The sequence below is a fragment of the Actinoplanes sp. NPDC051405 genome, assembly GCF_055586185.1.
Window position 1 is genome coordinate 159,866 of record NZ_JBVJIR010000014.1, and the last position, 56,045, is coordinate 215,910.

52 protein-coding genes (1 of these 52 cut by a window edge) are annotated in these 56,045 nt (G+C 72.6%); 23 read left to right on the top strand and 29 right to left on the bottom strand.

Features of this window, described 5'->3' with window-relative positions; translation table 11 throughout:
• Positions 1–188: 188 nt before the first annotated feature.
• Positions 189–686 (top strand): cupin domain-containing protein, encoded by a 498-nt coding sequence (locus tag ACZ6S4_RS28460; protein ID WP_465477830.1) that lies wholly within the window; start codon positions 189–191, stop codon positions 684–686.
• On the opposite strand, the gene ACZ6S4_RS28465 is transcribed toward ACZ6S4_RS28460, so the two are convergent.
• A complete protein-coding gene (locus ACZ6S4_RS28465; protein WP_465477831.1) occupies positions 683–1,435 on the bottom strand; it encodes an SDR family NAD(P)-dependent oxidoreductase in 753 nt (250 codons plus the stop codon). The genes ACZ6S4_RS28460 and ACZ6S4_RS28465 overlap by 4 nt on opposite strands.
• A 73-nt stretch (positions 1,436–1,508) precedes the next feature.
• Here ACZ6S4_RS28465 and ACZ6S4_RS28470 point away from each other — a divergent pair, with 73 nt between their 5' ends.
• The 4 genes from ACZ6S4_RS28470 (at position 1,509) to ACZ6S4_RS28485 (ending at position 3,380) form a co-directional block, all read left to right on the top strand.
• Positions 1,509–1,901, top strand: a complete 393-nt coding sequence (locus tag ACZ6S4_RS28470; RefSeq protein ID WP_465477832.1) for a winged helix-turn-helix transcriptional regulator — start codon at positions 1,509–1,511, stop codon at positions 1,899–1,901.
• 59 nt (positions 1,902–1,960) lie between these two features.
• Positions 1,961–2,386 carry an NUDIX domain-containing protein gene (locus ACZ6S4_RS28475; RefSeq protein ID WP_465477833.1) on the top strand — a complete coding sequence of 142 codons (426 nt, stop codon included), beginning with the start codon at positions 1,961–1,963 and terminating at the stop codon, positions 2,384–2,386.
• Between the two features lie 99 nt (positions 2,387–2,485).
• Positions 2,486–2,794, top strand: coding sequence for a hypothetical protein (locus ACZ6S4_RS28480; protein WP_465477834.1), 309 nt, complete (start codon positions 2,486–2,488; stop codon positions 2,792–2,794).
• A 148-nt stretch (positions 2,795–2,942) separates the two neighbouring features.
• A complete protein-coding gene (locus ACZ6S4_RS28485; RefSeq protein ID WP_465477835.1) occupies positions 2,943–3,380 on the top strand; it encodes a hypothetical protein in 438 nt (145 codons plus the stop codon).
• On the opposite strand, the gene ACZ6S4_RS28490 is transcribed toward ACZ6S4_RS28485, so the two are convergent.
• On the bottom strand, positions 3,377–3,940 hold the full coding sequence (locus ACZ6S4_RS28490) for a hypothetical protein (protein ID WP_465477836.1): 564 nt from the start codon (positions 3,938–3,940) through the stop codon (positions 3,377–3,379). The genes ACZ6S4_RS28485 and ACZ6S4_RS28490 overlap by 4 nt on opposite strands.
• A 190-nt stretch (positions 3,941–4,130) precedes the next feature.
• Positions 4,131–4,613, bottom strand: a complete 483-nt coding sequence (locus ACZ6S4_RS28495; protein ID WP_465477837.1) for a MarR family winged helix-turn-helix transcriptional regulator — start codon at positions 4,611–4,613, stop codon at positions 4,131–4,133.
• Positions 4,614–4,717: 104 nt separating this feature from the next.
• Here ACZ6S4_RS28495 and ACZ6S4_RS28500 point away from each other — a divergent pair, with 104 nt between their 5' ends.
• Positions 4,718–5,074, top strand: a complete 357-nt coding sequence (locus ACZ6S4_RS28500; RefSeq protein ID WP_465477838.1) for a nuclear transport factor 2 family protein — start codon at positions 4,718–4,720, stop codon at positions 5,072–5,074.
• Between the two features lie 25 nt (positions 5,075–5,099).
• Here ACZ6S4_RS28500 and ACZ6S4_RS28505 read toward each other — a convergent pair whose 3' ends face one another.
• Complete coding sequence (locus ACZ6S4_RS28505; protein ID WP_465477839.1) at positions 5,100–5,798, bottom strand: SDR family NAD(P)-dependent oxidoreductase; 699 nt, start codon at positions 5,796–5,798, stop codon at positions 5,100–5,102.
• Positions 5,799–5,901: 103 nt separating this feature from the next.
• Between ACZ6S4_RS28505 and ACZ6S4_RS28510 the strand changes: the two genes are divergently transcribed.
• Complete coding sequence (locus ACZ6S4_RS28510) at positions 5,902–6,864, top strand: helix-turn-helix domain-containing protein (protein WP_465477840.1); 963 nt, start codon at positions 5,902–5,904, stop codon at positions 6,862–6,864.
• Here ACZ6S4_RS28510 and ACZ6S4_RS28515 read toward each other — a convergent pair.
• The gene (locus tag ACZ6S4_RS28515; protein ID WP_465477841.1) at positions 6,816–7,064 is read right to left on the bottom strand and encodes a hypothetical protein; all 249 of its coding nucleotides are present in this window, start codon (positions 7,062–7,064) and stop codon (positions 6,816–6,818) included. The genes ACZ6S4_RS28510 and ACZ6S4_RS28515 overlap by 49 nt on opposite strands.
• 91 nt (positions 7,065–7,155) lie before the next feature.
• Here ACZ6S4_RS28515 and ACZ6S4_RS28520 point away from each other — a divergent pair, with 91 nt between their 5' ends.
• Positions 7,156–7,491, top strand: a complete 336-nt coding sequence (locus tag ACZ6S4_RS28520; protein WP_465477842.1) for a VOC family protein — start codon at positions 7,156–7,158, stop codon at positions 7,489–7,491.
• Here the strand turns inward: ACZ6S4_RS28520 and ACZ6S4_RS28525 are convergent.
• The 7 genes from ACZ6S4_RS28525 to ACZ6S4_RS28555 all read right to left on the bottom strand — a co-directional run bounded on the left by ACZ6S4_RS28525 (position 7,478) and on the right by ACZ6S4_RS28555 (position 15,196).
• On the bottom strand, positions 7,478–8,407 hold the full coding sequence (locus ACZ6S4_RS28525) for a serine hydrolase domain-containing protein (RefSeq protein WP_465477843.1): 930 nt from the start codon (positions 8,405–8,407) through the stop codon (positions 7,478–7,480). The two genes, ACZ6S4_RS28520 and ACZ6S4_RS28525, sit on opposite strands and share 14 nt — an antisense overlap.
• Before the next feature lie 9 nt (positions 8,408–8,416).
• Entirely contained in the window at positions 8,417–9,025 is a 609-nt protein-coding gene (locus ACZ6S4_RS28530) for a hypothetical protein (protein WP_465477844.1), read from the bottom strand.
• 127 nt (positions 9,026–9,152) lie between these two features.
• Positions 9,153–10,367 (bottom strand): cellulose-binding protein, encoded by a 1,215-nt coding sequence (locus ACZ6S4_RS28535; RefSeq protein ID WP_465477845.1) that lies wholly within the window; start codon positions 10,365–10,367, stop codon positions 9,153–9,155.
• 229 nt (positions 10,368–10,596) lie between these two features.
• Complete coding sequence (locus ACZ6S4_RS28540) at positions 10,597–11,553, bottom strand: Acg family FMN-binding oxidoreductase (RefSeq protein WP_465477846.1); 957 nt, start codon at positions 11,551–11,553, stop codon at positions 10,597–10,599.
• Between the two features lie 33 nt (positions 11,554–11,586).
• Complete coding sequence (locus ACZ6S4_RS28545) at positions 11,587–12,570, bottom strand: Acg family FMN-binding oxidoreductase (RefSeq protein WP_465477847.1); 984 nt, start codon at positions 12,568–12,570, stop codon at positions 11,587–11,589.
• A 105-nt stretch (positions 12,571–12,675) separates the two neighbouring features.
• On the bottom strand, positions 12,676–14,343 hold the full coding sequence (locus ACZ6S4_RS28550) for a GAF domain-containing sensor histidine kinase (protein WP_465477848.1): 1,668 nt from the start codon (positions 14,341–14,343) through the stop codon (positions 12,676–12,678).
• The gene (locus ACZ6S4_RS28555) at positions 14,324–15,196 is read right to left on the bottom strand and encodes a universal stress protein (protein WP_465477849.1); all 873 of its coding nucleotides are present in this window, start codon (positions 15,194–15,196) and stop codon (positions 14,324–14,326) included. Before ACZ6S4_RS28555 ends, ACZ6S4_RS28550 begins: the two co-directional genes overlap by 20 nt.
• 134 nt (positions 15,197–15,330) lie before the next feature.
• On the opposite strand from ACZ6S4_RS28555, the gene ACZ6S4_RS28560 reads away from it, so the two are divergent.
• The 3 genes from ACZ6S4_RS28560 (at position 15,331) to ACZ6S4_RS28570 (ending at position 18,792) form a co-directional block, all read left to right on the top strand.
• Complete coding sequence (locus ACZ6S4_RS28560; RefSeq protein WP_465477850.1) at positions 15,331–16,395, top strand: DUF4872 domain-containing protein; 1,065 nt, start codon at positions 15,331–15,333, stop codon at positions 16,393–16,395.
• A 110-nt stretch (positions 16,396–16,505) separates the two neighbouring features.
• On the top strand, positions 16,506–17,825 hold the full coding sequence (nhaA, locus tag ACZ6S4_RS28565; protein WP_465477851.1) for a Na+/H+ antiporter NhaA: 1,320 nt from the start codon (positions 16,506–16,508) through the stop codon (positions 17,823–17,825).
• Between the two features lie 43 nt (positions 17,826–17,868).
• The gene (locus ACZ6S4_RS28570) at positions 17,869–18,792 is read left to right on the top strand and encodes an AEC family transporter (protein WP_465477852.1); all 924 of its coding nucleotides are present in this window, start codon (positions 17,869–17,871) and stop codon (positions 18,790–18,792) included.
• Between the two features lie 7 nt (positions 18,793–18,799).
• Here the strand turns inward: ACZ6S4_RS28570 and ACZ6S4_RS28575 are convergent, their stop codons facing one another.
• From ACZ6S4_RS28575 to ACZ6S4_RS28585, 3 genes are all read right to left on the bottom strand, one after another.
• Positions 18,800–20,200: a sigma-70 family RNA polymerase sigma factor gene (locus ACZ6S4_RS28575; RefSeq protein ID WP_465477853.1), complete on the bottom strand. Its 1,401-nt coding sequence runs from the start codon at positions 20,198–20,200 to the stop codon at positions 18,800–18,802.
• 78 nt (positions 20,201–20,278) lie between these two features.
• Positions 20,279–20,923 carry a LuxR C-terminal-related transcriptional regulator gene (locus ACZ6S4_RS28580; protein WP_465477854.1) on the bottom strand — a complete coding sequence of 215 codons (645 nt, stop codon included), beginning with the start codon at positions 20,921–20,923 and terminating at the stop codon, positions 20,279–20,281.
• Positions 20,914–22,851 carry a sensor histidine kinase gene (locus tag ACZ6S4_RS28585; RefSeq protein WP_465477855.1) on the bottom strand — a complete coding sequence of 646 codons (1,938 nt, stop codon included), beginning with the start codon at positions 22,849–22,851 and terminating at the stop codon, positions 20,914–20,916. Before ACZ6S4_RS28585 ends, ACZ6S4_RS28580 begins: the two co-directional genes overlap by 10 nt.
• Positions 22,852–22,989: 138 nt before the next feature.
• On the opposite strand from ACZ6S4_RS28585, the gene ACZ6S4_RS28590 reads away from it, so the two are divergent.
• Complete coding sequence (locus ACZ6S4_RS28590) at positions 22,990–23,568, top strand: hypothetical protein (protein WP_465477856.1); 579 nt, start codon at positions 22,990–22,992, stop codon at positions 23,566–23,568.
• 89 nt (positions 23,569–23,657) lie between these two features.
• Here ACZ6S4_RS28590 and ACZ6S4_RS28595 read toward each other — a convergent pair whose 3' ends face one another.
• The 4 genes from ACZ6S4_RS28595 to ACZ6S4_RS28610 all read right to left on the bottom strand — a co-directional run bounded on the left by ACZ6S4_RS28595 (position 23,658) and on the right by ACZ6S4_RS28610 (position 30,049).
• Complete coding sequence (locus ACZ6S4_RS28595; RefSeq protein ID WP_465477857.1) at positions 23,658–26,159, bottom strand: hypothetical protein; 2,502 nt, start codon at positions 26,157–26,159, stop codon at positions 23,658–23,660.
• A 123-nt stretch (positions 26,160–26,282) separates the two neighbouring features.
• Positions 26,283–26,846 (bottom strand): AAA family ATPase, encoded by a 564-nt coding sequence (locus tag ACZ6S4_RS28600; protein ID WP_465477858.1) that lies wholly within the window; start codon positions 26,844–26,846, stop codon positions 26,283–26,285.
• A 21-nt stretch (positions 26,847–26,867) separates the two neighbouring features.
• Positions 26,868–28,445 carry a HAMP domain-containing methyl-accepting chemotaxis protein gene (locus ACZ6S4_RS28605; RefSeq protein WP_465477859.1) on the bottom strand — a complete coding sequence of 526 codons (1,578 nt, stop codon included), beginning with the start codon at positions 28,443–28,445 and terminating at the stop codon, positions 26,868–26,870.
• Positions 28,446–28,459: 14 nt separating this feature from the next.
• Positions 28,460–30,049: a methyl-accepting chemotaxis protein gene (locus tag ACZ6S4_RS28610; RefSeq protein ID WP_465477860.1), complete on the bottom strand. Its 1,590-nt coding sequence runs from the start codon at positions 30,047–30,049 to the stop codon at positions 28,460–28,462.
• Positions 30,050–30,199: 150 nt separating this feature from the next.
• Between ACZ6S4_RS28610 and ACZ6S4_RS28615 the strand changes: the two genes are divergently transcribed.
• Entirely contained in the window at positions 30,200–32,902 is a 2,703-nt protein-coding gene (locus ACZ6S4_RS28615; protein ID WP_465477861.1) for an ATP-binding protein, read from the top strand.
• Here the strand turns inward: ACZ6S4_RS28615 and ACZ6S4_RS28620 are convergent.
• Genes ACZ6S4_RS28620 through ACZ6S4_RS28630 form a run of 3 tightly spaced genes read right to left on the bottom strand, consistent with a single transcriptional unit; the run spans position 32,899 to position 37,229 of the window.
• On the bottom strand, positions 32,899–35,328 hold the full coding sequence (locus ACZ6S4_RS28620; protein WP_465477862.1) for an AAA family ATPase: 2,430 nt from the start codon (positions 35,326–35,328) through the stop codon (positions 32,899–32,901). The two genes, ACZ6S4_RS28615 and ACZ6S4_RS28620, sit on opposite strands and share 4 nt — an antisense overlap.
• A 30-nt stretch (positions 35,329–35,358) precedes the next feature.
• A complete protein-coding gene (locus ACZ6S4_RS28625) occupies positions 35,359–36,585 on the bottom strand; it encodes a sensor histidine kinase (protein ID WP_465477863.1) in 1,227 nt (408 codons plus the stop codon).
• Positions 36,582–37,229: a response regulator transcription factor gene (locus ACZ6S4_RS28630; RefSeq protein WP_465477864.1), complete on the bottom strand. Its 648-nt coding sequence runs from the start codon at positions 37,227–37,229 to the stop codon at positions 36,582–36,584. The genes ACZ6S4_RS28625 and ACZ6S4_RS28630 overlap by 4 nt, the downstream gene beginning before the upstream one ends.
• 116 nt (positions 37,230–37,345) lie before the next feature.
• Between ACZ6S4_RS28630 and ACZ6S4_RS28635 the strand changes: the two genes are divergently transcribed.
• The 4 genes from ACZ6S4_RS28635 to ACZ6S4_RS28650 are packed head-to-tail and all read left to right on the top strand — an operon-like array spanning position 37,346 to position 40,953.
• Positions 37,346–37,990, top strand: coding sequence for a hypothetical protein (locus ACZ6S4_RS28635; RefSeq protein WP_465477865.1), 645 nt, complete (start codon positions 37,346–37,348; stop codon positions 37,988–37,990).
• Positions 37,983–39,068 carry a peptidoglycan-binding protein gene (locus tag ACZ6S4_RS28640; RefSeq protein WP_465477866.1) on the top strand — a complete coding sequence of 362 codons (1,086 nt, stop codon included), beginning with the start codon at positions 37,983–37,985 and terminating at the stop codon, positions 39,066–39,068. The genes ACZ6S4_RS28635 and ACZ6S4_RS28640 overlap by 8 nt, the downstream gene beginning before the upstream one ends.
• The gene (locus tag ACZ6S4_RS28645; protein ID WP_465477867.1) at positions 39,065–39,769 is read left to right on the top strand and encodes an ABC transporter ATP-binding protein; all 705 of its coding nucleotides are present in this window, start codon (positions 39,065–39,067) and stop codon (positions 39,767–39,769) included. The genes ACZ6S4_RS28640 and ACZ6S4_RS28645 overlap by 4 nt, the downstream gene beginning before the upstream one ends.
• Positions 39,769–40,953 carry an ABC transporter permease gene (locus tag ACZ6S4_RS28650; protein ID WP_465477868.1) on the top strand — a complete coding sequence of 395 codons (1,185 nt, stop codon included), beginning with the start codon at positions 39,769–39,771 and terminating at the stop codon, positions 40,951–40,953. The genes ACZ6S4_RS28645 and ACZ6S4_RS28650 overlap by 1 nt, the downstream gene beginning before the upstream one ends.
• 3 nt (positions 40,954–40,956) lie before the next feature.
• Here ACZ6S4_RS28650 and ACZ6S4_RS28655 read toward each other — a convergent pair whose 3' ends face one another.
• Entirely contained in the window at positions 40,957–41,760 is an 804-nt protein-coding gene (locus ACZ6S4_RS28655) for an SAM-dependent methyltransferase (RefSeq protein ID WP_465477869.1), read from the bottom strand.
• A gap of 102 nt (positions 41,761–41,862) precedes the next feature.
• On the opposite strand from ACZ6S4_RS28655, the gene ACZ6S4_RS28660 reads away from it, so the two are divergent.
• Entirely contained in the window at positions 41,863–47,349 is a 5,487-nt protein-coding gene (locus ACZ6S4_RS28660) for an ATP-binding protein (protein ID WP_465477870.1), read from the top strand.
• A gap of 43 nt (positions 47,350–47,392) precedes the next feature.
• Here the strand turns inward: ACZ6S4_RS28660 and ACZ6S4_RS28665 are convergent, their stop codons facing one another.
• The 5 genes from ACZ6S4_RS28665 to ACZ6S4_RS28685 form a co-directional block, all read right to left on the bottom strand.
• Positions 47,393–47,692 (bottom strand): hypothetical protein, encoded by a 300-nt coding sequence (locus ACZ6S4_RS28665; protein WP_465477871.1) that lies wholly within the window; start codon positions 47,690–47,692, stop codon positions 47,393–47,395.
• An 18-nt stretch (positions 47,693–47,710) separates the two neighbouring features.
• A complete protein-coding gene (locus ACZ6S4_RS28670; protein ID WP_465477872.1) occupies positions 47,711–48,955 on the bottom strand; it encodes an amidase domain-containing protein in 1,245 nt (414 codons plus the stop codon).
• 101 nt (positions 48,956–49,056) lie between these two features.
• The gene (locus ACZ6S4_RS28675) at positions 49,057–49,605 is read right to left on the bottom strand and encodes a DUF1062 domain-containing protein (protein ID WP_465477873.1); all 549 of its coding nucleotides are present in this window, start codon (positions 49,603–49,605) and stop codon (positions 49,057–49,059) included.
• Positions 49,606–49,793: 188 nt separating this feature from the next.
• Positions 49,794–50,903, bottom strand: a complete 1,110-nt coding sequence (locus ACZ6S4_RS28680) for a sensor histidine kinase (RefSeq protein WP_465477874.1) — start codon at positions 50,901–50,903, stop codon at positions 49,794–49,796.
• Entirely contained in the window at positions 50,900–51,556 is a 657-nt protein-coding gene (locus tag ACZ6S4_RS28685) for a response regulator transcription factor (protein WP_465477875.1), read from the bottom strand. The genes ACZ6S4_RS28680 and ACZ6S4_RS28685 overlap by 4 nt, the downstream gene beginning before the upstream one ends.
• Before the next feature lie 6 nt (positions 51,557–51,562).
• Here ACZ6S4_RS28685 and ACZ6S4_RS28690 point away from each other — a divergent pair, with 6 nt between their 5' ends.
• Genes ACZ6S4_RS28690 through ACZ6S4_RS28705 form a run of 4 tightly spaced genes read left to right on the top strand, consistent with a single transcriptional unit; the run spans position 51,563 to position 55,105 of the window.
• Positions 51,563–52,228, top strand: a complete 666-nt coding sequence (locus ACZ6S4_RS28690) for a hypothetical protein (protein ID WP_465477876.1) — start codon at positions 51,563–51,565, stop codon at positions 52,226–52,228.
• Positions 52,225–53,265: an efflux RND transporter periplasmic adaptor subunit gene (locus ACZ6S4_RS28695; protein ID WP_465477877.1), complete on the top strand. Its 1,041-nt coding sequence runs from the start codon at positions 52,225–52,227 to the stop codon at positions 53,263–53,265. Before ACZ6S4_RS28690 ends, ACZ6S4_RS28695 begins: the two co-directional genes overlap by 4 nt.
• Positions 53,262–53,918 (top strand): ABC transporter ATP-binding protein, encoded by a 657-nt coding sequence (locus ACZ6S4_RS28700; RefSeq protein ID WP_465477878.1) that lies wholly within the window; start codon positions 53,262–53,264, stop codon positions 53,916–53,918. The genes ACZ6S4_RS28695 and ACZ6S4_RS28700 overlap by 4 nt, the downstream gene beginning before the upstream one ends.
• Positions 53,919–53,962: 44 nt before the next feature.
• On the top strand, positions 53,963–55,105 hold the full coding sequence (locus ACZ6S4_RS28705) for an ABC transporter permease (protein WP_465477964.1): 1,143 nt from the start codon (positions 53,963–53,965) through the stop codon (positions 55,103–55,105).
• A gap of 2 nt (positions 55,106–55,107) precedes the next feature.
• Here ACZ6S4_RS28705 and ACZ6S4_RS28710 read toward each other — a convergent pair whose 3' ends face one another.
• Entirely contained in the window at positions 55,108–55,635 is a 528-nt protein-coding gene (locus ACZ6S4_RS28710; protein ID WP_465477879.1) for a CGNR zinc finger domain-containing protein, read from the bottom strand.
• A gap of 82 nt (positions 55,636–55,717) precedes the next feature.
• On the opposite strand from ACZ6S4_RS28710, the gene ACZ6S4_RS28715 reads away from it, so the two are divergent.
• Positions 55,718–56,045 carry the start of an alpha/beta fold hydrolase gene (locus tag ACZ6S4_RS28715; RefSeq protein WP_465477880.1) on the top strand. It continues 533 nt past the right edge of the window, so 328 of the gene's 861 nt are visible here — the first part of the coding sequence; the start codon lies at positions 55,718–55,720; its stop codon lies off the right edge, out of view.

A 56,045-nucleotide genomic window follows, 5' to 3' on the forward strand; every position in this document is an offset into this window, starting at 1 on the left:
GGGTTGGGCGGTTTTCCTTTACACCCGAGGAGAGAGATATAGGCCCGCGTTTTACCCCCCCCCCCCCCCCCCCCCCCCCCCCCCCCCCCCCCCCCCCCCCCCCCCCCCCCCCCCCCCCAACCGTCCACCCGCAAGCGAACCGATGAATCCGCTGGCCGCCAAGGAGAAGGATGCGGTAAGCACATCAAATGACGACACCAAAACCATTGACCGTGGTCCACCCAGGAGCCGGCCGCAAAGGCGAACTAGGCGACATCGGCGTGCATTTCAAGCTCTGGGGCGAGGACACCGGCGGCGCCCTGGCGATCGTCGAGCACCCGTTCCCGGTAGGCGCGCTGGTTGCACCCCACATGCACACCCGCGAGGACGAATACTCGATCGTCACCGAGGGCGAGATCGGCTTCCGCTCAGGCGACCGCGAGGTGGTACTCGGCCCCGGCGGCTACATCACCAAACCTCGAGGCGAACTGCACGCGATGTGGAACGCCGGCACGGTCCCGGCCCGGATGATCGAGATCATCACCCCGGCCGGCTTCGAGCACTTCTTCCGCGAGGTGGCCGAGCTGATCGCGGCCGGACCCGCCGCGGCCGAGGAGGGCGGCGACCTCGCGGAGCGCTACGGCCTGCAGTTCGGCGACCCGGAGTGGCTGCCGGAGATCGTCGAACGCTTCGGCCTGACCACCTAGACGTGCACAGAGTCAGCCCCGAGGGCGTTGAAGGTCGCCTCCGAACCGTCCCGGCCTGCCGACAGCTCCCAGGCGGTGTCGGCGATCGTGTCCGGGTCGAGCGTGGGCAAACCGGCGGCTACGGCCGGCCCGACCGCGGCGACGGCGTGCCGGTGGATGTCGCCACGCTCGACGAGCCCGCCGATGACCAGCGCCCCCGCGTAGACACCGGTGCCGACCAGGGCGGCGTTCACGCTCAGGGCGTACGTACGCAGCGCCGCCGACGCGACCGCGAGGGCGCCCATGCCGGGCAGCGGAACGACGGCACCCAGGCCCGCGACATACAGCAGCGTGCCGCTGCGACGTTCGAGCATGCCGGGCAGCACCAGCGCGGTGAGGTCAACGGCGGGACGGACGAAGGTGTGCACCGCCGCCGACACGTCATCCGGCGCCGCCTGCAGGATCGGCGCCGGTCGCGCGGTCGGGTCAGCGGCGCCCGGTCCGTAGTACACGGCACCGATCGGGCCGAGCTGCTCGCTCGTGGCGGTGACGGCGGCGCGTACCTGGTCGGGCTGGGTGATGTCGGCAGCAACGGCGATCGCGGTGATGCCGTCCTGACGCAGCGAGGCCAGGTAGGACTCGTGCCGGTCCGGGTGGCGTGACAGCAGGGCGACCGGATGTCCCTCACGGCCGAACCGCCGGGCGACGGCAAGACCGAGCCCCGGCCCCACGCCGGCGATGAGCATGCTGGGAATGTGTGCTGTGGGCACGTACGCCTCCTCTGTCATGGTGGACAGGTGTCACTGTCGCGGCTCTGTGATCCGTACGAAAGAAGGCACTTGAATGTCTGGTGGGAACACCGCTGTTCCTTCGCTGGTCGAGACGCCCCTGGCCAAGCAGGTGCCGGTCGCGGAATACGTGGCGTGCCCGGTCACCGGGCTCTTCCACCGCCTCGGCGACAAGTGGTCGCTGCTGACCCTGGTGCTCCTCGGCGAGCGACCGCACCGCTTCAACGAACTGCACCAGCGGATAGAGGGCGTCAGCCAGCGAATGCTGACCCGAACATTGCGGGCGCTGGAGTCCGACGGGCTCGTGCTCCGCACGGTCCACCCGACCGTGCCGCCCTCTGTGGAGTACGCCTTGACTACGTCGGGGCAGGCGTTGCTCGGCCCACTCTCACAGGTCGCGAACTGGGCGGTCGAGCATCAGGCCACCGTGACGACCCTTGTTCGTTGATTGCGCCGGTCCGCTTTCACGGCACAGCGTCGCTTCGCGAGGGGTGGCAGGATGCGCCCGTGTCGATCTCCGCGGAAGAATCGCCCAAGGCTCGCGTCGTCGCAGCGTTGCTGCTGGACGGCAGCCGGGTCCTGCTTTGTCACCGATCTCCCCACCGCCGTTGGTATCCCGACGTCTGGGATCTGCCCGGCGGCCACGTGGAGCCTGGAGAACTGCCTGGCACGGCACTGGCCCGAGAGCTCCGAGAGGAACTGGGCATCGACATCGCGACGCCGTCGGGGCCGCCCGCGCACGAAGTTCATGCCGACACGGCTGACATGCAGATCTGGGTGATCGAAGCGTGGACAGGGTCTCCGGTCAACGCGGCGCCGGACGAGCATGATGCCATCGAGTGGTTCACGGAAGACGCACTCGTAGGTTTGGCATTGGCTCATGACAGCTACCTCGCGATGTTCAGCCGGATCCTTGCCGACCGCCGGGCGTGAACATCCTCGCGGACAATTCACATGCGAGCCGCGATGAGTAGCAGTGACGACCGCATCGGCGTCACTTCACGGAGAGATGCCAGATGGACGTGGTCCAAGGTGAGCACGCTCCATGACATTCGTCCAGGACGAGGTGCCACATGTCAGGGTGAGATCCGTTCCTACACCTACCGCTACTACCCACCCTCCGACAGGCTTTACGAGCGCTGCGTCAGCCTGGCCTGGTGTTCCATCTGTCGCGAGTACTCGGGCGCGATGGCGCATGTGCCCCGGACCGAACACCTCACGGATGTTCTGGCCGAGCTACCGGTACCGGAGCGTGAACGCCTGGGGCGCAGCGAGGTGAAGCTGCTCGACTACCTGGACCGCCTCGCCCGGCGAGGAGCGCGGCCGGCTTCCCAGCCGTAGATACGCTCACTCGACCGATTTCACCGCTGGTCACACTCTCGCGAGCCAGCCCAGCTTTGTTGGCAGTACGGCCCACTCGACGGCAGCCGTACCGTCGCCAGGTTCGGTTCCCGGTTGCTTGACTTCGGCCCGGGCGAACTGGCGCCGGGTGCCAGCTACCGCTGGCGGCCCCGGGTTCGACGACCCGGCCGAGGAGGAAGAGGACTGGTCACCCTGGTGTGAATTCACGGTGTCCGCGAACGCGGTGGATTACCGCGGGCTGGGCGACGTCAGCCTGGAGACGTTGAACGAGCTCGGGCTGCGTCCCGACCGTGGTTACGCGGTCACCTTGACCCGCCGCCAGCAGCGCCTGCTGCGCGCCGGCACGAACGTGGCCCGGACCAACGCCCGGATGACGCTGACCGGGCCGCGCTGGACGGATCTTCTGCTCCAGCTGTCCGGATCAGCCTTCCTCGCGGACGAGGCCGCGATTGACGGCGACGACGCCGATCGGTCGCCGCCGGAAAGCGCGGCCCACCGTGCGCTGGTCGACACCATCTCCGTCGAACTGGGCGGCCCCCGGCATCCCGACTTCGGGTTCTCCTAGCGCGCCGGACGCGGCGATTCATGGTTGCCGCTGACCAGGAGGCCCGCAGTCAGCAGGACCAGAGCCGCCGTTCCGGCGTAGAGCCCCCAGCCGGGTCCTTGCCGGGACAGGACCGAAGCATCGTCCCGGTACAGCCGGTCCGGGTCGATCCCCGGATGGGTGAACGCCTCCCCGGGCCGGGCCACAGCGTCGACCGAGAGCTCCGCTCGCGGTGTCGGCGGCAGGGGCGGCAACGGCGGGATGGCCTGCCATTCAAGCACGGTCAGCACGGTCGGAGCCACGCTGACCAGGATCAGGACTCCGCGCAGCCAATCGGGTACGCCACCGGCGAGCACCCGCCATCCGGTCCAGACGACGGCGACGGCCAGCGCGAGACCTACCGCCGATGTCCACCGCTCGGGCCCTTGCCAGGCCGATACCGCGTCGAGCTGACTGCCGTGGTCATCGGCGAGCCGGCCGCCCGCCGCCAGCTCGAGCACCCACCATGGTCCGAAGCTGCTGGCCAGGATCAGTGCGCCGGCTACCGGAATCCACCAGGACCGCCATAGCGAATGGCTCATGGTCCGACGCTAACGGTGCAGCTGCACGGAGAGCGGCGGTTCGGCCAGGCGCCGTCCGACACCGACGAGGACGCGTTTGCCGCGCTCCAGGCCGGGGCGAGCGGCTTCCTGCGGCGCGACCGCGTGCAGGCCGTCGTCTTCGCGTACGAGTCAGGGCTGGTGCGGCCCGGCAGCGATCCCGGGTCCGTGGTCAGTCCGCCGCAGCAGGAGGCGCGAGGTGACGCTGGAGGGTCTCCATGATCTCGGCCAACGCTTCCAGCTGCGGCACGGTCAGCACGTCGGCGAAATGCTCCCGGACTGCCCGCGAGTGACCCTTGGCCGCGTTCAGGAAGACCCTGCGACCCTCGTCGGTCAGGTGGACCTCCGCGACGCGGTTGTCGGCGTGGTGACGGACGCGCCGGATCAGGCCGCGGCGTTCCATCCGGGCCAGATGGTGCGACAGCCGGGACTGCTCCCAGCCGATCAGGTCGGCCAGCTCGGTCGAACGACACGGCCGGTCACCGCGCTCGTGCAGGGTCACCAGCACGGGATAGTCGCTGCCGGTGAGCCCGGAGTCCGCCATCAGCAGCTGGTCGAGACGCCGCCGCAGCAGGGGCGTGGTCTCGATGAGCCCGCGCCAGGCCCTCAGCTCGACCGGGTCCAGGCTCCCGGTTCCCGCCGCCTCGTCCACCACCGCACGAACCTACCGCAGCCACCCTACCGATTGCATGACGCGTCATATATCGTCGGCACCGGTACGCGCCCGAGCCGGGCGCGCCGGCCGGAGGGAAGTGCACGATGGCGACGATCGAGCAGCTCATGCAGGCGAACCTGCTGGAGGTCTTCAACGAGCGGGACGGCGAACGCCGCCGGGCCGCGATTGCCCGCACGTACGCTCCCGGCGTGCGCTTCGCCGACCCCGAGGAGACGGTGGAGGGCCACGACGCGCTGGACGCGAAGGCGCAGAAGATCCTGGACGACGCGCCGGGCTTCGTCTTCGTGGCCGACGGCCCGGTGCGCGTCACCCAGGACCTCGGCTACCTCGCGTGGAGCTTCGGCCCCGAGCGCGCCGCACCCGTGGTCCGCGGCGCCGACATCGCGCTGGTCGCCGACGGCCTGATCACCTCGGTCCACACCCTGCTGCTCACCGACTGAGGTCGCCCGCCGGCGGTCCGGCGGTTCAGGACCAGGCGATCTCACCGGTACGGTCGACGAAACGCCCGGAACCGTGGCCCGGCCCCTCAGTGGCGAGGCCGACGACGGCGTCGGTGCCCTCGGTGACGGTCTGCGGGCCGCTGTTGCCGTTGAGATCCGTGGCTGTGTAACCCGGGTCGGCGGCGTTGATGCGGATGCCGGTCAGCGACTTGGCGTACTGGGTCGTGAGCATGGTGAGCGCTGCCTTGGACGCCGTGTACGCGGGTGCGATCGCCTGGGACTCGGCGCGCGACGGATCATGCGTGGCGGCCAGCGAGCCCATCGAGCTGCTGACGTTGACGATGACCGGATCGGCCGAGCGTCGCAGCAGCGGCAGGAACGCCGTGGTGGTCCGCACCACGCCGACGACGTTGACGTCGAGCACGTTCAGGATGTCCGTACCCGTAAGGCCGCTCGGGTCACCGTGCGGGCCGGCCACGCCGGCGTTGTTGATCAACACATCGACAGTGCCTTCGTGCTGCTCGATGTCGGCGGCCGCCGCGGCCACCGACTCGTCGTCCGTGACATCGATCTGCACAAAGCGGGCGCCGAGTTTCGCGGCCGCCGCGGTCCCGGCCTTCGCGTCGCGAGCGCCGAGCAGCACAGTGTGGCCGTGGGCGATGAGGCGGCGGGCGGTCTCGTAGCCGAGGCCCTTGTTGGCCCCGGTGATGAAAGTGATCGTCATGCGCCCATGGTTTGCCCGCGCCGCGACGTGCGCCAGGGAAGGCCCGACGGTAGGAAAACGGCTACCACCCCTGGGTGCCGGGCCGCGAGGCACAATCGGTGCCATGACCGCTCACGGGACGGAGTTCGGCGCCACCGTGCGCGCCTGGCGCGACCGGCTCACGCCGTCCGCGGTGGGCCTGCCGAGCGGCCGTTCGCGCCGCGCGAGCGGGCTGCGCCGGGAGGAACTCGCCGAACTCGCCGGAATCTCGGTCGACTACGTCGTGCGGCTGGAACAGGGCCGGTTCACCACACCCTCGGCGCAGGTGGTCGCCGCGCTCGCCCGGGCCCTGCAACTCACGAACGCGCAGCGGGACCATCTGTACCGGCTGGCGGGGCTCGTCCCGCCGGCCGACGGCGAGATCTCCGACCACATTCCGCCGGGCGTCCAGCGCGTCCTGAACCGCCTCGGCGACGCGGCCGTCGGCGTCTTCGCCGCCGACTGGCAGCTGATCTGGTGGAACCGCGGCTGGGCGGCCCTGCTCGGCGACCCGTCGTCGGCACCACGGGAACGTCGCAACTTCGCCCGCGACACCTTCCCGGTCGGCGGCGACCGGCCCCGCTTGTCGCAATGGCCGGTGATCTCGTACGCCCCCGACGCGGTCGACGCCGCCATCGTGTCCGACCTGCGCCGCGCAACCGGCCGCTTCCCGAACGACACCCGGCTGACCACCCTGATCCGCTCACTCACCGAGGGCAACAAACGCTTCGCCGAACTATGGGCCGCCGGCGCAGTCGGCACCCACCGCGAGGACCACAAAGTCGTCCAGCACCCAACGGTCGGCCCGATCGAAGTCGACTGCGACGTCATGACCGACGGCGAGGCCGAGCTCAAAATCGTGATCCTGACCGCAGCCCCCGAAACCACCGACGAGACCAGACTCCGCCTGGCCCTCCTCTCCGGCGTCCATGACCCCGCACCCGACTCCCGCGAACACGCAGACGCAGACGCAGATGCCCAAGCGAGGTCCGCGTCCGGTCAGCGACTGGCCTCGGGCGACGGCAAGGCGGCGAACTCCCACGGCTGAGGCCCGAACAGGTCCGTGCACGCCGCGACAATGCTGAGCCGGGCGTCCTCCAGCTGTCGCAGTTCGGGCGCCATCTCGGCAGCGGTCGCCTCCTGCACGACGAAGAGGTCGAGGGCCTGCTTGCCGATCGGAACCAGCCGCTCACCAGCCTCCTGAAGCGCCGGATCCTCCGACAAGATGGCGCGTTGTGACGCGGCCACGCGGCCGAAAATGATGGTGTGCAGGTCGCCGGCGGCCTGTTCCTCGGTTGCGCCGGCCCGCGCGAGAAGTGCGGATCATGGCAGGAGGCTAGTGCACGCCCCAATTCTGAGCGCGACCACCAGCCTGTCCTCGTCGGCGACCGAGGTCGGCAACAGCCGGCAGCAGGACGACGGGAGCGGGGCCACGTTCGTCCACCCCGGCCCCGTCGCTGTCTGCGTGGACCTCGTCGCCTCCCGGAAACCCAAGACGGCGAAGACCCGGGTGCACGTCGACCTCGCCACCACCTCGGCGGCCCACCAGGCGGAGCTGGTCACGCGCCTGATGGTGCTCGGCGCGACACCGGCCGACATCGGCCAGGGCGACGTTCCCTGGACGGTTCTGGCCGGCCCGGAAGGCAACGAGTTCTGTCTCCTCACCCCCAGCTGAGCGCGAGGCCGAACAGGGGAGTGAGGGCTGTGGCGTCGGTCGACTCGGAGTTGCTGAGCACCACGATCCGGCAGTCCAGCCCGGGCACGCAGGCGTCGAAGGCGCGGAAGCCGGGGTTCTCGCCGGAGTGGTGGAACCATGCGTGGCCGCCCGTCGATCCGACGAACCAGCCGTAACCGTAACCGCGGGCGTCCTCCGCACCGCCCGTCGGAGCCTGCTCGCTGAGCATGGCCGTGCGGTACCGGTCGCCGAGCACCCGCCCCGCGCGCAGGCCGTCGATCCAGGTGAGCAGGTCGGCGGCGGTGGACCAGATGTCGCCGGCACCCATGCCCGTCACGTCCAGCTCCCACGACAGGACCGGGCCGCCGTCCCGGCCGTGCCCGCGGGCGATGTCCGGGCGGTCACCCGGGGCGCCGGCGAACGTGTCGGCCAGGCCGAGCGGGCCGAAGATCTCCTCGGCGAGGAACTTCCGGTACGGGCTTCCGGCGGCCTGCTGCACGACGTGCGCGAGGAGCACGTACGCCGGGCTGCTGTAGTGCCAGCCGGCGCCGGGCCGGAACAGCGGTGGCACGTCGTGGAAGGTCTTGAGCAGTTCGGCCGGCTCCAGCCGCTCGGCCGGGTCGATCATCGGGTGGTCCGGCCAGTGGCCCAGCCCGGAGGTGTGGGTCAGCAGGTGGTGCAGCGTGATGTCCTGCCACGACGATGGGCAGCCGCCGAGCCGGCGCCCGATGGGGTCGTCCAGGCCGAGCATGCCGCGCTCGGCCAGCAGCAGGACCGCCGCGGCGGTGAACTGCTTGCTCACCGACGCGATCTGGAACCGGGTGCGGGCGGTGCAACCCTCGCTGACGGTTTCGGCGACCGTGTCGCCGCCGCGGCGGATCAGGACGGAGCCGGGGATCGGCGGCACGGTGGGCATCCGCCGACCCTAGCGGCCCCGATGCCCGCCGAGCTGCCCCGCGACGTGCTTCTCGATGGCCGCGAGGGCGTTGTCGTCGAGCTGATGGTCGGTGCGCATCCGGTCGGCCAGGATCCGGATGGGGTCGTGCCGGGGACTGTCGGCCAGGACGTACGTGCGCAGGTGCAGCAGCCGCGGGCCTGCTCCGGCCCGTACCGGATGCACCGCCGTCAGGGCCGCCCGGGTGACCGCCTCGATGTCCGCGCCGTCCACCGTGCCGGCCGGCAGGCCGCCGGGGCCGTCCGGATCGGCCCCGTGCCGGCCGGCGCAGCAGAACAGCACGGGCAGCCGGTCGTCGATCGCCTGGCCCAGGCTGGTGGCCAGCCCGGGCGCCGTCTCGTCGCCGACGAAGCACACCGTCACCGCCGGCCGGTGCCGCCGGACGTCGTCGTGCGCGAGCTCCACGGCCAGGACCGGGCCGTCGGCCACGGTGTCACCCGGGCCGAGCGCGGACCGCAGGCCCACCGTGATCGCCTCCTCGCCGCGGTGAGCGGCGTCCTGGTCGCCGCCGCGCAGCAGCAGCATCCGGTGCAGGAGGTCGGTGCGTTGGGCCGCTGTCGCCGGATGTCTTCCGGTCATCGTGGACACCTCCGTCGGTGCGTCCCCCTGAGTGTCGTCGTCCGGCCGGGCGCGGAACAGGGGCGGAAGGCCCGCGAAATGCACGGAGCCGGGCCCCGCCGGGGAGACCGCCGGACCCGGCCGCTGGTCACGGCGTCACGGGCCGGCCGCCGAGGGTCACCGCGAGGCGCCCGTCGGCGGCGAAGGACCAGGCCAGCGCGCCGCTGAGCGCGGCGCACCGGGATCCGTCGGTGCCCGACCAGAACTGGTTCGAGCTGTCGGCGTCGCCGATGATCCGGTCGTTGGTGCCGCTGCCGCTGCGGCAGGAGACGTTGTTGCGGAACACCGAGGTGCCCGCGTCGAAGTTGAAGTTGCGCTCGGTGTTGTCGATGCTGATGTTGTTGCTGATCGTCATCGCACCCGGGTTGCTGTTGTACGTGAACCCGTGCTTGCCGTTGCGGAACGCGATGCTGCGCCGCACGATGTGGTTGACCTTGATGTCCTCGCCGCCCAGCTTGTAGCCGTTGCGGTCGCCGTTGCCGGCCTGGCCGCCGTTGCTCAGCGTGCCGTTGCTGTAGGCCAGGGAGTCCTCGATGGTGACCACGCCGATCGGCCCGGTGTCGGTCTTGGTGTAGAGGTCCCAGCCATCGTCGATGTTGTTGTGCGACACGGCGTAGCGGAAGACGTTGCCCGAGCCGACCGTGAGCTTCGCGGCGAAACCGTCGGCGTCCTCACCGTCGGAGTCCGCGTTGTCGTGCGACTCCGCGCTCAGGATCAGGTTGTTGGCCGGCCACTGGCTGTTCGGGGTGTCCGAGGCGATCCGGGACAGCTGCAGCCCGGTGTCACGGTTGAACCGGGTGATCGTGCGTTCGAGGATGTTGTTGCTGCCCCCGACGAAGATGCCGTTGTCGCCGGCCCGCTCCACGATGATGCCCGACACGTGCCAGAACGAGCCGTTGACGGCCAGCCCACGGTTCGCCGGATCCTCGGCCATGGCCGCGAAGTTCAGCACCGGCGTCTCACCCGGGTACGCCGACAGCTTCTTGCGGGCGCCGGCGGTGCCGTTGTTGCCCGGCGCGATGGTGACCGTCTGCGAGAAGGCGTAGGTGCCGCCGCGCAGGTAGATCGTCCCACCGGCCGCGACCCGGGTGATCGCCGAGACCAGGCTGGTCGGGCTCACCTGGGTGCCGGCCGCGCTCGCGCTGCCGTTGGGTGCCACGTAGAGCACGTCGCTCGTGGTGGGCGGCGGGGTGGTGGGCGGCGGGGTGGTCGGCGTCGGACTCGACGGCGGCGGAGTGGCCGGGCCGGTCGGTGACGGCGTGCCGCCGCCTCCGGTGGTGACCGTGACGTCGTCGAAGGTCACAAATGGACACCGCCGGCAAGTGCGCAGGGCGTGGCAAACGGGCCGTCGATCTGCCACGGGAAACGGCATGAGTATGGTGCGTCACCGCAGCGTGCGACACATCCTCAGGAGTGCTCCGGCGGTCTCCGGGGACGGTTGTTTCCGTGAGGGAATCCTCACCCGCCAATATATGAGAGTCAATAAATATGATGTGCAGGTTTGTTGCACAGCGGTCCGGCCGAATGGCTTTTCAGTCCCCGATGAGGACCTCCTCGAGGGGCCGGCGACGGCTCGGGCTGCCGGGCCGGCCGTAGCCGATCCGCAGAGCCATCTGCGGCATCCCGGCGCGGCCGAGTGACCGGCGCAGCTGATCGCGGGCAGCCGGCACCTCGATCGGCTGCGAGATCATCGAGCAGGCCAGGCCCGCGTCGGTGACCGTCAGCAGCACCCGCTGCAACGCCTGGCCGGCGATGAGCTGATCGTGCGGGCGGTCGCCCGCCGTGCCCAGGATCGCTACCAGCGGCTCCGGCTCGAAGTCACGGCCGGGTGCCCGCCGGCGGTCGGAGAAGGCACGCTGGGGCAGCAGATCCTGCGGCTCCGGCACCGGGGCGCCGGCCGGTACGGCGACACCGTCGGGTGCCTCGTCGGCATGCGTCCAGGTCGACATCTCGGCCTGGTAGGTCAGGTCGCGCCGCAGCACCCGGTCGGCGCTCTGCGCGATCTCGGCGAAGCCGCTCAGCGCGGTCATCCCGACCAGCAGGTCCAGCCAGCCGGACTCCTCGCGGGCGGCGTCCACCAGCCGCTGCCGCACGTCGGGCGGCACGGGGTCGGGCCAGAACGGCCGGCGGTTGCTGTACCGGCGGGGGACGGCCGCGGCGAGGTCGGTCTCGGTGTACGTGGCCGGTCGGCGGGGACCGGGCGTGAGCCGGGCGAGCAGCTCCGGCGCGGTGCGGTCGGGGCAGAGCACGACCTCGGCCGGAGTGCCCGCGACGGCCAGCGCCAGCCGGGCGTTGGTGACGGCGGCACCGCAGGCGATCCGTACGGCCCAGCCGGTGCTGTCCGCCACCGCGAGTTGCCGTTGCTGGTCCGCCAGCACCTCGATGGCACCGGCCCGCAGCCGGAAGCGCCAGGGCTGGCTGTTGTGCAGCGAGGGCGCCCGGACCGCCGCGGCGGCGGCGCGCCGCAGGTCGGCGTGGTCGTAGGTCATCACGGCAGGTCCCTTTCCGGACGGTCGGGTCGCTTACTGCTCGATGCGGATGATCTCCGCCGGGGAGCGGCGGGCCTGCGGCGGCAGCGGTTCGCGGTCGATCGGGTAGCCGAGCCGGACGGCGATGTAGGGCTCGCCGAGGTCCGACAGCAGGCTGGTGAGCAGATGCCGCGTCCAGGCGACCTCGACCGCCTCGCTCAGCGGCGCGGTGGCCAGCCCGTCTGCCGTGGCCAGCAGCAGCAGCGCGGACAGGGCCTCACCGCCGCGCAGCAGGTCGGCGGGCCGGTCCGTCATCCCGAAGACGATCACGTAGGCGGCGCCCTTGTCGATGCCCGCGCCGGCGCTCAGGCCCGGGTTGCCCGCGGGGGCGAAATCGCGCACCGGCACCCGCCGCAGAGCCGGCTCCACCGCCGTCTCGGGCGACACGCCGTCGCCGCGCCACTGCGGCCGGTTCGTCCAGCGGTCCAGCTCCTCGCGGTAGGCCGGATCGTCCTGCTCGGCGCCGGCCGCCCGCTCGGTCGAGACGGCCAGCACCGGCACCTGATCGGCCGGCACGACGTGCAGGTAGGCGCCTTCGGCCTCGACGAACCGGCGCAGCTTGGTCAGCGTCTGCTCGGACACCGGCTGGTCACCGAAGGGGCGCCGGTCGGTGCGGCGGCGGCTGACGGCCGCCGCCATCCGCTGGGCCTCCGGGTCGGCCGGGACGGCGTGCCCCAGCCGTACGCGGGCCAGCAACGTCGGCTGCGCGGGATCGGGCAACCGGTCCACCGTGCTGGTCCAGCCGGCCGCCGCCAGGGCCGTACGGGCGTGGTGCAACGCGGTGCCGCAGCTGAGCAGCAGCAGCCGTCCGTCGGGGTCGGTGGCGTCGAGCTGCCGGTCCGGGTCCGCGTGGAGCTCCATGCTGTCGCCGGCGATCCGCCACTGCCACGGCTGGGTGTTGAACACCGAGGGAGCGTGCCGGGACGCCTCGACGGCCGAAGCGAGCTGCCGGGTGGCCTGGGACAAGTGCGCGGTCATGGTGACCTCCTGGTCGGTTCCCCTCCACGATCGCGCCCGCCGGCCCGCCCCGATCAGGGCCGAAAGACCCGAACCACCCGGACTTCCGATCCCCCGGGGCGAGGCTCAGCCGCCGAGCGGGACCCGCCAGGTCACCACCGTGCCGCCCTCGTCGGCCGGGGTCACGGTGCAGCTGCCGCCCAGGTCGCCGGCGCGTTCGCTCATGTTGACCAGACCGCCGCGGGCCAGCGCCGGGTCCGTGCCGACGCCGTTGTCCTCGATCTGGAGGATCACCTCGCCGTCGGCCGCGCGTACCGAGACCCGGGCCGTGCCGGCCTGCGCGTGCCGGGCCACGTTCGACAGAGCCTCGCGCAGCACGGCCAGCAGCTCCGGCACCACGTCATCGGGCACCGCGCTGTCCACCGGCCCCGACACGTCCAGCGTCGGCCGGAAGCCCAGGGCCACGGTGGCCGCCTCGACCGCGTCGCGCAGCTCCGTGCGCAGCGAGCTGCCCACCGGGGCGCGCAGTTCGAAGATCGACCGGCGGATGTCGCGGATGGTGGCGTCCAGGTCGTCGACCGCCGCGTTGATCCGTTTGGCCGCCTCCGGGCGCAGCGCGTGCGGGGCGACACCCTGCAACTGCATTCCGGTGGCGAACAGCCGCTGGATCACGACGTCGTGCAGGTCCCGGGCGATGCGCTCACGGTCCTCCAGCACGACCAGCAGCTCGCGTTCCTCCTGCGCCCGGGCCCGTTCCAGGGCCAGGGCGGCCTGGCCCGCGAAGCTGGCCAGCAGCGTGGCGTCGTCCTCGCCGCCGGCGGCGGCGCCGGCGACGATCAGCACACCCTGCGGCATGTCGGCGCCGGCCAACGGCGCGGCCAGCACCGGACCCGACGGTACGGGCCCCGGCCAGTCAGCGACGCCGCCCAGCTCGGCATCGTCGGCATGCAACGCGTCCACGTCCACCGACAGCACCTTGCCGACCATCTCGTCCGCGCCGTCGGCGACCTCGATGGTGTAGCGGGACTCGTCCTCGCCGGCCAGCAGCACCAGCACGAGCCCGGCCTCGGTGATCTCGCGGGCGCGGCGGGCGATGAGCCGCAGCGCCTCGGTACGCCGGACCGTGCCGAGCAGCACCCCGGTGATCTCGGCGGCGGCCGACAGCCAGCGCTCGCGCCGCTGGGCCAGCGTGAACAGCCGCGCGTTGTCGATGGCGACCCCGGCCGCGGCCGCAAGGGCGACCATGATCTCCTCGTCGTCCTCGGTGAACTCGTCGGCGCCCTGCTTCTCGGCCAGATACAGGTTGCCGAAGATCTGGTCACGGGTGCGGACGGGGACGCCGAGGAAGCTGTGCATCGGCGGGTGGTTGGGCGGGAAGCCGTACGAGCGCGGGTGTTTCGTGATGTCGGGCAGGCGGACCGGCTGGGGGTCGGTGATCAGCAGGCCGAGGACGCCGCGGCCGTGCGGGAGGTCGCCGATCCTGGCGTGCGCGGCCGGGTCGATGCCGTGGGTGATGAAGTCGGAGAGCTGCCGGTCCGTGCCGATGATGCCCAGCGCGCCGTAGCGGGCGCCGGCCAGCGCGCAGGCCGACTCGACGATGCGCTGCAGGGTGCTGCGCAGGTCCAGGTCGGTGCCGATGCCGACCACGGCGTCCAGCAGAGCGCGCAGCCGTTCCCGGCTGGTGACCACCTCGCCGACCCGGACCAGCATCTCCTGCAGCAGCTCGTCGAGCCGGACCCGGGACAGCGGGGTCAGTCCCAGCGACGGCTGCTCGTTACCCTTGGGCGCGACCATTCGCTGATGCTATCGAGGCGACGGCGGCCGGCGGCGTTACCAGCACCGGGCAACCGGCGTGGTGCAGCAGATGCAGGCCGGTCGATCCGATCAGGGTGTTGACCATCGCGCTGTGGGTGGGTCGCCCGAGGACCACCAGGCGGGCGTTGTGCGACACCGCGACCAGCACGGCGCCGGCGTCGTCCGGCGACACCACCGCCTCCGCGTCCACCTGCGGATATTCGGCGCGCCAGGGGGCCAGCTGGTGCTCGAGGCGCTCGCGGGCGGCCGCGTCGAGGGTGACGATGCCGTCCTCGGCGACCGGGATGTCACCCACCCACAGCGGGGTCGGCGGGGCGTAGGTGCGCAGCACGGCGAGTGGGGCTCCGTGCCGGGCCGCCGTCGCGAAGGCTTCGTCCAGAACCGCGTCGTCGGTCGCCGAGCCGCAGACCCCGGCCACGATCGGCCCGCGGGCCGCGTCGGCCCGGCCGCGGACGACCACCACGGGCGCCCGCGCAAGGGTGGCGACCTGCTGACCGACGGAACCGAGCAGCAGGCTGGTGAAGCCGCCGCGGCCCCGGTGCCCGAGCACGACGAGGTCCACGTCCTCGAGGCCCAGCAGCGCCGGCACCGGTTCGCCGCGCAACGCCTCGGCGCCGATGACGACACCGGCCGCGGCGGACTGGGCGTGGCGGACGGCGGCGTCGAGCACCGCACCGGCCAGCAGCCGTTCGGCGGTCTCCCCGCTCTGGCCGTACGCGTACACGATGCGCAGGGGCACGCCCCGGCTCGCGGCCTCCACGGCGGCCCACCGTACGGCTGCCTCGCTGGTGGAGGTGCCGTCGGTGCCGACGGCGATTGACGATGTCGTCATGGCGGGTCTCCCTTCACCCGCCCTGATCGTGCGCGCGGCGGGCACCGGGCCGGCAGGGCGTGAGGTCCCGTCTCAGGCGGGACCTTCGGCCCCGGTGCGGCGACGGCGGGCAGTATGCTGTCGGCGGCGACTCCGTGCGCCGTACCCCCTTGCCGTCGACTCGCGCTCGCCGGGACCGCGGGCGAGTCGTACACGACGGCGCGCAGGCACGTCCTGGCCAAGGCCGGGCAAGGCAGCGAGCCGGCGCCCGGGGCACTGCCGGGCTATCCGGGGTTCGGCGGCGGCCAGCACCGCGAGAGCACCTGCTGGCCCAGGCCGGCCACATCGCGCCGCACACCGGAGCTCCCTACCCGGAGACCACGCTGGGCGGGCTGGCCGGCGGCATCGGCTTCCTGTACGCCGTGTTCGAGTACCGCGGTCTGCCACCGATCGTCACGATCGTGGCGCAGCACCATCCCGAGCCCTGGGCCCAAGCGGCGCTGGGCCGGCTGGACCTGCCGTTCGAGGTGCGCCACAGCGCCGGCGCCGAGGCGGCCGAGGAGGATCTGCGGGCGCTGCTGGCGGCGGGCCGGCCGGTGCACTGCGTGGTCGAGCGCGGCCGCCTGCCCGACCTCGCCGGGGCGATGCGCGCGGCGATCGCCACCACGGTGGCCCACCTGACCGGACCGGTGCTCGGCAACGCCTTCGACGTCAACATGGGCTTCTCCGGCATGGCGAAACCGGCGGCGCAGCTGCGCGACGAACGCACCAACAAGGCCTGGGCCCGCCGCTTCAGCGCGCCGGGAGCACTGGCTCTGGGCCTGCGCCGGCTCTACGAGTGCCTCGAGCTGGAGTACACCGCCCCGGGCGCCACCCGTCCGCTCTACGCGGACTTCCTCGACGAGGCGGCGACCGTGCTCGGCGAGCCGCGGCTGACCCGGGCGGCGGCGTTGTTCCGGGAGGCCGCCCAGCAGTGGTCCGCGGTGGCCGACCGGGCCGTCCGGGCCGCCGGACCGGTCGCCGACCTGCTCGAACAGCAGCTGTTCGGGCAGTTCACCGGGGCCGGCCCGGAGGCGCTGCGCGAGATCGCGGAACGGATCGCGGCGGTCGGTGTGGCCGATCCGAGAGCCGGGGAACCGGCGCTGCTCGCCGGCCTGGCCGACGGGGTGCAGGCGGCGTGCGCGGCCGAGACGGCGGCGGTGGAGCTCATGCGGTTGTGACGTTCGCCGTGTCGCCGGGCCCGGAAAGTTTGTGCGGCTAGACTCCCGGGCAGGTGCGCCGGGAAGTCTGGTCGGCAACGTCCGACCCGACCCCGGAAACAGGAGCGCCCATGACGCAGGAACCGCGCCGCGGCCCGCATCTTCTCGGCCGGGGATCCTGGCCCGAGGCCCGCCGCATCGCCGACATCCTGCGCAAGGAGACCATCGGCGGGATGCTGCTGCTGGCCGGGGCCGTGGCCGCGCTGATCTGGGCGAACTCCCCGTGGGGCGCCGGCTACGAAGCCCTGCGCGCTTTCACGGTAGGCCCCGAGGTGCTGCACCTCGACCTGTCGATGGCGACGTGGGCCGCCGACGGCCTGCTGGCGATCTTCTTCTTCGTCGCCGGTCTGGAGCTCAAGCGCGAGTTCGTCGCCGGCGACCTGCGCGACCCCCGGCGCGCGGCGGTGCCGATCGCCGCCGCCGTCGGTGGGGTGGTCGTGCCCGCGGTCATCTACGCCCTGGTCAACCTCTCGTCGGGTCAGGGCAGGGGCTGGGCGATCCCGACCGCGACCGACATCGCCTTCGCCCTCGCCGTGCTGGCGGTGATCGGCCGCTGCCTGCCGCAGGCGATGCGGACGTTCCTGCTGACCCTGGCGGTGGTCGACGACCTGCTCGCCATCGTCATCATCGCCGTCTTCTACACCTCGGACCTGGCCGTGCTGCCGCTGCTCGCCATGCTGGTGCCGCTGGCCGCGTTCACCGTGCTGGTGCAGCGGCGGGTGCGCTCGTGGTGGCTGCTGCTGCCGCTGGCCTTCGCCACGTGGACGCTGATGCACGCCTCCGGGGTGCACGCCACGGTCGCGGGGGTACTGCTCGGGTTCGCCGTACCGGTGCTGCGCAGCCGCCAGGCCGGCGGTCCCGAGGCCGGGCCGGGCCTGGCCGAGCACTTCGAGCACCGGTTCCGGCCGCTGTCCGCGGGCATCGCCGTACCGATCTTCGCGCTCATGTCGGCCGGCGTCGCGGTCGGCGGGCTCAGCGGCCTGGGGGCGGCCCTCAGCGATCCCGTCGCCGTGGGCATCGTGGCCGGGCTGGTGCTGGGCAAGCCGCTGGGCATCACCGGGGCGACCTGGGTGGTCACCCGGTTCACCCGGGCCCGGCTGGATGCCAGTTTCGCCTGGGTGGACGTGGTGGGGCTGGCCGTGCTCGGCGGTATCGGCTTCACCGTGTCGCTGCTCATCGGGGAACTGGCCTTCGGCCTCGGCAGCGACCTCGACGACCACGTCAAGGTGGCCGTGCTGACCGGCTCACTGGCCGCCGCAATGTTCGCCACGGTCATCCTGCGGGTGCGCAACCGCACCTACCGGCGCATCTACGAGGAGGAGAACGTCGACGCCGACCGTGACGACATCCCCGACGTGTACCAGCGCGACGAGGACGCGACCCCGGCATGACACACTCCTGCGGTTGTGGATCTGATCGAACGGCGGCTTCCGGGTGCGTGAGGTCGTCACCGGCTTCGCCGTCGTCTGGGCGCTCGTCCTCGTCGGCTACCTGATCGGCCGGTTCGGGGTGCTCGGCGCGGCCGGGCTGGAGACGCTGACCCGGCTCGCGTTCTTCGTCACCGCGCCGGCGTTGCTGTTCGTCACCCTGGCCACGTCCACGATCGGCCGGATCTTCACCGGGGCGCTCGCCGCGTTCGTGCTCAGCACCCTGATCGTCGCCGCGCTGTACGTCACGCTCGCCCGGCTGCTGTGGCGGCGCAGCGTCGCCGAGCTGACCGTCGGCGCACTCGCCGCCAGCTACGTCAACGCGGGCAACCTGGGGATCCCGATCGCCGCCTACGTGCTCGGTGACGTGGCGTTCATCGCGCCCGTGCTGATGTTCCAGGTGCTGCTGGCCAGCCCGGCGGCGCTGGCCGTGCTGGAGGTGGCGACCGGGGAGGAACGGCCGTCGCTGGGCCGGCTCGCGGCGATGCCGGCCCGCAACCCGCTGATGATCGCGTCCGCGGCCGGCATCGCGGTGGCCGTGTCGGGCTGGGACATGCCGGAACCGTTGCTGCAGCCGTTCGTGCTGCTGGGCGGGGCTGCCGTGCCGATGACGCTGCTGGCGCTGGGCATGTCGCTGCGCGGGAGCCGGCCGCTGCGCCCGGGACCGGACGCGCCGGACCGGCTGGCGGCGGTCGTGCTCAAGGCGCTGGTTCATCCGCTGCTGGCGTACGTGATCGGGCACTATGCCCTGGGATTGACCGGCCCGGCGCTGCTCGCGGCCGTGGTGACCGCGGCCCTGCCGACCGCGCAGAACATCTTCGTCTTCGCCAGCCGCTACGGCCGCGGTGAGGGTTTCGCCCGGGACACCATCGTGCTGTCGACGGCGGCCGCGGCGGTGACGCTCATCGCGGTGGTCGCCTGGCTGGGCTGAGATTCGGTCAGCCGCGGGGTGGACGGACCAGGAATGCGCTGTCGGCGCGGGAGCCCGCGCTGCCGTCGAGCTGGTCGACCCAGAGCTCGTCGCCCACGTGGCGCAGGAACCAGCCGGGGTAGTTGGCGGACTCCAGCGCCACCGAACCGGCGGCCAGGCCGGGCCGCGGGCAGAACGTGGCGTCGCCGTGGAACAGCGCGGTGCCGTCGTCGAAGCCGGCCACCAGCCGCCAGGACGCATGACGCAGGTGCATTCCGTCGGCTGTGCGCAGCGAGAAACAGCCCCGGCCGGCGAGGCCGGGGACGACCTCCAGGGTGGCCCCGGCCGGCGTGAGCACGCCCCGGCCGGCGGACAGCCCGACGAACTGCCCCTGGGCGTTGGCTGATTCCAGCGACACCTTCCCGATCGTCAGCAGCGGCGCCGGGGACGGCACGGGTGGCGGGGAGCCGGCGAGGACCGCGCGGGCCACCGGGGGCAGGCTCGACCAGCCGGCCATGGTGACGACCAGGCCGGCGGCCAGCGCGCCGGCGGTCAGGGCCGCGCCGACCGGATGAGCCCGCAGCGCCGCACCCCAGCGGCCGATCAGGGAGGCCCGGGTGAACGCCTCGACCGGCACGTGCTCACTGGTGAGCGTCGGGGGAACGGGCAGCAGGGCGAATCCGGCGAGCAGCCGTTCGGTGGGCAGCAGGCCGTCGCGGGCGGGCTCGCAGGTGGGACAGGAACGGAGGTGCCGCTCGATGCGCTTGCGCCAGAACGGGCTCGGCACCCCGTCCCAGCCGGCCACGACGGTACTGAGCCGGCCGCAGCCGGGCACGGCGTCGAGTGCGGCGACGATCGAGCGGGCCGTCTCGAGGTGGTCGCGCATCCGCTGCAGCCGTACGCCGGCATGCGCGATCTTGACGCCCAGCGCCACCGCCACGTCGGCCCGGGTCAGCTCACCCACCGTCTCCAGCCACCACAGCGCGAGCACCGTCCGTTCCTCGGCGGACAGCCACCGCCCGGCGTGCATCACCTGCCGCCGCTGCACCGACAGCTCCACCCGCAGCAGCGTGGCCCCTTCGGGCTCCGCGCCGGCGTCCGGCAGCCCGGCCAGCTCGTCCAGGTCCGCGGTGCGGGCCGCGGCGACCCGGCCACGGGCCAGCTGGGTGCCGATCTGGTGCACCGTGATGGCCGTCAGCCAGGGCCGGAAACTCTTGGCGGAGCGCAGCCCCGGCAGCTGCCGCACCATGCGCAGCATGACCTCCTGCACGACGTCGTCGACGTCGGGATGCCCGCCCAGCGCCTGCCGGGTGAGGTTGTACACCAGCGGCAGGTGGGCCCGGACGAGCTCGTCCAGGGCGCCACGATCACCCGCGCGCGCCGCGAGGACCAGCGCCGTGTCGTTCGTGCGGGACAGCCGGGTCTGCATCGCTCCCTCCCTGGCGGCGGAGTCCCAGCATCTGGCCGCGATCGCGGCAAGTCAATGTCCGCTGCGGCCGGTGACGGCTCAGGCACGCAGAAAGGTCAGCACGGCCAGGACGCGCCGGTGCTCGCGATCGGCGGGGATCAGGCCGAGCTTGGTGAAGATGGCGGTGACGTGGGCCTCGACCGTCTTGATCGCCAGGTGCAGGTCTGCGGCCACGGCGGCGTTCGACAGCCCCTGGGCCATCAACGCCAGCACGGCGCGTTCGCGGTCGGTCAGGGCCTCCAGCGGGTCCCGTTCGCGGCGGCGGGCGACCAGGCGGGTCACCAGCTCCGGGTCGATGACAGTCTCACCGCGGGCCACCTTGCGCACATCGGTGCCGAACGCGCCGAGATCGGAGACCCGGTCCTTGAGCAGGTAGCCGACGCCGCCGTCGAAGTCGGTCATCAGCCGGAGCGCGTGGTGCACCTCGACGTACTGCGAGAGCAGCATCAGGCCGACCCGGGGCGCCGTGGCCCGTACGGCGGCGGCCGTGTCGATGCCCTCGGCGGCGTACCCGGGCGGCATCCGCAGGTCGATCACCGCGACGTCCGGTGGGTCGGCCCGGACCAGGTCGAGCAGCCCCGCGCCGTCGCCGGCCTGACCGGTGACGGTGAAACCGACGTCGGTCAGGATCCGGGCCAGACCTTCGCGGAACAGCACCGCGTCGTCGGCGAGCATCACCCGCACGGGATCACCGTCGCCAGCCGCGTGCCCACCGGCCCGCTGTCGACCGTCAGCCGGGCGCCGAGGGTGGCGAGCCGGTCCGCGAGCCCTTCCAGGCCGCTGCCCGGGACCATCGTGGCGCCACCGACGCCGTCGTCGACGACTTCGACGACGAGCCCGGCCCCGGCGAGCTCGGCCCGCACCGAGGCCAGTGCCGCGCCGGAATGCTTGGCGGTGTTGGTCAGGCCCTCGCTGACCATGAAATACGCGGTCGCCTCCACCTCCGGGCGCAGCCGGCGGTCGACCGTCACACCCAGCCGCACCGGCACCGCGGACCGGTCGGCCAGGAACCCCAGCGCCGCCTCCAGACCGTCCTGGGTGAGCACGGCCGGGTGCAGGCCCCGGGCCAGATCGCGCAGCTCCGCGGTGGTCTCCAGCAGCTGGGCCCGGACCGCGGCGGCCCGCTCGGCGACGTCGGCGGACCCGGCGTCCGAGGCCAGCCGCACAACGGTGCCCAGCTCCATCGCCACGGTGACCAGCCGCTGCTGCACCCCGTCGTGCAGGTCCCGTTCGAGCCGGCGGCGGGCGGCGTCCCCGGCCGTGACCAGGCGCTGGGCCGTCGCGCGCAGCTCCAGCACCAGCCCGGCCTGCGCGGCCAGGTCGCCGATCAACTGCTTCTCCGCAGGTGACAGGGCATCACCCTTGTGCACCGTGATCGCGCCGCGGAAGCGCCCGTCGTGCATGACCGGCACCGCCGCCTTCGCCTCGGGGAGCCCGGTCAACGTCCGTACCCCGGGTGGCAGCGGCGCTGTGTCCGGCCAGACGGACATCGCCCGCAGCTCGTCGGGCGGGCCGGTGTAGAGCACGACCTGCCGCGCCCCGACGCCGTCGGCGACGGTCCGGCAGATGCCGTCGAGCAACCCACCGGCCGGTGCGGCCAGGTGGGCGGAGAGCCGGGCGAGCGACTCGTACGGGCCGAGCCGGTGCCCGTGCACGAGCCGGTCGGCGAGCCGCTGGACCCGCCGGCGCAACGGCTCGAAGGCCACGGCGACCACCGCCGTGGCCACCAGGGACAGGACCGTACGGTTGCCGTCGACGAGCCGCCCGACGCCGGTCACCACGGCCACGTAGCCGAGGGTGACGATCGTGGCCATCGCACCGAACACCAGCGACTTGTTGATCACCGGGTCGATGTCGTAGAGCCGGTACTTGAGGATCGCCGCCCCGGCCGCGACGGCGACCACCGGCATCGTCAGCGTGCCGGGCACGGGGGAATGCCACACCGCCAGCCCCAGCACCATGACCGCGGCGGAGACCGTGACGGCGTACGCGAACCAGCGCAGCTGCCGGGCCTCGTCGCCGCGCGCCTGCCGCAGCCGGACCACCACGCAGACCACCCAGGTCAGCTGGAACAGCAGGTAACCGGCGGGCCGGGCGACCCGGTAGAAGGCGTCGGCGGCGGCGAGACCCGGCAGGCTCAGCGGATGGCCGGCGACCAGGGCGGTACGGGCGTACTCGACCGGCCACAATGCCGACACCGCGGCGAGGACGACACCGACGGCGGCCAGGACGGCGGTGACGGTCCGCCACCCGCGCGACGGCAACCGTCCGGTCGGGAAGCTCATGATGGTGACGCCGGCGATGACCAGCACGATCGGCAGCGGCCAGACGCCGAGCCAGCCGGCCCAGGACGCTCCCGGCAGCGGCCCTGGGTGCAGCCCGTACTGCCGTCCCGCGAACATGACGGCGTGGGCGGCGCCGGTCGCGACGAACAGCCGGCCCTCACGGTTACCGGGACGCCGGAGCACCACGAACAGGCCGACGGCGGTGAACGAGGCCGCGATGAGCCCGTTGTGCAGGTTGCCGACGTGGACACCGAGGCCGGAACCACCCGCGACCAGCACGGCCACGATGGCACCGACCGCCGAGCCGAGCGTCGCGGTACGGGTCACCGCCTCATCGTGCCAGCGCGAACCCCCGCCGTGATCAGGGCTGACCCTATGACTTCGCAGGGCCCACCCGGATGCCCCGGCCCGGCGCGCGGACGACGGTGAGGGGTGTCCTGCCGCGCCGAGCTCGAAGGAGCCGCCATGAGGTCCCTGCCCGGATCACCGATCGACCGCCTGCTCACCGCTCTGCTGTTCGTCGGACCGGTGCTCTATCTGGTCGCGGACGCGCTGTACGCGACCCGCGGCTGGGACGACCCGGCCGCCGGCGTCATGCACGTGCTGGGCGCGGCCGGGTACGCGTTCGTGCTGCTGCGCCTGGTGACCTGGAGCGACGGGGTTACGGCGGTGGTGCTGCTGGTCGTGGGGGTGCTCGGGGTGGCGGGGAACGTCGCCTACGGTTTCAACACGATCCACGTGTCGCTGGGCGACACGGACCTGGTCGACGCGACGGGGGCGGCGGCTGGGTTGATCAAGCCGCTCGGGTTGTGCTTCCCGCTGACGCTGCTGGTGGCGGCCTTCGCGCTGCGTCGGGAGCAGCCGGGGTGGGTCGTGGCGGCGCTGGCCGTGGCGGGTGTCGCGTGGCCGGTCGCCCATATCGCGAATGTCGGCCGGCTGGCGGTGCTGGTCAGCGCGGTGCTGGTGGTGACCTTCGGCGCGATGGCCATGACGGCAGGCCGCCGAGCCCAGGCCACCGACCACCCTCTCACCCAGCCGGCCTGACCCTCCCGGCGCCGGTCAGCGCGCGGGGAGCGGGGAGCGGGGAGCGGAGCGGGCCGGCAGCTCGAGGGGGAGCATGCCGGCCCGCTGTCTCACTTCACGTCGACGTAGTCCGCGGAGCTCGACGACGTCCACGACGTCGCGTCGCCGGCGAAGTTGTACCGGTACGAGCCGTCGGATCCCGCCTTCACCGTCGTCTTGAGCTTGCCGCTCGCGTCCGCGGTGACCGTCTTGACCGTCGTCCACGTGGTCGTGTTGGCCTTGCGCCACTGCAGGTTCACCTGCTGCGCCGGGTACGCCCGGAAGGTCCACCCGGCGTAGTAGTCCATCCGGGTCAGCGCTCCCGTCACGGTGATCGTGCGGCCCTTCGTCACCGGCTCAGGGGTGGCGTCCGCCGTCACGCGCGTCGTCCGCTTGATCGTCAGGCTGCCCGCCTTCTTGCGGTCGATGAAGCCCGTGCCGTCCTTCGCCGTCGCCCACACCTCGGCGTTCCAGACCCCGGCCAGCCCGTTGATGCCCAGCGAGTACCGCACGTCGTAGAGGTACGCCAGGGCCGTGCAGTTGGCCGTGGTCGCGTTCACCGGGGTGCACTCGGTGCTCGTCGGCACCAGCCCGTCCGGCGTGTGGTAGCCGCCGTGCCAGAAGTAGAGGCCGGCTTGCCCGATGCCCGACGGGTCGGTCGCGGTGAAGGTCGAGACGATCTCGATCGGACCGGCATCCGGGTCGGGCAGCAGCGCCCTGCCCCCATTGACAGTCAGGTTCGAGATCGTGGTCGTGCCGGCGGACTCGTCGCCCGCGGTGGCCGGCCCGGCCACCGCCCGCAGGATGGTGCGGCGCAGCACCCCGCCGTCCTCGTTGCCCGCGGTCACCCGCAGGGATGCGAACGCGGCCGTGGCCGGCAGCTCCGGTGTCACCTCGACGGTCCCGTCGCCGGACGCGGTGAGCGGCAGCTCGCTCCAGGTGGCGCCGTCGTCGAGCGACCACTCGACCTTGTCGACGGTGCTCTCCGCCGAGCTCTCGCGGGTCGACGGCTTGATGGTCAGCGGCACCGGCCCGGCCGCGGCCCGGTTGCGCTGGTCGAGCCCGGCGGCGGACAGGTCCAGGTCGATCAGCGCGAGGGGGGTCGGGACCGGGCTCCACGCCGATGTGAAGGTCCACTCGCTGCGGATCCTGGTGAACAGCTGGGACCACGGCACCCGGCGCGTCATCGTGTGGTCCAGCCGGTACGTCTGCTCGCCCTGCGGCACGGTCACGGTCATGCTCGCCGTCTCCGCCGTCTTCAGCACCTCGCCGCCGCTGCTCAACGTCAGCGAGTCGGTGCCGGCGCTGTCGGCGCCCTGGTTGCCCGCCGTGTCACCGAGGGTCATGTTCTCGAGGATCGACAGCCGGCTGCCCTCGCGCCGGGAGTCGTCGTTCCCCGGCCGGCGGGTCGGGGCGAGCGGGCCGGCACCCACCGTGGCGCCGGGTGACGTGCCCGCCGGCAGCGTGCGGTAGCCCAGGTTGAGCGACTGGCCGGAGCCGTAGTCGACCAGGCGGCCCATGTTGACCCCAGGCGTCACGTACTCGGTGATGCTCGCCGGCAGCCGCATCGACGTCGGCACGTACGCGCCGGTCCACTCGCCGGTCATCGGGACCGTCGCGTACGACCCGTCGGTGTTGGTGCCCTGCCCCCGGATCGTGAGGCTCGTCCTGGCCAGCGAAGCCGTGCGGACGGTGCTGATCGGCGACGCGGGAAACGGGTGCGGCCAGTAGCGCACCAGGTCGTACCGGTAGGGGCTCGGCTTGAGCGCGGTGGAGCCGGCCTTGGTCAGCACGTCGTGCACCCGCAGCGTCGTGCCGGGCGGGGACGACGTGGTGACGTAGTTGCGGGTCTTCGGCCCGCCGGCGAAACCGATGAGGTCACCGTTCGGCAGCGAGATCCACACCGTGCTCGACTCCGACTGCGCGGTGGTGTCGTCGACGGAGAAGCCCACCCGCTTGGCCGATTTCTCGTCGAGCCGGACGGTCTGGGCCGCGTTGGTGACGGTGAAGGACTTGGTCAGCAGGTAGCTGTCCACGTTGTAGATGCCGTACATCATGGTGACGAAGTAGTTGCCCGGGGGCAGGCTGGCCGTCGCGCTCAGCGAGCTCTGCGGGTTCGTCACCGGCATCCAGGTCCAGGTGTCGCGGTTCCACAGGCTGATGAATTTGTTCCAGGCTGTCCAGTTCTGCGAGTCCACCGTCAGGGTGGTCTTGTAGGTGCCGGCGGCCGCGGCCGCCTGGGCCGAGCGCTGCGGGGCGCCGGTCCTGGCCTGAGCGGCCGGGGTGACGCTGCCGCCGAGCTGCTGAGCCCGCACGGTGCCGCCGGTGGAGACGAACGCGTACGGCGCCCGGACGTCGCCGGAGCCGGGCTCGAACTGGAACGCCGAGCGGCCCTTCGCGCCCGGCACCATCGTGATCCGGTCGGGCTCCGCCGCGGGTGCCAGAGCGGTCGCCGGCCGGGCCGGTGGCTCCTCGGCCTGCGAGACCGCCGGGATGACCAGCAGCGAGCCGCCGAGCAAGGCCACCGCCGCGATGCCGTAATTGCGCAGCCTCGACCGAGACCACCGTGCCATGTTGAGGTCCTCCCACCGACACGACCGCGTCCGGCGCGGCCGAGGGAGCCACACCATACGGTGTGATCATGAGCCGCCGCGACCCCGGTTCCGCGCCCTGTGGACAACCCCGGGGGAGCGGGCTCAGCCGTCTCCCGCGACGGCCCTGGCGATGAGGTCAGCCCGCTGCTCCGGCGGCCCGGCCGGCGCGTCGACCAGCTCGAAGCCGTGCTCACGGTAGGCCTGCTCGTGGAAACGCTCGAACCGTACCGAATCCGCATAGCTGATCCGGCGGGCCGCCGTCGGGGTGATGAAACCGAGCAGCCGGACGAAGAAGACCCGCGGCCGGTAGATGCCCTCGGCCACGACGCGGGCGACCTCGCTCGCCAGCGACGGCGGCACCGGCCGATCGCTGTAGCGGGCGAGCGCGACTGTGCACAGCGGCGACCGGTCGAAGAACTGCACCGTGGTGCCGGCGGGCGGCGGGAGCTCCTGGCGTTCGTGCTGGAGCCGGGCCACCTCGGCGATGAAGCTCTCCTCGCGCCACGGCTCGGCGTTGCCCCGGGCCTGCTCGCGGGCGATGACGTCAGTGGCCGCCTCGTCGACCACGGCGTACCCGTGCCGGCGCAAAAGCTGAAGGAGGGTCGATTTGCCGGCCCCCGGGGCGCCGGTGATCACGTACCGCCGCGGGCTCGAGGACGACGGCATGGACCGGACGGTACAACACCGTCAGTAGCGGAAGACGGCGACCATCGTGTTCAGCCGGCCGGAGATGTCGGCGAGCTCGGCCGCCGTCGTCTCGGTGGCCTGGTCGGCGTCGCGGGTCGCCGTGGTCACCTGGACCACCTCGGCGAGCTGCCCGCTGATCTCCGCCGTGCCGCCGGCGGCACGGTTGAGGTCGCCGGTCATGCCGTTGGTCGTGGCGCTCTGCTCCTCCACGGCCGAGGCGATGGTGTTCTGGTAGTCGTTGATCTTCTCGATCACGTCGCCGATGCCGGCGATCGCCTCGACCGCGGCGCGGGTGTCGGCCTGGATGACCTCGGTCCGCCGGCTGATCTCCTCGGTGGCCTTCGCCGTCTCCTGGGCCAGATCCTTGACCTCCCCGGCCACCACCGCGAACCCCTTGCCGGTCTCCCCGGCCCGGGCGGCCTCGATGGTGGCGTTGAGGGCGAGCAGGTTGGTCTGCTCGGCGATCGCGGTGATCGCCTTGACCACGCTGTCGATCTCGGCCGACGAGGCGTCCAGCTTGGACATGAGCTGCTGGGCGTGCGAGGCCGTGGCCACCGCGCCGGCCGCCACCTGGGCCGCGTCGGTGGCACTCATGGCGATCTCGCGGATGGCGGCGCCCATCTCCTCGGCGCCGCTCGCCACGGCCTGCACGCCGGCGCTGACCTCGCCGGCCGCCGTGTCGATCGCGCCGACCCGTACGGACGCCTGGTCGGTGCTGCCGCTGAGGCTGCGGCTGGCCTGTTGCAGCTCGGTGGAACGCTCGGACAGGCCGGAGCTCATGCCCGCGAGCGTCTGCATCGTGACCCGTAGCTGACCGGCCGCGCGGTGCACCGCGCGGGACATCTGGCCGATCTCGTTGGCGCCGGTGTCCGGCTGCCGTTCCGTGAGGTCGCCGTCCGCCATCGCCGTCACCACCTCGCGCAGCGCGTGCAGGCGCCGGTTGAGGGCCCGGGCCACGAGCAGCGCGAACGCCGCCGCGATGAGGACTCCGACGGCGAGCACGACGCTGATGGTCAGGCGGGCCTGGTCAGCCGCGGACCGGGCGGCCGCGGCGCTCGCGGTGGCCTCCCGCTGGGAGATGGCCACCAGGGCGTCGAGGTCCTTGAGCGCCTGGGCGGTGGCGGGGTTCAACGTGGTGCTGCGGAACTGCTCCCACTCCTGGACCTTGCCGGCGTTCTTCAGGGCGCTGGACTGCTTGCGCAGGTCGAGGTAGTTCGTCCAGGTGGCCTGGAAGGTCGCCATCGCGGCGCGTTCCTCGGCCGAGACGGTCAGGCCTTCGTACTCCTGGAGTCTGGTGGTGACCAGGTCGTAATAGGTCGTGGCCTCCTGCCCGTACGCGGTGGCCTTGGTGCGGTCCGTGGCCGTCAGGTTCGACAGGCTCGCCCACCGCGCGTGCCAGATGATCTGCTGGATGTCCTTGACCGTGGCCAGCGGCACCAGGGCCTCGGTGTAGATGGCCTCGGCCCGCCCGGCGGTGGTGTTGGTGCGCAGGATCCCGACGGCACCGACGACCAGGGCCACCAGCAGGGCGACGGCCGCGGCGGCCAGCAGGCTGGTCCGCATGCTCAGAGAACGCACGTCTTTCTCCTCGATCAGTAACGGAAGCGCGCCACCAGGTCCTGCAGTTGCCGGGACATCACGGCCAGCTCGGTGGCGGCCTGGCTGGTCTCGCCGATGGTGTCGGTGGTACGCCGGGTGGCGTCCGAGACCCCGGCGATGGTCGCCGCGATGTTCCCGGCGCCGTCGGCCGCCTCCGAGAGGGTCCGGTTCATCTCCTGGGTGGTGGCCGTCTGTTCCTCGACGGCGGACGCGATGGTCACCTGGATGCCGTTGATCTGCTCGATGATCGCGCTGATCTCGCCGATCGCCGCCACCGCGCCGGAGGTGTCCGACTGGATCGTCTCCACCCGGCGCACGATGTCCTCGGTGGCCTTGGCGGTCTCCTGGGCCAGGTCCTTGACCTCGCTCGCGACCACCGCGAAGCCCTTGCCGGCGTCGCCCGCGCGGGCGGCCTCGATCGTCGCGTTCAACGCCAGCAGGTTGGTCTGCTCGGCGATCGCGGTGATGACCTTGACGACGGTGGCGATCTCGGTGGACGACTCGCCCAGGCGCGCGACGGTGGCGTTGGTGGCGGCGGCGACCTCCACGGCCTTGGCCGCCACGCCGGTCGCCTCCGAGGTCGACGCGCTGATCTCCCGGATCGAGGCGCCCACGTCGTGCGAGCCGGTGGAGACGATCTGCAGGTTGTTCGAGACCACGTCCGCCGCGGCGGCGACCGAGCCGGCCTGCACGGACGCCTCGGTGGCGGCCGAGCTCACCGCGCCGGAGACCGCGGTCAGCTGCTCGGCCGAGTTCTGCAGGGTGGTCGCGTTCCCGGCCAGCTGGACGACGTCCTGGCGCAGCCGGCCGATGCCGCGGTCCAGCAGGGCGGCCATCCGGCCGACCTCGTCGCGCTCCCGCACGTCACAGGTACGGGTCAGGTCACCGTCGGCCAGCCCCTCCGCGGCGTGCGAGACACCGGCGACCGCGCGGCGCACCCGGCCGGCCACCCGCATGCCGAGATACAGGCTGATCACCACGCCCACCACGAGCAGGATCACGACCGTGCGTACCGCATCGCTCTTGCGCTGCTCGGCCGCCGCGATCTGGGCGGACACCCGGTCGGAGACGTACTTCTCCACCTGCGCCTGGTCGGCCAGCAGCGCGTCGTGCAGCTCGGTGAACTTGGCCAGCCCGGCGGCCTGCTCGGCCGGCGTGGAGACGCTGGAGACGCCGGTGATGAAGGTCTTGAAGGTGTCCCAGTCGGTCTGCATGCGGGTGACCACGGCCCGGCCGGGCGCGTCACTGAGATTGGCCGCCAGCACCTGCAACCCGGAGTCGATGGCCTGCTGCTGCTCGGCCATCCCCTTACCGATCTCGGCCGCGATCGCCGGGTACGCCTTCATCGCGCTGGTCGACCCGACGAAGCTCTCCAGGTTCTGCCCTACGGACGAGGACGCCTTCAGCACAGTGAGGTCCTCGCGCTGCGCGGCGATCGAGGTGTCGCTCATCTGGTAGAGCGTCTGCAGCGAGATCGCCGCGATCATCACGCCCATGGCCGTCGCGACCAGCACGGCCGCCCCGATCTTGGTCCGCAGCGAACGATTGTCGAACGCCGAGCCCCACCCGCCGCCACGCGCCACGTTCACTCCTCGGTCGGCTGCCGCATTGTCCGGTCACTCTCAGCTTCGGCCAACCTCCGGCGAGCCGTGGCGTTATCGCCGATTCGGCCGGGTGCCGGGCCCACGGGAGCAATCTCGTCGAGTCCCGGACCGGCACGCGGGCGAGCGGTAATGTCGCTCTCGTCGTTCGGCGGTTCCGGTGCCGCCGTCGTGGGCCGGGAAGTCGCGGGCCGGGAAGTCGAGGCAGCGGTGCCCCGGATGCTGACGAAGAGCCCGATGCCGCTGCGGTCGTACCTCGGCGCGCTGCTGGCGCTGTTCGTGCTGGCCGCCACCGTCGCCCTGGGTTTCGGCTGGGAGAGTGCCGAACGCGACGGCCTGTCCGCCGCCCGGGCCGACGCCGAGTTCGGGGCGCGCAAGGCCGCCGAGCAGCTCGGGCGCAACCTGGCCGGCGTCCGCTCGAGCGTCGACGCGGTCGCCACCAGTCCGGGCGCCGCCTCCGTGTTCGACGAGCCCGAGGCCTGCCGCCTCGCGTTCTCGCTGGGCGGGCCACAGGACGGCCATCTCGACGTGCTGCGCAGCGACGGCTCGGTGGTGTGCTCCTCGCAACCGCCGGGGGAGGACGAGGCGGTCGCGTACCGGGGTGCCTCGTGGGTCGCCGCCGCGGCCCGGACGCCCGGCACCGTCGGTCCGGTGACCGACGACCGCACCGGCCGGCCGGCGGTCCTGCTGTCCGCGCCCATCGCCGGACGCGGCCTGGTGGTCGCCTTCGTCGACCTGATCGGGCTGGCCGCCGCGGCCGGCGGTACCTTCGGCGGGGCCCGCGGCCTGGAGTTCCTGCTCACCTCCGGTGACGGCGCCACCATCGTCACCCGGTGGCCCGACGCCGGCCGGTGGGCCGGCACCGCCGTGCGGGCCAGCCGCTTCACCGGCGGATCCGGCGCCGGCACCGACGTGGCCGGGCTGCGCCGGGTGTACGGGTCCAGCACCGTCCCCGGCCCCGGCTGGCGGGTGTACGCGGGCGCCGACCGGTCCGCCGCCCTGGCCGCCGCGCACCGGCTCGCCCGCCGCCAGGCCGGGATCACCGCCCTGGGGCTGCTCGCCGGCCTGCTGGCGACGCTGCTGGTGTACCGCCGGATCACCAGGCCCATCGGCCGGCTGCGCACCGCCGTCCGGGCCGCCGCCACCAGCGGTCACCTGGAGCCGGCGGTGACTGTCGCCGGCCCGCGGGAGGTCAGTGATCTCGGCGCCGAGTTCGCCGGCCTGCTCGCCGCGGTCGACCGGGAACTGGGGGAGCGGCGCCGGGCCGAGGAGCTGGCCCGCGAGCACGAGCGCAACTACCGGCAGCTGTTCGACGCCAACCCCTACCCGATCTACCTGTTCGACGTCGAGACGCTGGCCGTGGTGGCGGTCAACGACGCCGCCGTGCACTACTTCGGCCTGGACCGGGAAGCCCTGCTCAGCGCCGTGGTCACCGACCTGTGCCCGGCTGATGACGCTGCCGCCGTACGGGAAGAACTGGCCGCGGCCGCGCCGGTCGAACGCTGCCGGGCCCGCCGGCACCGCAAGCACGACGGCCGGGTGACCGAGGTCGAGGTGACCTCCCACCTGACCACCTTCGCCGGGCGCTCGGTGCGGTGCGCCGTCGTCGACGACGTGACCGAGCGCCACCACCTGCGCCAGCGGCTGCGCCAGTCGGAACGGCTGGAGAGCCTCGGGCAGCTGGCCGGCGGCATCGCGCACGACTTCAACAACCTGCTGGGCATCATCAACGGCTACGCGGGCATGTCCGCCGCCGACGTCGAGGAACTGGCGGCCCGCGACCCCACGTGGGCCCGGCTGCACGACGACCTGCTGCAGATCGTCGCGGCGGGCGACCGGGCCGCCGGCCTCACCCGCCAGCTGCTGGCGTTCGCCCGGGCCGACACGGTCGCCGAGCTGACCGCGCTGGACCTCAACGGTGTGGTGGCGGACGTGGAGAAGCTGCTGCGCCGCACGCTCGGCGAGGACATCACGCTGATCACCCGGCTGACCGAGGATTCGGCGCCGGTGCTGGCCGACGTCGGCCGGCTGGAACAGGTGCTGGTCAACGTGGCCGTCAACGCCCGCGACGCGATGCCCAACGGTGGCACCCTGACCATCGACACCGACGCCGTCACGGTCGACGAGCACTACGCGGCGCAGCACCCGGGCGTCCGCACCGGGCAGTACATGCGGCTGGCGGTCAGCGACACCGGCACCGGCATGGACCAGGAGACGCTGGAACGGGCCTTCGAACCGTTCTTCACCACCAAACCGAAGGGCCAGGGCACCGGGCTGGGCCTGGCCACGATCTACGGCATCATCGCCCAGGCCGGCGGGCACGCCCAGCTCTACTCGGAGCTGGGCCACGGCACGACGATCGCCGCGCTGCTCCCGGTCACCGAGCAGAACGCGGGCCCGGCGGCCCGCACGTCGACGCGGGCGCGGCCGGGCGCCGGCGAGACGATCCTGCTGGTCGAGGACGACGAGGGGCTGCGCGCCCTGACCGAGCGCGTCCTGGACCGCAACGGGTACCGGGTCCGGTCGGCGCGTACCGCCGCCGAAGCGCTGACCCTGGCCGCTACTTCCGACGTCCTGGACCTGCTGCTGACCGATGTGGTGCTGCCCGACATGCACGGGCCGGACATGGTCACCGCGGTGCACCGGGAACTGCCGGGGCTGCGGGTGGTGTACATGTCGGGCTACGCGGAGAGCATCCTGGCGGCGCGCGGCACCCTGCCGACCGGCGCGATCCTGCTGCAGAAGCCGGTCAGCGCCCAGCACCTGCTGACGGTCATCGCCCGCGAACTGAGGACCGGCCGGGCCGCGCCGTCCGCGGTGGCTGACGGGCGCTAGCCGGCGAGCCGTGCCAGCAGCAGCTCCGACTGATGAATCTCGTCCTGCATGCCTGTCCTGGCCGCCAGGCTCCGCGCCTCGATCACCGCCGTGTGTGCATCCTCGGGGCGGTCCTGATCGATCCGGACCAGCGCCAGGCGGATCAGCAGGGTCGCCAGGTCGGAGACGCTGCCGTGTTGCCTGGTGAAGCGAAGGGCCCGGTCGAGCATCTCCGCCGCCGCGGACAGATTTCCCCGGTGATGCTCCACGACGGCACGGTTGCCGAGCAGGCCGAGCGCCCGTTCCAGGTCGTACGTCGGCCGTCGTCCGCTGGTTATCGTCTCTTGTTGCTCGTCGAAGTCGAACACCTTGCTCGCCTCGGCGAACCACCGGTCGGCCTCGTCCCAGTCACCGCCGTCCCGGGCGACCTTTCCCAGCTCGAAGAGGATGTTCCCGCGGTAGGCGGGCGCCAACGACGGCTCGACCCCAGGCAACGCCTCCAGGGCTGCCGTGATGTGCCGGTGTGCCTCGTCGAGCCGGCCGGCCCGGCGACTGGTCTGCGAGTAGCCGACCAGGTAATTGATCTGGTGGACCGCGGTGACGGTCAGGTTCTTGGCCCGCTCGAGGCTGGCCCAGGCCGACTCCAGATCGCCGCGCTGACCGTGCACCCAGTTCAGGTACCAGACGGCGTCGGAGATGGCGTCGACATCGGACAAGGCGCGACCGTAGGCCTCCAGTTCGGTGGCGATGCGGACCAGGTCGTCCCAGCGGCCCACCACGTCGTAGAAGGCGACGAGGGCTTTGGCGACGTCGGTCAGCGCCTCCGTACGGCCGTGCTCGTGAGCCATCGCGTAGACGGCTTCGAAGTGGGGTCCTACCGTACGAAGGCGGGCCCGATCGCGCCACATGAGGTCCGGCCCGCGGTAGTCAGCGGCGATCCGCATCAACGCCTGGAACCAGTTGTCCTCAGCGGCCAGTCTCGTCGGCGGCCGCTCGGCGAGGAAAGCGCGCGTGTACGTGCGTGTCAACGGCAAGAGGCTGAACGACTCCGCCTTGTGGTTGATCAGCGACAACTGAATCAGCATCTGCAGCGCGTCGTCCCGTCCGACCTGGTCGACGCCCAGTCCGGCAGCCTGGCCGAGCAGCTGACGATCGACCGGGGCCTCGAACAGTGCGGCGGCGGCGAGCACTCGCAGGGCGTCGCCGTCACCCAGGGCCTCGACACTGCGGGCGAAACAGAAGGCGGCGATGTCGCCGCTGCCCGACCCGAGCCGACGCAGCACCGACTCGATGCTGTGCCCGAGGCTCATCAGCCCCAGGCTCCAGACGATGGCCAGGGGTACGCCCCCACTCTTGCGGGCGAGGGCGATCACTTCGGCGTCGGACAGAACGACCGAGCGGGTGCCTGCCTCGGACCGGATCAGGTCGGCGGAATCCGCCCGGTCGAGGCCTTCGAGCCGGATCGAGAACGCCACGTCGATGCGGTGGCGGGAGGTGACGATGGCCTTCGCGGGCTGGGGCAGGTCATGGAGGAACGCGGTGACCGTCTCGTCGTCGACCGTCTCCATGTTGTCCAGCACCAGCAGCACCCGACGCGGACCGCCCAGCAGGGTGCGCACCAGGATGCGCTGCTGGTTCTCCGGCAGTTGCGGCAGGTCGGGCCGGCCGCACACCGCGCCGATGGCCTCGAAGATGTCGCGCAGCGCCACGAAGTCCGCCGGCCGGGTCAGGATGCCCTGCGCCGTCAGCGTGTCCCGTTTCGCCGACACCCAGACCACGGAGTCGAAACGGGCCGGACCCGGTTCGCCGGAGAGCCGGTACGCGGCCTCCAGCGCCAGGCTCGTCTTGCCGACCCCGCCGATGCCGTCGACCACCACCACCCACGCCCGGTCATCCGGGCGCATCCTTGTCATGATCGTCGCAAGCTCGGCCGTCCGTCCGACGAATCGCTCGTAACCGCGTTGTGGCAGGTTGCCCGAGGTGGTGGGAGTGAGTGAGTCAGGCCGAGGCGCCAGCCTGGCCAGCAGCTCGGTCTGTTGTTGTTGGTACATCAGCTCGAACAGCGGGCGCACCTCGGGCAGGTGCTGAAGCTCGTCACGCAGGCAGGTGACGAGGACGTCGACGGTCCGGCCGAGTTGCTCCGGCGGCACCGTGGGCAGGAAACGGGTGATCGCATCCGCGAACTGCACGTGAGCCTGACCGCCTGCGCGAGCCGGCAGCAGCACCAGGTCACGGACGGCAGCTTGAACCGTGGGCAGATCGAGGACCGGTGCGTCGTCCAACAGCAACGACACCACGGCCGGGTCCGTGGTGGACGCCTGCGCCCGGAATCGTGATACCGCGCGAGCCACTGCCGCGTTGAACCTGCGATGGAAGTCGGCCTTCTTGATCTGTTTCTTGATGAGCGGCTCGATCGCCTTGAAGAGTAGGTTCGCGAGCGCCATCATGGGCCTCACCGTAGCTGTCACGGATGGGCGTCAGGACGTACGAGTCGGCAGGCTGACCGTCACGCTCAGGCCGCCGCCGGGCCGGGCCCCGGCCACCGCCTCGCCGCCGTGTGCTCCCGCGATCGACGCCACGATCGCCAGCCCCAGCCCGAATCCGCCGTCCCCGGTCCGCTCCCGCAGCCGCCGGAACGGTTCGAACAGCGTCTCGACCGCCTCCGGGGCGATCACCGGCCCGGTGTTGTCCACTGTCAGCACCACCCGGCCGCCGGTGCTGGCCGTGCTCACCCACACCGCGCCGCCGGGGACGTTGTAGCGCATCGCGTTGTCGACCAGGTTCGCCGCGAGGTGTTCGAGCAGGATCGGGTCGCCGTTGGTCGGGGCCGGGGCCAGGGAGGTGTGCAGGCGGGCCGTGCCGGGTGGGGGTGCCGCGGCGTCGATCGCGTCCTCGGTGACCGTGGCCAGGTCGACCGGCTCCCGGCCGATCTGGCCGCGGTCGGTGCGGGCCAGGGTGAGCAGCGCGTCGATCAGGGCCTGGGCGTGCGTGACGGCGGTCCGGACGTCGCGGCCCATGCCGATCAGTTCGTCGCGGGTCGGTTCCGGTTTGGCCAGCACCACGTCGACGGCGGTCCGCATGACGGTCAGCGGTGTCCGCAGCTCGTGGCCGGCGTTGGCGATGAAGCGGCGCTGGCCCTCGAACGCTGTCTGCAGCCGGTCCAGCATGGCGTCGAACGTGTCGGCCAGTTCGCGTAGCTCGTCGTGCGGGCCGGTCAGCGCGACCCGGGCCGCGAGGTGGTCCTCGGAGGCGTCGCGGGCCGCCGCGGTGATCCGGTGCACCGGGCGCAGCACCCGGCCGGCGACGACCCAGCCGGCCACCGCCGCCAGCAGCGTGACCGCCGCCAGCGTGCCCAGGGAATACCGCAGCAGCTGGTCCAGGGTCGCCTGGCGCTGTGTCTCGGCCCCCGCGACGATGCCCTCCTGGTAGGCCGCTTTGCATTTCATCAGCAGCTCCGGCTCGGCACCGGGTTCGGATGTCGCCTTGGCGCACGCCGCTGCGAACTCGACCGGCATGACCTGCTTCGCGTCGACCGGGCTGGTGCGGTTCTTGGCCGGCTCCGGCCCGGGCAGGTTGCCGGCGAGCAGTCCGTAGGTGATCGCCACCAGGATCAACCCGCAGGCGGCGAAGAGCCCGGTGTACAGCAGGGTGAGCCGGACCCGGACGGTCAGCCGGGGCCGCATCGCACGCCAGGTGGCTGTCACAGGCGGTAGCCCCGGCCGACCACGGTCTCGATCAGCGGCGGGGCGCCGAGCTTGCGCCGCAGCCGGGCCAGGGTCACCGACACGACGTTGCTGAACGGGTCCGCGTGGGCGTCCCAGACGTGTTCCAGCAGGTCCTCGGCGCTGACCACCGAACCGTCGGCGGCGGCCAGCATCTCCAGCACGCCGAACTCCTTGCGGGTCAGCGGCAGGGCCCGCCCGGCCCGGTCGGCCCGGTGCCGGGCCCGGTCCACGGTCAGATCGCCCCGGCGGACCAGCGGCGGCGCCGAGGGGGTACGGCGGGCCAGCGCCCGGACCCGGGCGACGAGCTCGGGAAAGGCGAACGGCTTGCCGAGGTAGTCGTCGGCGCCCAGCTCCAGACCGTCGACCCGGTCGCCGACCGTGGTGGCCGCCGTCAGCAGGAGGATCCGGGCGCCGCCGCCGGTGGCCAGCGACCGGCACACCTGGTCGCCGTGCACCACGGGCAGGTCCCGGTCCAGCACGATCACGTCGTAGTCCGTGCCGGCGGCACCGCCGAGCGCCGCGGCACCGTCGTGCACCACGTCGACCGCCATCCCCGCGTCCCGCAGCCCCTCGCCGATCCGGGCGGCCAGCGTGACGTGGTCCTCGACCACCAGCACGCGCATGCCGACATTGTGCCTCCCGGGACATGACATCGGTCCGACAGAGCGCGTAGCGCTGGTGTCATCACCGGGGCGGTAGACCTGTCGGCGTCCTGCGGAACCGACGAACGGGGTTTGTGATGAAGCGCTACCGGGTGGCCGCCGCGGTCAGTGCCGCGCTGGTCTGTCTCGGCACGGCCGGCGCGTGCAGCGACGAGCCGGCCACGCCCACCGTGCCTCGGCTGAATGTCAGCGGCAGTGCCGGCACCGGTGAGGGAACGGGTGACCAGGAGAATCCCAACGCGATCGGCGGTGACAGCAGCGCCGGGCGCCGGGCCAGGTTGCACGCCGCGGCGCAGTGCATCCGGGAGCACGGCGTGCCGGGATATCCCGATCCGCTGCTGACCGCGGCCGGCTACGTCTACACCGACGAGGTCAGCCTGCGTGAACTCGAAGAGGCGGAGATGACGGCCATCGACACCGCCTGCGGCGAGCTCATGCAGGCGGCGCAGTTCTCGATGAAGGGCCAGGGCCCGCCACCGCCGAAGGTGGTCCAGGCGGGCGTCAAGTCGGCCCAGTGCATGCGGGCGAACGGGCTGCCGAACTACAAGGACCCGACGGTGGACAGCCCGTTCGTCCCGGGCAAGGGTTTCGGCCTGGACTCGTCCTCGATCCCGGCCGCTGGCAAGGCCGACCCGGCCGTGCGGCGGGCCCTGGACGCCTGCCGGGCCGTGCTGGACGCGGAGGCCGCCTTGTCGAGCCTGGGAAACCTCGGCAATGCGTAGGCGGGCGGTGCTGACCGGGGCTGCGCTCGCGGTCGCCGGGACCGCGGGAGCCGGCTGGTGGCTGCGCGACGCGCCGGTGGCGCCGGCCGCGGCCGGGGTGCCGACCGGCACGGCGACCGTGACCCGGACGGATCTGCGGACGACCACGCGGGTGCCGGGCACTCTGGGCTACACGGGTACGTACACCGTCTACTGGCAGGGGTCCGGCGCTCCCGGCACCGTCACGTGGCTGCCCCGGCCGGGTCAGGTGATCTCGCGGGGCGGGCGGGTCCTCGCCGTCGACAACCGGCCGGTCCGGCTCTTCTACGGCGACCGGCCGGCCTGGCGTCCGCTGGCTCTGGGGGTCACCGGGGGTCCGGACGTGCGTGCGCTGGAGCGCAACCTCGTGGCGCTCGGGCACGCCACCGCGGCTCGGCTGACCGTCGACGGCAAGTTCACCGCGGCGACCGCGGCCGCGCTGCGCCGCTGGCAGCGGGCGACACACCAGCCGGTCACCGGCCGGCTGGCGCTGGGCGCGGTCACCTTCCAGCCCGGACGGCTGCGGGTCACGACCGTCACCGCTCAGGTCGGCGGGCCGGCCGCGGGAGAGACCGGGGCCGCGGTGCTGTCCGGTACGTCCCCGACGGTGGCGGTGACCCTGGCGGTGCCGGTGACCGACAGCCATCTCGTCCGTCTGCGCGATGCCGTTACCGTGACCCTCCCCGACGGCGACACGGTGCCCGGCCGGGTCAGCGAGCTGTCCACTGTGGCATCGGGGCCGAGTGAGCAGGAGTTCGGCCGCGGCAACGAGATGCCGTCGGTGGCGGCCACGGTCACCCTCGGCCGCGAGGTGGCCGGGGCGCGGTTCGACCAGGCGCCGGTCGAGGTCGCCGTGGTCACCGACTCCGTCGAGGGGGTGCTGGCCGTACCGGTCACCGCGCTGGTCGCGCTGGCCGGCGGCGGGTACGGCGTCTATCTGCTCGACGGCGGCGCCCGGCAGCTGACCGGGGTCACCCCGGGCCTGTTCTCCGCCACCCTGGTCCAGGTCGAGGGCGCCGGCCTGCGCGAGGGCGCCAAAGTGGAGGTGCCGGCGACATGACCGCCGCCCTGGAGCTCTCCGCGGTGAGCAAGGTCTATCCGCCACCGTCCACCGTCACCGCCCTCGCCGACATCAGCCTGGTGATCGGCGCGGGCGAGACGGTGGCCATCACCGGCGCCTCCGGTGCCGGCAAGTCGACGCTGCTGAGCATCCTCGGCACCCTGGAACGCCCCACCAGCGGTACGGTCCGCATCGCCGGCACCGACACCTCGGCGCTGTCCGACCCGAGGCTGTCCGAGGTCCGCGCCACCAGCCTCGGCTTCGTCTTTCAGCAGTTCTTCCTCCTGGAGCACCTCAGTGTGCTCGACAACGTGGCGACCGGGCTGCTGTACCGCGGCATGCCGGCCGCCGCCCGCCGGGCGCACGCCGCCGAGGCGCTGGCCCAGGTCGGTCTCGCCGGCCGGATCCGGCACCGCGCCGGGCAGCTCTCCGGCGGCGAACGGCAACGGGTCGCGATCGCCCGCGCCGTCGTGGGCCGGCCGGCCGTGCTGCTGGCCGACGAACCGACCGGCAACCTCGACTCGGTCACCGGCGCGGGCATCACCGAGCTGCTGGCCGGGCTCGCCGGCGACGCCACCACCGTCGTCCTGATCACCCACAACGCCGACGTCGCCGCGGCCATGCGCCGGCAGGTGCAGCTGCGCGACGGCCGGATCGTCGCCGACAGCGGGCTCCGGCCGGCGACCGGAGAGGACTCCTGATGGCCTCCCGCCTGCGGCTACCCGACGCGATCACCCTGGCCACCGTCGGACTGCGGGCCCGGCGGGTGCGCTCGGCGCTGTCCGCCGTCGGCATCGCCATCGCGATCGCCGCGGTGGTCGCCGTGCTCGGCATCGCCGAGTCGGCCAAGGCCGACCTGATCACCCAGCTCGGCGAGCAGGGCAACCTGCTGACCGTGGCGTCCGGACAGTCGGTCAACGGCCGCGAGGTGCCGCTGCCGGTCACCGCCGAGCCGATGATCGCGCGCATCCCGCCGGTCCGGACGGTCACGGCCGTGGGCGGCGTCCGCAATGTGACCGTACGGCGCAGCGCGGCGATCCCGGCGGCGCAGACCGGCGGCATGAACGTGCTCGCGGCCCAGCCCTCACTTCCGGCCGCCGTCTCGGCGCGACTGCTGCTCGGCCGGTACCTCGATCCGGCGGCGGACCGCTATCCGCTGACCGTGCTCGGCCACGAGGCGGCCCGGATCCTGGGCATCGGCTCGCTGGCCACGCCGACGCAGGTCTACCTCGGCGAGCACTACTTCACCGTGGTCGGGGTGCTCGCGCCGGTCGCGGTCGCCCCGGAGCTCGATGTCGCGGCGCTGATCAGTTTCCGCAACGCCGAGGAGATGTTCGGGCGTACCGGCGGGCCGAGCCGCATCTACCTGCGCGCCGACCCGGACCAGGTGGCCGAGGTGGCATCCGTGCTCACCGCCACCACGGCCCCGGACGGTGAGCAGGACGTGCAGGTGCTCCGCCCGTCGGACCTGCTGGTCGCCCGGATCGCGGCCAAGGGCACCTTCGTCGGGCTGTTCCTCGGGCTGGGCAGCATCGCCCTGCTGATCGCCGGGGTCGGCATCGCCAACATCATGGTGATCTCGGTGCTGGAACGCCGGGGCGAGATCGGTCTGCGCCGCGCGCTGGGCGCCCGCCGCCGGCACGTCGCCGCCCAGTTCCTGCTGGAGTCGACGCTGCTGGCGGCCATCGGCGGAGTGCTGGGGATCGCGCTGGGCGTGCTGGCGACCGCGGTGGCCGCGCGCCTCGGCGGTGATCCGGTCGCGATACCGCCGGCCGGGCTGGCGGCCGGCCTCGGGGCGGCGCTGCTGGTCGGAGCGCTCGCCGGGCTCTACCCGGCGACCCGGGCGGCCCGCCTGTCCCCGGCGGAGGCTTTGCGCACCCTGTGAGCCTCAGGGCTTGCGGCCGACCCCGCACACCACGTCGAGCGGCTGGGCGTCGCCGGAATCCGGCCGCCACAACGGCGCGGAGGTCACTCCCGGCTCGATCAGCTCCAGCCCGGCGAAGAACCGGGCGAACTGGTCCGGGCCGCGCAGCACGTACGGCGGGTTGGCCTGCTCGTTCCAGATCTTCTCGGCCGTGCCGTGCCGCTCGCTGCGGGATCCGTCGAGGGCGATGAAGTAGCTGCCCGGGGCCAGGGCGGCGAGGTAGGCGCCGACCATGGTGACCGCCTCGTCGTCGACGACGATGTGGCCCAGGATGCCCGACATGATCAGCGCCACGGGCCGGTCCAGGTCCACTGTGCGGGCGGCCTCGGCCAGCACCTGGGCGGAGTGCCGGGCGTCGGCGTGGAGGTATCGGGTGGCGCCCTGCGGGGTGCTCGTCAGCAGCGCCCGGGCGTGCTCCTGCACCAGCGGGTCGACGTCGACGTAGACGACCCGGGACTCCGGCGCGAGCCGCTGCGCCACCTGGTGGACGTTGTCGGCGGCCGGCAGCCCGGAGCCGACGTCGAGGAACTGCCGGATCCCCGCCTGCGTGGTCACGTGGCTGACCGCGCGCACCAGGAAGGCCCGCGACGCGCGGGCGTTCTCGACGATCTGCGGGAACGCCTGCCGGATCTGGTCGCCCACCTGCCGGTCGACGGCGAAGTTCTGCGGCCGGCACCGGGCGCGGATAACCCCGCGCCGGGGCCGTGTTCCAACCGCTTTTGTGGGGTTCCCACAAAACAGCGGCTCCGGCATGCGTGATCCCGGCATTGTTGTACCCGCCGGTAATCAAGGAGGGTGGAGATCAGGTGGAGGCGGCGCTCCGGGACCCGGACGTCGCCTTCTGTGCGTTGCGCTTGGGAGGCTCAGCCGGTGTTCAGTCGTGTCGCCATCGTCAACCGTGGAGAAGCCGCGATGCGGCTCATCCACGCTGTCCGGGATCTTTCGGCGGAAACCGGGACGCGGATCGAGACGATCGCCCTCTACACCGATTCCGATCGCACCGCGACCTTCGTCCGCGAGGCCGACCACGCGTACCTGCTGGGCCCGGCCGCCGCGCGCCCCTACCTCGACCTGGCCGTGCTGGAGCGGGCGCTGGTGGAGACCCGGGCCGACGCGGCGTGGGTCGGCTGGGGCTTCGTGGCCGAGGACCCGGCGTTCGCCGAGCTCTGCGAGAAGGTCGGGGTCACCTTCGTCGGGCCCAGCGCGGACGCGATGCGCAAGCTCGGCGACAAGATCGGCGCCAAGCTCATCGCCGAGGAGGTCGGCGTCCCGGTCGCTCCGTGGAGCCGCGGCGAGGTCGCCACGCTCTCCGACGCCCTGGCCGCGGGTGACCGGATCGGTTACCCGCTGATGCTCAAGGCCACCGCGGGCGGCGGCGGGCGCGGCATCCGGATGGTCGCCTCGGGTGCGGACCTGGCCGACGCGTACGAGCGCACCAGCCAGGAGGCGCTGCGCGCGTTCGGCTCCGGTGTCGTCTTCCTGGAGCGCCTGGTCACCGGCGCCCGCCACGTCGAGGTGCAGGTCATCGCCGACGGGCAGGGCACCGCGTGGGCGCTGGGGGTGCGTGACTGCTCGGTGCAGCGGCGCAACCAGAAGGTCATCGAGGAGTCGGCCTCCCCGGTGCTCTCGCCGGAGCAGACCGCCGAGCTCAAGGCGTCGGCCGAGCGGCTCGCCGTGGCCGTCGGTTACCGCGGCGCCTGCACCGTCGAGTTCCTGTACCACCCGGGCGAGAAGCTGTTCGCCTTCCTGGAGGTCAACACCCGGCTCCAGGTCGAGCACCCGATCACCGAGATCACCACCGGCACCGACCTGGTCCGGCTCCAGCTGCACGTGGCCGGGGGCGGGCGGCTGACCGGCCCGCAGCCGGCCGAGTCCGGCCATGCCGTCGAGGCCCGGCTGAACGCCGAGGACCCGGACCGCGACTTCGCCCCGTCACCCGGGCGCATCACCCGGCTGGTGCTGCCGGCCGGGCCCGGCATCCGGGTGGACACCGGGGTCAGCGAGGGCGACACCATCCCGGCCGACTTCGACTCGATGATTGCCAAGATCATCGCGTACGGCCGGGACCGGGACGAGGCGCTGGGCCGGCTGCGCCGCGCGATGGCCGAGACCACCGTGATCATCGAGGGCGGCACCACCAACAAGAGCTTCGTGCTCGACCTGCTCGACCAGCCCGAGGTCATCGACGCCAGCGCCGACACCGGCTGGATCGACCGGGTCCGCGCGCAGGGCCGCCTGGTCAGCCACCGGCACTCGGCGATCGCCCTGGCCGTGGCCGCGATCGAGGCCTACCAGGACGAGGAGGAGGTCAGCCGGCAGCGCCTGCTGGCCACCGCGCACGGCGGCCGGCCCCAGGTGCAGCACGAGATCGCCCGCCCGCTCGACCTCAAGCTGCGCGGCGCCTCCTACCGGGTGAGCGTCGCCCGGGTCGGCCGGCAGCGTTTCCGGGTCGGCATCTCCGGCGGCGGCGACATGCACCCGGCCGACGTCGAGGTGGAACGCTTCGACGCGCACAGCGGCCGGGTCGTGGTCAACGGCCACCGGTTCCGGCTGGTGTCGGCCACCCACGGCCCGATCCACCTGGTCGAGGTCGACGGGGTCACCCACCGGGTCAGCCGCGACGAGGGCGGCGTCGTGCGTTCGCCCGCGCCCGCACTGGTGGTGGCCACGCCGCTGGCCGTCGGGGACGAGGTCGAGGCCGGCGCGCCGATCCTGGTGCTGGAGAGCATGAAGATGGAGACGGTGCTGCGGGCGCCGTTCCGGGCCCGGGTGCGCGAGTGCCCGGTGTCGGTGGGCAGCCAGGTCGAGACCGGTACGCCGCTGATGCGCCTGGAGCCGCTCGCCGAGGAGGGCGCCGAGGTGCAGGCCGCGGGGGCCGGCGAGACCGTCGAGGTGGACCTGCCCGGCGAGCCCGCTGACGTGTCCGCCGCCGACCGCGTCGAGCGTGGCCTGCAGGACCTGCGCAGCCTGCTGCTGGGCTTCGACGCCGACCCGCGCGACCGCAAGCGCCTGCTGACCGGCTATCTGGCCGCCCGGGCCGAGCTCGGCGGCCAGCCGCTGGCCGGTGAGCTGACCGTGCTGACCGTCTTCGCCGATCTGTCGGAGCTGAGCCGCAACAAGCCGGCCGGTGACGTGGAGGTCGAGCCGGGCAGCCCGGTGCACAGCCCCCGCGAGTACTTCCACAGCTACCTGCAGAGCCTCGACGTCGAGCGGGCCGGGGTCACCGAGGCGTTCCAGGTCAAGCTCCGGCAGATGCTGGCCCACTACGGCGTCAACGACCTGGACCGGACGCCGGAGCTCGAGGCCGCGGTCTTCCGGATCTTCCTGGCCCAGCAGCGCATGTCCACCGACGTCGCCGTGGTCTCGGAGCTGCTGCGGCAGTGGCTGGCCGGGCCGCCGCCGGCCGAGTCGCTGAGCGAGCGGGCCGGGCTCACCCTGGAACACCTGGTGGAGGCCACCCAGGTGCGCTTCCCCGCGGTGGCCGACCTGGCCCGCGGGGTGGTGTTCCGCTGGTTCGTCCAGCCGCTGCTGCGCCGCAACCGCGCCAAGGTCTACGCCGCGGTCCGCGAGGAACTCCGCTACCTGGACAACAATCCGGACGCCGCCGACCGCGCGGAGCGCATCCAGGCCATGGTGGCCAGCGCCGAACCGCTGGTGCGGCTGATCGGGCAGCGGATGGGCCGGCCCGGCCGCGACCACGCCGCCCTGCTGGAGGTGCTGACCCGCCGCTACTACGGCAACCGCGGGCTGTCCGAGGTGAGCGCACGCGACCTCGCGGGCTGCCGGTTCGTCACCGCCGTGCACACCGGCTCGGAGCGGGTGACCCGCGTGGTCACCACCGCCGTGGACATCGCCGCCCTGCCGGACGCCCTCGACGCGGTCGGCACGCTGGCCGCCGAGGTCACCGAGCGCGGCCTGGTCGCCGACCTCTACGTCACCTGGGAGGACCAGCCCGACGCCGACGCGATGGCGGTCCGGCTCGGTGAGCTGCTCGCCGTGTGCAGCCTGCCCGCCGGTGTCCGCCGGATCACCACGACCGTCGCCGGCACCAGCGGCGCGGTCATGCACCACCACTTCACGTTCCGGCCCGACGGCACGGGCTTCGCCGAGGACAGGCTGATCCGGGGCCTGCACCCGCAGATCGCGCGGCGCCTGCAGCTGCAGCGGCTGCGCGAGTTCGATCTCACCCGGCTGCCGTCGGCGGACGAGGAGATCTACCTGTTCAAGGCGGTGGCCAAGAGCAACCCGGCCGACGAGCGGCTGTTCGCGATGGGTCAGGTCCGTGACCTGACGCCGCTGCGCGAGGCCGACGGCCGGCTGGTCGCGCTGCCCGCAGTGGAGGACGCGATCACGGCCGGCCTGGACGCGATCCGCAACATCCAGGCCCAGCGCCCACCGAACAAGCGGTTCGACACCAACCGGATCATGATGTACGTCTGGCCGGCCACCGAGCTCACCAGCGACGAGCTGAACGCCCTGGTCCAGCGCATCCTGCCGACCTCGGCCGGGGCCGGGCTGGAGGAGGTCCAGTTCGTGGCCCGCCAGCGCAACGCCGCGGGCGAGCTGACCGAGGTGGCCGTCCGCATCATCCTGGATCCGGGCAACGGCGCGCAGCTGCACGTGGACAAGCCGTCGACCGAGCCGGTGCAGCCGCTGGACGACTACCGGCAGAAGGTGCTGCGCGCGGCCCGGCGCGGCAACATCTACCCGTACGAGCTGACCGGGCTGCTCGCCGGGCCCCAGGGCAGTTTCGTCGAGCACGACCTCGACGAGAACGGCGTGCTCGTGCCGGTGGACCGGCCCAGGGGCCGCAACTCCGCGGCGATCGTGGCGGGCGTCGTCACCACCCCGACCGAGCGGTACGCCGAGGGCGTCACCCGGGTCGTGCTGCTCGGCGACCCGACCAAGGCCCTGGGCGCGCTGTCCGAGCCGGAGTGCTCGCGGGTGATCGCCGCGCTGGACCTGGCCGAGCGGATGCGGGTGCCGCTGGAGTGGTTCGCGCTGTCGGCGGGCGCGCGCATCTCGATGACCTCGGGCACCGAGAACATGGACTGGGTCGCGGCCGCGCTCAAGCGGATCGTCACGTTCACCCAGCAGGGCGGCGAGATCAACATCGTCGTCGCGGGCATCAACGTGGGCGCCCAGCCGTACTGGAACGCCGAGGCGACGATGCTCATGCACACCAAGGGCATCCTGGTGATGACGCCGGACTCGGCGATGGTGCTCACCGGCAAGCAGTCGCTGGACTTCTCCGGCGGCGTGTCGGCCGAGGACAACTTCGGCATCGGCGGCTACGACCGGGTGATGGGCCCGAACGGCCAGGCGCAGTACTGGGCGCCGAGCCTGCCGGCGGCCCGCGACGTGCTGATGGCGCACTACGACCACACGTACGTCCTGCCCGGCGAGAGCGGGCCGCGCCAGGCGCGCACGGACGACCCGGTGGACCGTGACGTGTCGTCGTTCCCGCACACCTTCCCGGGCAGTGACTTCGCCACCGTCGGGCAGATCTTCTCCACCGAGCACAATCCGGACCGCAAGAAGCCGTTCGACATCCGTACGGTGATGCGCGCCCTGGCCGACCAGGACCACCCGGTGCTGGAACGCTGGGCGGGCATGGCCGACGCGGAGACCTCCGCGGTGCAGGACGTGCACCTCGGCGGCTGGCCGGTCTGCCTGATCGGGATCGAGTCGCGGTCGGTGCCGCGGCGCGGTTTCCCGCCCACCGACGGCCCGGACACCTACACGGCGGGCACGCTGTTCCCGCGCTCGTCGAAGAAGACCGCCCGGGCGATCAACGCGGCGTCCGGCAACCGGCCGGTGGTGGTGCTGGCCAACCTGTCCGGCTTCGACGGCTCCCCGGAGTCGATGCGCAAGCTCCAGCTGGAGTACGGCGCCGAGATCGGCCGGGCGATCGTCAACTTCGAGGGCCCGATCGTGTTCTGCGTGATCTCCCGCTACCACGGCGGCGCGTTCGTGGTGTTCTCCAAGGCGCTGAACCCGACCATGACCGTGCTGGCGCTGGAGGGCTCGTTCGCCTCGGTGCTCGGCGGTGCCCCGGCGGCGGCCGTGGTGTTCTCCGGTGAGGTGAACACCCGTACGGCGAACGACCCGCGGGTGACCGAGCTGCAGACGCGGATCGCGGCGGCCACCGGCGCCGAGCGGGCGGCGCTGAACGCGCAGCTGGGCGAGGTGCAGTCGGCGGTGCGCGCGGAGAAGCTCGGCCAGGTGGCGGCGGAGTTCGACCGGGTGCACAGCATCCAGCGCGCGGTCGAGGTCGGCTCGGTGGACGCGATCATCAAGGCGGCCGAGCTGCGGCCCCGCATCATCGAGGCGATCGAGCACGGTCTGAAGCGCTGAGGCGTACGGCCGGCCGCGGCGCCCCCGAACCGCGGCCGGCCTGTCAGGTGCCGAAGGTGTCCAGCACGGTGGTGAGCCGGCCGGCTCCCTGCGCGTCGGCGTTCGCCGCCTCGCCGGCCGAGACGGTCAGCGCCTCGCCCAGCTCGGCCGTGGAGTCCACCGTCTCCCGCATGCGCTGCTCCCAGACCGTGCGGCAGTTGGTCAGTGACGCCGCGGCCAGCCAGCCGGGGTTGGCCTGGGCCGCGACGTCGCTGAGGTGGAACAGCGAGCGCAGCTTCTGCTTGGCCTCGTCGGCCAGCGCCCGCAGGTCGTCACCGGCCGTCGCGACCTGAGCCGGTCGCATATTGATGCTCATCCCGGCCTACCAGGTCTGCTGCGGCCGGACGATGACCACGCGCTGATCACCCTCGACCACCTCGTTGGTCGGCAGCCGCCCGTCCAGGCTGGCGTCGAGGCGGGAGGCGGTGTGCTGGGTGTAGTGCACGTCGCCGTCCGGGGTCACCGACGTGACGACCGCGGCGTGGTGCACGCCGCCCTCGGCGATGGGGCCGCCGGGCGCTGCCTGCTCCCAGTAGATGACGTCGCCGGGCTGGGCGCCGGACAGCGGGATCTCGCTGCCGCCGTTGTCCAGGAAGAAGTCGCGCTGCCGGTCCGACACCGTCCAGGCCGGGGTGTGGGTGTAGTCCCGGGCGTCGAGCCAGTCCCACCCGGTCTGCGCGCCCTGGCTCCAGCCGTCCTGGTACGCGCCGCCGAAGTCGTCCAGCTTCGGCGCCAGCCCGGCGTTGGACAGCGCGTACGAGACGAAGTTGGCGCAGTTGTTGTCGAAGATGTCGATGTCGCGGTTGAACGCGTTCTGCTGCGCCCAGCGCACCGCCTCGACCCGGTTGTAGCCGCCGTCGCCCTCCAGCCGACTTTTGACGTCCTCCGGCAGGCCCGGCAGGTCGTAGAGCTCGACCGGGACGGCCCGCTCGAACGCGGCCCGGTCCTGCGGTGGCAGGGCGTTCCACCAGGCGGCCACGGTCGCCGGGTCCTGGCCGATCGGCAGGGCCTCGGCCAGTAGCTCCACCTGGGAGCGGGAGGCGTTGCCCTGGACGTGGTCGACGGCCCAGTCCCGGTCGGTGTTGAACACCGCGGCGGCGAGCTCGTCGAGCTGGTTGCGGGCCTCCACGTCGATCCGGGTCGCCGAGTCGAGCGCCTCCCGGATCAGCGCGTCGGCTTCGCGCAATGCCTCGGGCGGCGCCGTGCTGCCCGCCGGGGCGGTGACCCGCCCGTCGGCGTCGACGGTGAAGCCGTTGCGGCGCGCGTAGTCCACGGCGGACTCCAGCGACCGGCGGATCGGACCGATCGAGTCATCCAGGCCGTAGAGGATCGACACCACGCCGTGCATCGTCCCGGCGGCGGTCAGGTACGAGTTGGCCAGGGCGTCGAGCTCGGCGCCGGCCTCGGCGCCCACCTGGTCGGTCCAGTTCTCGGCGACCTTGGCCGAGCCCCGCTCGAAGATGCCGTTCGCGGCGTCCTCGGACTCGCGGGCGAGGGCGGCCCAGGTGTCGGCGGCCCGGCCCCACTCGTCCGGCCGGGCGGCGAGGAGATTCTCGAAACTCACCATGACGGCACCGTAGGCCGGGCGGGACCACGGATCCGGGCCGTGGCAGCAAGCGGCCAGCCGGCCTGTCCGGCGGATCGCGCCGGACAGGCCTGCCGGATCGCTCAGCGCTTGAGCGTGAACGTGAAGTCGCCCGAAAGCCTGCCGGTCAGGCGGACCGCTGAGACGAGGCATCCCTCGGCCAGCAGTCTCGCGACCTCGGCCCGGGAGAAGCCGAAGCCGTCGGCGATCAGGCGCACCGGCCGTACCGGGATCGGCGCCGCGAAACGTACCGACACCTCGATCGCCTCGCCGTCCGGCTGGTCCGGTTCACCGGTGTCGAGGCGCCAGGCGCCGTCCCAGTCGAGGGCGATGCGGTTGCGGCGCCACACGAGCGGATCCTGGAGCAGCTCGGCGGTCAGGCCGAGGTCGTTGTCATGCAGCCGGTCCAGGATCTCCGGCCGGACGGAACGCACCGTCACGCGTTCGAAGAGGGTGAGTTTGGTGGTCTCCCCGCAGCCGGTGCACAGCGCGAGCAGCCAGGCGTCGATGAGCTTGTGGTTGGCGTTGACCCGGAATTTGCCGCTGGCCCGGAAGCGCTGCGAGGCGCACCCGTGGCAGCGGCGGATGACGAGGGGCAGGCGGGTGGGCACGACCACCCAGTTTCTGGACATGGAGATACACCGGTCCCAGTGAGAAGTCCGCAGCGAAAAGGCGCCCGTCGCACAGCGGCGACGCGCGATGAATCAGCGCTCAGGAGGTCTCACAGGACGTACAACGGCATGTCCTCACCGAGGAGACAGGGCGCGAGCACGGTAACGGCGTACGGAACCGCGAAGCCACCGGTTTTCCGGCGGCCGCTCTAGTACGCCGCTGGCAGGGTGACCGTCACGACCAGGCCGCCCTCGTCGCGTGGCACGGCGTGCACGTCACCGTCGTGGGCCCGGGCCACCGCGCGCACGATCGACAGGCCCAGCCCGACGCCGGGCCCGGCCAGCCGGTCGGTGCCGAGCCGGCGGAACGGCTCGAACAGGCCCTCCACCTCGTACCGCGGCACCACCGGCCCGGTGTTGCTCACCTCCAGCGTGGCCAGCCCGTCCTTGGCGTACGTGGCCACCCGCACCCAGCCGCCGGGCACGTTGTGCCGCACCCCGTTCTCGACGAGGTTCTGCACCAGCCGTTCCAGCAGCACCGGGTCGCCGACCGTGGCCGCCTCCGCGAGCTCGACCTGGATGTCGGTCCCGCTGACGTGCGAGGCGATGTCCGCCAGGTCCACGTATGCGCGCTCGGTCAGCTCACGCTCCGAGCGGGCCAGCAGCAGCAGCCCGTCGATGAGCCGGCCGTGCCGGTCGTTGATCGCCAGCAGGGTCGTGCCGAGCTGGCGTACCTCCGGTGACGCCTGCTCCTCGTGCAGGGCCACCTCGAGCAGGGTCCGGTTGAGGGTCAGCGGGGTGCGCAGCTCGTGCGACGCGTTGGCGATGAACCGGCGCTGGCCGTCGAACGAGCGGTCCAGCCGGGTCAGCATCAGGTCGAAGGTGTCCGCCAGCTGCTTGATCTCGTCGTCCGGGCCGGCCAGCGCGATGCGCTCGTGCAGGCCGCGGTCGGCCGCCGGGGACTCGGCGATGCGCCGGGCGGCGTCGGTGATCCGGTGCAGCGGTTGCAGCATCCGTCCGGCGATCAGCCAGCCCAGCGCGATCGCGGCGGCCCCGACCACCAGCAGCGCGATGCCGCCCTGGGTGATCAGCGCGGACAACGCGTCGTCGCGGGTGTCCTCGATGACCCGCTGGAAGATGACATCGGGTCTCGCCGCGTCCGGCGGTGGCTGTCCGGCCATGCTGCCGCCGGTGATGAGGGCTTTGGCCGGCAGCTGCTGCTTCACCAGGACGTAGGTGAAGCCCAGCAGGACGACGCCGGCGGCCAGGAACAGGCCGCCGTACACCAGGGTCAGCCGGCCCCGCACGGTGAGCTTCATCCGATCCGATACCCCACTCCTGGCTCGGTGAGCAGCACCGGCGGGTTGCCGAGCTTGCGGCGCAACTTCAGGATCGTCATCCGTACGGCGTGGGTGAACGGATCCGCGTTCTCGTCCCAGGCCTTCTCCAGCAGCTGCTCGGCCGAGACCGCCGTACCGTCGGCGCGCAGCAGCTCGGCCAGCACGGCGAACTCCTTGCGGGACAGCGGCACGTACCGTCCGTCGCGGAAGACCTCGCGCCGGTGCGGATCCAGGCTGATCCCGGCCCGGCGCAGCACCGGGGGTGCGGCCGGCCGCGACCGGCGGCCCAGCGCGGCGACCCGGGCGGCCAGCTCGCGGAAGGCGAACGGCTTGGGCAGGTAGTCGTCGGCGCCCAGGGCCAGCCCCTCGACCCGGTCGTCGATGTCCGCCGCCGCGGTCAGCATGATGATCCGGGCGGTGGTGTCGCGCCCGGCGAGCTGCCGGCACACCTCGTCGCCGTGCACGCCGGGCAGGTCCCGGTCCAGGATCACCACGTCGTAGTCGTTGACCTCGGCCCGTTCCAGCGCGGCGGCGCCGTCGTAGACCACGTCCACCGCGTGGGTGTCGTGGCGCAGACCCGCCGCGACGGTGTCGGCCAGCAGCGGCTCGTCCTCGACCACCAGGATGCGCATGCCTCCATGGTGACCCAAGGTCACGTCACCTGGGCGTCACGGTTCGGCGTGACGGCCGGGAAACCCGCCGGGGACTTCACTGCTTCCCGTGGCGGCCGCCCGGCCGCCGACGAGGAGACGACGATGCGGACCACCAGGATCTTGGCGCTCGGCCTGCTGCTGACCATGGCGGCGGCCGGGTGCGGGAAGGCGGCGGAGGGCGACCAGGTCGCCTCGGCGGGCGGTGCACCCACGGCGAGCACCAGCGCCGCGGCCGCCCGGGACGACGACGCGCCCCTGAAGTTCTCCCAGTGCATGCGCGAGCAGGGCATGAGCTGGTTCCCCGACCCCCAGCCGGGCGGCGGGCTGCAGATCAAGGTTCCCCAGGGTACGGACAAGGCGAAGTTCGAGGCGGCGATGGCGGCCTGCAAAGAGTGGGCGCCCGACGGTGGCGACCGGGGCCCGGCCGACCCGCAGCAGCTCGAACAGGGCCGGCAGATGGCCCAGTGCATGCGCGACAACGGGGTGCCGGACTTCCCCGACCCGCAGGCCGACGGCAGCATCCGGCTCGACGGGGACAAGATCGGGAAAGGTCCCGGCGACCCCGCCTTCGACAAGGCCGAGCAGGCCTGCTCGAAGTTCCGCCCGGGCGGTCCCGACGCCCCCAGGAGCCAGGAAAAGAGGGAGGGATGAGCCGGCGGACGGTCTACGCCGCGGCGGCTGTGGCGCTGACGGCGGGTGCCGCGGCCGCGGTCGTGGTCGCCCTGCCGGACGCGCAGGAGCAGGCGCAGGCGTCCGCTCCGACGGCCACGGCGGTGGTGAAGAAGGAGACGCTGGTCGACACCGAGACCACCGACGGCGAGCTGGGGTACGGCGACCCGACCGCCCACGCCTCCCGGCTCGCGGGCACCGTCACCGCACTCGCCGCCGAGGGCTCGACGGTGACCCGGGGCCAGGCCCTGTACCGGATCGACGATGACCCGGTCGTGCTGCTGTACGGCTCCCTGCCCGCGTACCGGACGTTGTCATCGGGGGACACGGGCAGGGACGTCAAGCAGTTCGAGCGGAACCTGTGGGCGCTGGGCTACCGGGGCTTCACCGTGGACCGGACGTACTCGTCGGCGACCGCCTCGGCCGTTCGGGACTGGCAGGACGACCTCGGGCTGGCCGAGACCGGGACGGTCGACCCGGCCCGGATCGTCTATGCGAGCGGCGCGGTCCGGGTCGACAGCCGCGCGGCGGAGCCGGGTGATGTCGTGCAGCCCGGCACCGACCTGCTGGAGACGACCGGCACCGGCCGGGTCGCCACCGTGCAGCTCGACATCTCGGATCAGCGGCTCGCCCGCAAGGGCGCGGCCGTGCGGGTGACCCTGCCCGACGGCAAGGCGGTCGCCGGGACGATCAAGGGCGTCGAGACCGTGGTCACGCCGGCGGAGGGCCAGCAGGAGGCGTCGACCAGCCTGTCGGTGACCATCGGCTTCGCCCAGGCGCCGGCCGGCCTGGACCAGGCCTCGGTCAGCGTCGAGTTCACCGCGGCGAAGCGGCCCGGCGTGCTGACGGTCCCGGTCGCGGCGCTGCTCGCGCTGGCCGAGGGCGGGTACGGCCTGGAGGTCGTCGACGGCGGCCGCAGCAGCATCACCGCGGTGGAGACCGGCCTGTTCGCCGACGGCCGGGTCGAGGTCTCCGGCAACGGGATCGCGGCCGGCACGACGGTGGGCGTGCCGTCATGACGGTGATCGAACTGGCCGGCGCGACGAAGTCCTACCCCGGCGGCGTCACCGCGCTCGACGGGGTGGACCTGAGCGTCGAGTACGGCGAACTGGCCGCGGTCGTCGGCCCGTCCGGCTCCGGCAAGTCGACGATGCTGCACCTCATCGGCACGCTCGACCGGCCGTCGGCGGGCACGGTCCGGATCGACGGGCACGACGTGTCCCGGCTCTCCGACCGGCAACTGTCGGCGTTGCGGGCGCGCCGGATCGGCTTCGTGTTCCAGCAGTTCCACCTGGCTCCCGGCCGTACCGCGGTGGCGAACGTGGCCGACGGCCTGCTGTATGCGGGCGTACCCCGCAAGGAGCGGGAGCGGCGCGCCGAGGCCGCGCTGCACCGGGTCGGTCTCGGGGCCCGGCTCGGGCACCGCCCGCACCAGCTCTCCGGCGGGGAACGCCAGCGGGTCGCGATCGCCCGCGCGGTCGCCGGGGATCCGGCCCTGCTGCTGGCCGACGAGCCGACCGGCAACCTGGACTCGGTCGCCGGGGCCGGGGTGGTGGAGCTGCTGCGGGAGCTGCACGCCGCCGGTACGACCGTCGTGGTGATCACCCACGACCGCGAGCTGGCGGCCGACCTGCCTCGGCAGATCTCGATGCGCGACGGGCGGGTGAGCTGACCGTGACCGTCCTGACACCGGCCCGGTTGCGGGTCGCCGACCTGATGCGGGTCGGCCTGTCGGGCCTGCGGGCCCGGCCGTTGCGTGCGGTGCTGTCGTCCCTGGGCATCGCGATCGGCATCGCGGCGATGACGGCGGTGGTGGGCATCTCGTCGTCCAGCCGGGCCGACCTGGACCGGGCCCTGGCGGCGCTGGGCACCAACCTGCTCACGGTCGGCCCGGGCAACACCATGTTCGGCGACGACGCGACGCTGCCGGACGAGTCCGTGTCGATGATCGAGCGGATCGGGCCGGTGCGCGCGGTGGCCGCGACCGGCACGGTCCCGGACACGGCGGTGTACCGGACCGACCGGATCCCGCAAGCGCAGACGGGCGGCATCTCGGTGGCCGCGGCCCAGCTGGACCTGCCGTCCACGGTGGGCGCCACGGTCACGTCCGGGTCGTGGCTCAACGCGGCGACCGCGCGGTATCCGGCGGTCGTGCTGGGCGCCACGGCGGCGCGGCGGCTGGGGTCCGTGCCGGCGGTCTACCTGGGCGGGCGGTGGTTCACGGTCACCGGGGTGCTGGCGCCGGTGCCGCTGGCGCCGGAACTCGACTCGGCGGTCCTGGTCGGCTGGCCCGCGGCGGCGTCGTATCTGGGCTTCGACGGGCACCCGACCACGGTCTACACCCGGTCCGACGACGCCCAGGTCACGGCGGTCCGCGACGTGCTCGCGGCGACGGCGAACCCGGAGAACCCGGACGAGGTCAAGGTCTCCCGGCCCTCCGACGCGCTGCAGGCCCGGCAGGCCACCAACCGCACCTTCACCCAGCTGCTGCTCGGGCTCGGGGCGGTGGCGCTGCTGGTCGGCGGGATCGGGGTGGCCAACACGATGGTGATCTCGGTGCTGGAACGCCGGGCGGAGATCGGCCTGCGCCGCTCGCTCGGGGCCACCCGGGGCCAGATCCGGGTGCAGTTCGTGGCCGAGTCGCTGCTGTTGTCGCTGGCCGGCGGGGCCGGGGGAGTGCTGCTGGGATTCGCGGTGACGGCACTCTACGCGACGACGCAGGCGTGGCCCACGGTGGTTCCGCTGTGGGTGCTGCTGGGCGGCGTGGCCGCGACGGTGGTGATCGGGGCGGTGGCGGGTCTGTATCCCGCGATCCGGGCGGCCCGGCTGGCGCCGACGGAGGCATTGGCCGCCGCCTGAGCTCAGCTGCCCGCCGGCCGCGGACGCCGCGAGCGTTCGTAGTGCCGGCGGGCCTTCATCTTGTTGCCGCAGGTGGCCATCGAGCACCAGCGGGCGTTGTTGGCCTTGCTCCGGTCGATGAGGAACAGCGCGCACTCGTCGTTAGTGCACGGCCGCAGCCGCCCCGGACTGGTCCTGACCAGCGCATCCCAGGCCAGGACGGCGCGCACCACGACGGCCCGCCCGCCGTCGATGTCCAGCGCCCAGCTGAGGCCGCTGCCGGAGATCTCCGGCCGGGGCCGTACGCCGTCCAGCAACGGGGTCAGGGACTCGGGCGGCCGCTCACCGCGGACGACGGCCCGGAGCGCATCGCGAGCCGCACGCAGGAGCTGTCGATCGGTCACCGGCACGTCCGGGGCGTACTCCCGGAGCCAGGTGCGGGCGGACTCGTCGTCGCCGAGCGCGTCCTGAACGCTGCCGTCGACCACCGGAGCGCTGTTGAGCAGGGCCAACAGGGCCGCGTCGTCGGCACCGGTACCGAGCTCGATCATGCCTAACCTCCATACGTCTCTTGACAGGTTATAGCATCGCCTGCTTGTGTCTAACCATCAAAAGTCCTCATGGAGGTTAGTCATGACCGCGATCCACCACCGCTACGCGACCGTCGACGGGCACCGGCTCTTCTACCGGGAGGCCGGAACCCCCGGAAAGCCGGTGCTCGTGCTGCTGCACGGCTTCCCGACCAGCTCGTTCATGTTCCGCAACCTCATCCCGCTGCTGGCCGAGGATCACCACCTCATCGCCCCGGACCACCTCGGGTACGGCCTGTCCGACGCGCCCCCGGCCGACGAGTTCGGCTACACCTTCGACGCGTTGACCGACCTCACGACCGGCCTGCTGCAGCAGCTCGGCATCACCCGGTACGCGATCTACGTGCAGGACTACGGCGCCCCGATCGGCT

Bases quoted from the DNA above. Each gene is read 5' to 3' on its own strand.
- ACZ6S4_RS28460 (WP_465477830.1), top strand. From the start codon at position 189: ATGACGACACCAAAACCATTGACCGTGGTCCACCCAGGAGCCGGCCGC.
- ACZ6S4_RS28470 (WP_465477832.1), top strand. From the start codon at position 1,509: ATGTCTGGTGGGAACACCGCTGTTCCTTCGCTGGTCGAGACGCCCCTG.
- ACZ6S4_RS28490 (WP_465477836.1), bottom strand. From the start codon at position 3,940: ATGAGCCATTCGCTATGGCGGTCCTGGTGGATTCCGGTAGCCGGCGCA.
- ACZ6S4_RS28500 (WP_465477838.1), top strand. From the start codon at position 4,718: ATGGCGACGATCGAGCAGCTCATGCAGGCGAACCTGCTGGAGGTCTTC.
- ACZ6S4_RS28505 (WP_465477839.1), bottom strand. From the start codon at position 5,798: ATGACGATCACTTTCATCACCGGGGCCAACAAGGGCCTCGGCTACGAG.
- ACZ6S4_RS28510 (WP_465477840.1), top strand. From the start codon at position 5,902: ATGACCGCTCACGGGACGGAGTTCGGCGCCACCGTGCGCGCCTGGCGC.
- ACZ6S4_RS28525 (WP_465477843.1), bottom strand. From the start codon at position 8,407: ATGCCCACCGTGCCGCCGATCCCCGGCTCCGTCCTGATCCGCCGCGGC.
- ACZ6S4_RS28530 (WP_465477844.1), bottom strand. From the start codon at position 9,025: ATGACCGGAAGACATCCGGCGACAGCGGCCCAACGCACCGACCTCCTG.
- ACZ6S4_RS28540 (WP_465477846.1), bottom strand. From the start codon at position 11,553: ATGACCTACGACCACGCCGACCTGCGGCGCGCCGCCGCCGCGGCGGTC.
- ACZ6S4_RS28545 (WP_465477847.1), bottom strand. From the start codon at position 12,570: ATGACCGCGCACTTGTCCCAGGCCACCCGGCAGCTCGCTTCGGCCGTC.
- ACZ6S4_RS28550 (WP_465477848.1), bottom strand. From the start codon at position 14,343: ATGGTCGCGCCCAAGGGTAACGAGCAGCCGTCGCTGGGACTGACCCCG.
- ACZ6S4_RS28555 (WP_465477849.1), bottom strand. From the start codon at position 15,196: ATGACGACATCGTCAATCGCCGTCGGCACCGACGGCACCTCCACCAGC.
- nhaA (WP_465477851.1), top strand. From the start codon at position 16,506: ATGACGCAGGAACCGCGCCGCGGCCCGCATCTTCTCGGCCGGGGATCC.
- ACZ6S4_RS28575 (WP_465477853.1), bottom strand. From the start codon at position 20,200: ATGCAGACCCGGCTGTCCCGCACGAACGACACGGCGCTGGTCCTCGCG.
- ACZ6S4_RS28590 (WP_465477856.1), top strand. From the start codon at position 22,990: ATGAGGTCCCTGCCCGGATCACCGATCGACCGCCTGCTCACCGCTCTG.
- ACZ6S4_RS28595 (WP_465477857.1), bottom strand. From the start codon at position 26,159: ATGGCACGGTGGTCTCGGTCGAGGCTGCGCAATTACGGCATCGCGGCG.
- ACZ6S4_RS28600 (WP_465477858.1), bottom strand. From the start codon at position 26,846: ATGCCGTCGTCCTCGAGCCCGCGGCGGTACGTGATCACCGGCGCCCCG.
- ACZ6S4_RS28615 (WP_465477861.1), top strand. From the start codon at position 30,200: ATGTCGCTCTCGTCGTTCGGCGGTTCCGGTGCCGCCGTCGTGGGCCGG.
- ACZ6S4_RS28620 (WP_465477862.1), bottom strand. From the start codon at position 35,328: ATGATGGCGCTCGCGAACCTACTCTTCAAGGCGATCGAGCCGCTCATC.
- ACZ6S4_RS28630 (WP_465477864.1), bottom strand. From the start codon at position 37,229: ATGCGCGTGCTGGTGGTCGAGGACCACGTCACGCTGGCCGCCCGGATC.
- ACZ6S4_RS28635 (WP_465477865.1), top strand. From the start codon at position 37,346: ATGAAGCGCTACCGGGTGGCCGCCGCGGTCAGTGCCGCGCTGGTCTGT.
- ACZ6S4_RS28640 (WP_465477866.1), top strand. From the start codon at position 37,983: ATGCGTAGGCGGGCGGTGCTGACCGGGGCTGCGCTCGCGGTCGCCGGG.
- ACZ6S4_RS28645 (WP_465477867.1), top strand. From the start codon at position 39,065: ATGACCGCCGCCCTGGAGCTCTCCGCGGTGAGCAAGGTCTATCCGCCA.
- ACZ6S4_RS28650 (WP_465477868.1), top strand. From the start codon at position 39,769: ATGGCCTCCCGCCTGCGGCTACCCGACGCGATCACCCTGGCCACCGTC.
- ACZ6S4_RS28655 (WP_465477869.1), bottom strand. From the start codon at position 41,760: ATGCCGGGATCACGCATGCCGGAGCCGCTGTTTTGTGGGAACCCCACA.
- ACZ6S4_RS28665 (WP_465477871.1), bottom strand. From the start codon at position 47,692: ATGCGACCGGCTCAGGTCGCGACGGCCGGTGACGACCTGCGGGCGCTG.
- ACZ6S4_RS28670 (WP_465477872.1), bottom strand. From the start codon at position 48,955: ATGGTGAGTTTCGAGAATCTCCTCGCCGCCCGGCCGGACGAGTGGGGC.
- ACZ6S4_RS28675 (WP_465477873.1), bottom strand. From the start codon at position 49,605: ATGTCCAGAAACTGGGTGGTCGTGCCCACCCGCCTGCCCCTCGTCATC.
- ACZ6S4_RS28680 (WP_465477874.1), bottom strand. From the start codon at position 50,903: ATGAAGCTCACCGTGCGGGGCCGGCTGACCCTGGTGTACGGCGGCCTG.
- ACZ6S4_RS28685 (WP_465477875.1), bottom strand. From the start codon at position 51,556: ATGCGCATCCTGGTGGTCGAGGACGAGCCGCTGCTGGCCGACACCGTC.
- ACZ6S4_RS28690 (WP_465477876.1), top strand. From the start codon at position 51,563: ATGGTGACCCAAGGTCACGTCACCTGGGCGTCACGGTTCGGCGTGACG.
- ACZ6S4_RS28695 (WP_465477877.1), top strand. From the start codon at position 52,225: ATGAGCCGGCGGACGGTCTACGCCGCGGCGGCTGTGGCGCTGACGGCG.
- ACZ6S4_RS28700 (WP_465477878.1), top strand. From the start codon at position 53,262: ATGACGGTGATCGAACTGGCCGGCGCGACGAAGTCCTACCCCGGCGGC.
- ACZ6S4_RS28705 (WP_465477964.1), top strand. From the start codon at position 53,963: ATGCGGGTCGGCCTGTCGGGCCTGCGGGCCCGGCCGTTGCGTGCGGTG.
- ACZ6S4_RS28710 (WP_465477879.1), bottom strand. From the start codon at position 55,635: ATGATCGAGCTCGGTACCGGTGCCGACGACGCGGCCCTGTTGGCCCTG.